We start from the raw sequence: 55,346 nt of genomic DNA, 5'->3' as shown, positions 1-55,346 counted from the left end.
CCGAATAATCCTCGCCCATCGCATCGCGGATATAGGCGTTGACGTCCGACGAGGTGACCGGATGCGCCTCGCCGGCGGCGTCGATCCAGCGGAACAGATGCTGGCCCGGCAGATCCTGGCACTTTCTGACGAATCGGCTGAGCGAGCCGTCGGTGATGGTCAGCACGCGCAGCTTGCCCGACTTGGCCTTGTACTGCAGCTTCAGCGTCTTGCCGCGCAGATTGGCATGGCGCTTCCGAAGCGTGGTCGCGCCGAAGCTCTTGTTCGCCTTCACATAGCCTTCATTGCCGATCCGGACATGGCCGAGATCGAGCAGGCGGACGATGGCAGCCACCGCCGTTTCCTTGTCGAATCCGCGCCGCTTCAGGTCCGCCTCGACTCGTGCCCGCAGTTTCGGCAGGGCGCGGCCGAACGGCGCGCACAGCTCATATTTGGCGGATTCCTGGGCCTCGCGGAATTCCGGGTGATAGCGATATTGCTTGCGGCCCTTCTCGTCCCAGCCGATCGCCTGGATATGGCCATTGGGTTTCGGGCAATACCAGGCGTCGCGATAGGCCGGGGGCAGGCCGACCGCGTTCAGCCGGTCGATTTCGTCGCGGTCAGTGATGCGGTTGCCCTCGGGATCGAAATAACCCCAGCCATGCCGCATCTTCTTCCGGGTGATGCCGGGCTCGCTGTCGTCGCAATAACTGATCTTGGCCATAGGGCCGGAATGCGCGGGACGGGGGTGAGGTTCCACCGGGAGTTACCGGCGCAACAGGCCGGCGATGCCGGACGTTACGCCGGCGTTAACCAAAAACTCATAAAAGCATGCCATCCCGTACAGATGGTCGATACCGTGCGCCGCCAACAGCTGAACCTCCCGGTCGCGCCGCTCGTCGCGGCGGTGATCGGTGGCGGCGTCGCGCTCGCCTTCGCGCTTGTCCCGACGCGCCTCATCGACCCCGGCATGATCGATGGCGGGGTCGCCGGCGCGAGCCCGGCCGGCGCGGTGCTGATCCTGATGGCCGGCGTCGCGCTGATCGTCTGGTTTGGCCTGTTCCTGCTGGGCGACCGTGCGATCGTCGTGGAGAAATCGGCCGGCGACGACGCGCCGCCAGTGCTGCGCCGGGCCGATGCCCATCCGGACGCGCCGGCGCGGCGGCCGCTGTCGGCCAGCCGCGAGCTGGGCACACCCTTTCTCGAGGTGCGCGCGCATCGCCCGGTCCGCGCCAGGGCGGAAGTGATTGCCGCTGCCGCGGTCGATGCAGTGCCGGTGAAGAAAGTGGTCTTCGAACGCGCTCTGCCCGCCGATCTCGACCTGCCGCTGGCTGCCTATGATCCGGGCGCCATTCCGGCGAAGCCGGTCGACCGGCAGCCGTTCGAGCCCGGCCTACGCGTCGCGACCGCCGACCTGACGCAGCCCGTTCGCGCCGCGACGTTCGAGCCGGCAGGGTTCTTCCGCGCCAGGAACCCGTTCCGCCCGGTACCGCGCGGTCGCGACCGGCCTTTCGCACCCGCCCGGCCCTTTGCCTCGGCGCTGGTCGAGAAGGATCCGTCGGCCAGCATCCATGCGCTGCTCGATCGGCTCGAGCATAGTTTCGGCGGGCGCGAGACGATAGCACCGCCGCTGTCGCGGCCGCTGCCCCATGATAGGGATCCGCTGGCGCTGGCCCTGGCCCTGGGGTCGCTGCGGCGTCTCGGCAGCCGCGGCTGACTCTATTCTTCCACGGTCAGCGCTTCGATCGCGATCGTCGCCATGCCGTCGGCATGGGATATGCCGACCACCACGATATCCGCGACCAGATGGCCGCGCAGCGGCAGATCCGCTTCGGGCAACGCTTCGAGCCATGCATCGAGGGTGGGTGAGGCGAGGGCTTCGAGCCCCAGTTCATGGCGCGCGCCGCTGAAGGTGGCGCTGGCCCAGCGCGTCCAGCCCGACTCGGTCACGCGCGTCGGACAGCCGGCGCGCAGCGAATCGGCCTCCAGGCGGCGGACGAGCAGCGTGGCTGCATCGGGGCCCCGGCTCATCGTTCGCGGCCCTGTGCGAGGAACGCCTCGATCCGCGCGATCACGCGCGGCCCGGGTTCCCGTCCGTTGCGCATGTCGCCGACCAGCCGCGGGTCGTTGATGGCGAGCCGCCCGAACCGCGTCGGCGGCATGCCCGTCCTCTTCAGATAGCGATTGATTCTTGCCAGCACCGACATCACAGCCCTTCCCGAGTCTCTTGGTTGTGTTCCCGGTCTGTTCCGTAAATTCCAACTTGTCTAGGAATTTTCCTATGCTATTGGAACGGGAATGGAGGCGTCTGATCCTCGCATGGCCCTGGACCGCCTCGTCGAGGCGAGCGGGGAAAGCTATGCCGCGCTGTCGCGCATGCTCCACCGCAACCCGGCCTATCTCCAGCAATATGTGAAGCGTGGTACGCCGCGCTTGCTGGCGGAGCGCGACCGCAAGCTGCTCGCCGGCTATTTCCGCGTCGACGAGGCGGTGCTGGGCGGGCCCGAAACGCCCGCCATCCCGTCGGTCGCGCAGGTCCGGCGGCTCGACGTGGCGGCCTCGGCGGGGCCGGGCGGGCTGGCCGAGGATGACCGGTTGCTGGGCGGCGAGCTGTTCGACCCGCGCTTGCTGGCGTCGCTCGGCGTGCGCGAGGAGGAGAGCGCGGTGCTGCGCGCCCAGGGCGATTCGATGTCGCCGACGATCGAGGACGGCGATCGCATGCTGATCGACGAACGCGACCGGAAGGTCGTGGCGAAGGGCGGTATCTTCGTCGTCCGCATGGACGGCGCGTTGATGGTGAAACGGCTGGCCAGGGCGGGGGAGCTGATCGCCATCACCAGCGACAATATGGATTTCCCGCCGATTCCGTCCCGGGCGCCGGACGAGGTGGAAGTGCTCGGCCGGGTCGTCTGGCTGTCGCGCGCGCTGCGGTAATCCCGGCGGGCTAGCGCTGCAGGTTCAACAGCCACATCGCGATCGAGACGGCGATGCCAAGCCCGGTGCCGATCAGCAGCCCGGGGATCGGCGCGTACAGCAACTGGCCGATCACGGCGCCGCCCAGGGCGCCCAGCGCGATCAGGGCGCCGCCGGCAAGCGGGGTGCGGGTGGGTGGTTTGCTGGCCATGGCCCGCCTCTGCCATGTCCCGCCGCAAGACGCCAGCGTCCGGCCATGGGATCGGGCCACCGCCGACGCGTGATCGGCACCGCTCAGGGAGGTTGAGCGCCAAGCCACTGTCGCTGGGGGATTTGACCCGCTAGGACTGGGGCATGTGGTTACCCGTAAGGGCGCGTGGCACGGTGTTGTGTGCCGCCGCTGGTCTTTTTGTCTGCACCGCGCCCGGCGTTCATGCGCAGGATGGCGGCGCGGCGACCGCTTCCCAGACGCTGCCGCAGCAGCCCTCCGCGCTCGATCCGCAATCGCCGCTTGCACCCATGCCGGGTCTCGGTGTCGACTGGCCCGATCTCGATGCGGCCCCGCCCGAGCCGGTCGATCCGGCCGCGGCCGCCCAGGCCGAGATGACCGGGGAATCGCGCTACAGCTACCGCATCGAAGGCATCGACGCGGTAGCCAGTCCGTTGCTCCACCTGCGCTTCCTCGGGCTCTCCACGTTGAAGGCGCATGAGGGCGATCCGGCCAATGCCGCGCAGCTCGACCGGCGCGCGCGCGAGGATTCCACGCTGCTGGTGGGACTGCTCCGCGCAGAGGGCTATTATGACGCGCGGGTCTCCACCCGGATCGAGCGGGCCGCGGGCCGGCCAGTCGTAGTGCTCGATGCCGAGCCGGGCGTGATCTACAAGTTCGAGGGCGTTACCCTTGCCGGCGTCGCCGCCGCCGGCGACAAGGAACCGGGGCTGCGCGATGCCTTTGGCGTGAAGGCCGACGATGCGGTCAACGCCGACAGGATTGCGGCGGGCGAGGCGCAGTTGCGCACCGCGATCGGCCAGCAGGGCTTTCCCTTTGCCGAGATGGGCGAGCCCGAGATCGTCGTCGACCATGCGACTCACACCGCGACTCTGGCGATGACAGTCGACCCAGGCGGGCAGAAGCGCTTCGGTACCATCACGACCGCAGCCGATAACAAGGTGTTCGACGCAAAGCACATTATGGAGATCGCCCGCTTCGCGCCCGGCGAACCCTATAATGCCGCGGCGCTTGAAGATCTGCGTCGCGCACTGATCCAGACCAGCCTGGTGTCCACCGTCGACATCAAGCCGGTGCAGAGCGCCGACCCCCAGGTCGTCGACATCAATGTCGGGCTCGCGCCCGCGCCGCCGCACACCATCGCCGGCGAGATCGGTTATGGCACCGGTGAAGGCGTACGCGCCGAGGCGAGCTGGACTCATCGCAACCTGTTTCCTCCCGAGGGCGCTCTGACCCTGCGCGGCGTGCTCGGCACCAAGGAACAGCTCGCCAGCGTCGTATTCCGCCGCAGCAACTTTCATGCGCGTGATCGGGTTCTGACCGGCCAGATCGTCGCCTCCAACCTGACGCGCGACGCCTATCAGGCGAAGACCTTTTCGATATCGGGCAGCCTGGAGAAGCAGACCAACATCTTCTTCCAGAAGAAATGGACCTGGTCGCTCGGCGCCGAGCTGGCCGCGTCGGACGAGCGCGACGTGATCCTGTCGACCGGCGCGCCGCGCCGCCGCACCTTCTTCATCGGCGCGCTGCCCACCACGCTCATCTATGACGGATCGGACGACCTGCTCAATCCGACCCGGGGGTTCCGGCTGGGGGGACGATTCTCGCCCGAGATTTCGCTCGAGGGATCGGCCTTCGGCTATGCCCGGATGCAAATCGACGCGAGCGCCTATCAGTCGGTCAGCGACCGGGTGGTGATGGCCGGGCGCATCCGGCTGGGCACGATTGCCGGCGCGCCGCGCGACGCGATCGCGCCGTCGCGGCGTTTCTATGCCGGCGGCGGCGCCTCGGTCCGCGGCTATGGGTATCAGAGCATCGGGCCGCGCGATCCGAACAATGCGCCGATCGGCGGACGCAGCCTGACCGAATTCGGCCTCGAGGCGCGGGTCAAGGCGTTCGGCAATTTCGGCGTGGTGCCGTTCCTCGATGGCGGCAACATCTACACCTCGCCTCTGCCCAAATTCACGCAGTTCCGCTTCGGCACCGGCATCGGCGTGCGCTATTATTCAAGCTTCGGGCCGATCCGCATCGATGTCGGCACGCCGATCAACCCCCAGCGCGGGGATTCACGCGTCGCGGTCTATGTCTCGCTGGGGCAGGCCTTTTGACCGAAGAAACGGCACCCCCGGCTGCCGTCAAGGCGCGCCGCCGCTGGTGGCGCTGGCTGGTGGGCGGCCTGCTGGGCATCGTTGCCTTGCTGATGGTCGGGCTGGCGGTGCTCGATACCGCCATTGGCCATCGCTGGGTGGCGGACCGGATCGCGGCGCTGCGGCCCTCCAACGGGCTGCGCTACAGCGTCGGGCGGATCGAGGGATCGCTCTTCTCCAAGGCGCGGCTGATCGACGTCCGCATCTCCGATCCCAAGGGCCTGATCTTCTACGCGCCGCGCGCCGAACTGCGCTGGGTCCCCTTCGCCTGGCTCGACAACCGCCTGCATATTCGCAGTCTGGTCATCCCCCGCGCGACCCTGGCCAAGCTTCCCCAGACGATCCGCACCGGCAAGGCCGGGCCGTTGCTGCCCTCCTTCGATATCCGGATCGGCGAGTTGCGCGTCGACCGGCTGGCGGTCTCACCGAAGATCACCGGCGTGGCGCGGATTGGCCGGCTGGCCGGACGGGCGGAAATCCATGCCGGCCGTGCGCTGGTCGATCTGAACGCGATGGTCGAGGGCAGCGACACGCTGACACTGAAGCTCGATGCCGAGCCGGATCGCAACAAGTTCGACGCGGACATCCATGCGCGCGGCAGCGCGACCGGCGTGCTGGCGAAGCTCGCCGGTTTTGCCCGCCCGATCGCGATGGACGTATCGGGCGACGGCACCTGGACCGTGTGGAAGGGCATGGCGCGCGCCGATGTCGGCGATGTGCGGCTGATCGATCTCGCGCTGACCAATCGTTCGGGCACCTATGCGCTGACCGGCACCCTCAACCCGGCGCCGCTCTCCAAAGGGAAGCTGCAGCGGCTGACGACACCGCGCGTGATCGTCAACGGCGCGGCAACCCTTGCCGAGCGGCGGCTGGAGGGCAGTCTCAACCTCCGGTCGGCGGCCATGGCGGTCGACACGGTCGGCACGGTGGATCTGGGGCAGGGCGCGTACCGCAACCTGCGGATCCATGCCCGGCTGCTCCAGCCAAAGGCGCTGTTCCCCAATATGAGCGGCCGCGGGATCGAGCTGCGCGCAATCCTCGACGGCGTCTTTGCCACCGCGCATTTCGACTATCGCCTGACCGCGGACCGCTTCGCCTTCGACCAGACCGGGTTCGAGGTCGCGCGCGCCGGCGGCGCCGGCAATTTCTCGAAACAGCCGATCAAGGTGCCGATCCGTTTCACCGCCGCGCGGGTGACCGGTGTCGGCGACGTGGCCGGCGGCATCCTGCGCAATCTCAGCCTGGACGGCGTGCTGCGCGTCACCAGCAAGTTCGTCACCGGGGACGATCTCCGCGTGAAATCGGACAAGCTGACCGGGCGAATCAACCTGATCCTCGACCTGGCGACCGGCAAGTTCGAGGTCGGGATCAACGGCATGCTCGGGCGCTACCTGATCCCCGGTCTCGGCATCGTCGACGTCAAATCGACCCTGCGCGTGGTGCCCGGCCCCGGCGGCCACGGTACACGGGTGATCGGCACCGGCACGGCGCAGATGGTGCGGCTCGACAACGCTTTCTTCCGCTCGCTCACCGGCGGCCTGCCGAAGCTCGTCACCGGGCTGGAGCGCACGCCCGACGGCATTCTCCATCTCAACAATCTGGTGCTGACCTCGCCTTCGCTGCGGCTCGCCGGCAACGGCATCCGCCGTCGCGACGGCACCTTCCACTTCGAGGGGCGCGGGACTCAGGCGACCTATGGCCCGCTGACCCTGAAACTCGATGGCAAGATCGAACGGCCGACGCTCGACCTGGTGTTCGAGCGGCCCAACGATACCTTGGGCCTGGCCGGCGTCGTGGCGCATCTCGATCCGACCGCGCGCGGCTTTGCGTTCACCGCGCGGGGCGGATCGCGGCTCGGGCCGTTCGACGGCAAGGGCGAGATCCTGTTGCCGCCGGGTGGTGGTGGATCGATCCAGATCGACGAACTGAACGTCAGCGGCAGCAAGGCGACCGGAACCCTGGCGATCGTCGATGGCGGTTTCGACGGGCGACTGGCCATTGCGGGTGGTGGTCTGTCGGGCGAATTGCTGTTCCGTCCCGTCGGCAGCATCCAGCGCATCGAAGCGCATCTCGACATCGCCGCGGCCACGTTCGCCAACAACGTCACCTTGCGACGCGGTCGGATCGATGCGGTGATGCTGCTCGATCCGGCGGGGACGTCGATCGAAGCGACGGCGACCGGCGCCGGCCTCCGGCGCGGCACGCTGTCGCTCGGGCGGGTCGCGGCCAACATCTCCCTGCGCGGCGGGCGCGGCCAGATCCGCGCCTCGATCTCCGGCTCGCGTGGGCGCGCCTTCGATATCCAGACCGTGACCGAGGTGACGCCCGACAGTTTCACCCTGACGGCGCAGGGCACGCTCGATCGCCGGCCGATCAAGCTGGTGACGCCGGCGGTGTTCACGCGCGACGGCGATGGCTGGCGGCTCGCGCCCGCCAGATTGAGTTTTGCCGGCGGCGAGGCGGAAGTCGCGGGGCGGTTCACCGGCGCATCGAGTTCGGTCGACGCGACCCTGTCGCGCATGCCGCTGTCGATCCTCGACATCGGCTATCCGGGCCTCGGGCTGGGCGGCACTGCCTCGGGCAAGCTGTCCTTCACGCAAAGCCGCGGGGCGGCGCCGACCGGACGGGTCGACATGACGGTGCGCGGGTTGACCCGGTCGGGACTGATCCTCTCATCGCAGCCGGTCGATGTCGGCATTGCCGGCATCCTCCAGCCGGGCAAGGCAGCGGCGCGCGCCGTGGCGAAAAGCGGCGGCAAGATGGTCGGCCGCGCCCAGGCACAGCTCACCCTGTCGGGTTCGGGCGATCTGCCGACCCAGCTGGCCAACGCCGCGCTGTTCGCGCAGCTTCGCTATGACGGCCCAGCCGATACGCTGTGGCGGCTGACCGGCATCGAGCTGTTCGACCTGACCGGCCCGATCGCGATCGGGGCCGATCTTGGCGGCAAGGTCAATGATCCGCAGATCCGCGGCGTGGTCCAGGCGAAGAATGCGCGGATCGAAAGCGGCGTGACCGGCACCCTGCTCACCAATGTCGAGGCCACCGGGCGCTTCGGCGGGTCGCGCCTGGTGATCGACAGGTTCGCGGCGGACGCGGGCAAGGGCGGGCGCGTCACCGGCACCGGCAGCTTCGATCTTGCCGCCGCCAACGGCTTCGGCATCGACCTCGCGATTCGCGCGGAGAATGCGGTGATGATCAACCGCGACGATATCGGCGCGACCGTCACCGGGCCGCTGACGATCAAGTCGGACGGCCAGGGCGGGGTGATCGGCGGCGACCTGCTGCTCAACAAGAGCCGCTACCGGCTCGGCCAGGCGACCGCGGCGAGCGCGGTGCCGCAGCTCAACATCCGCGAGATCAACCTGCCCGGCGGCGGCGAGGAGGACGATGTTCCGCGCAAGCCGTGGCGGCTGGCAATCAAGGCGCACGCGCCCACCGAATTGACCGTCAGCGGTCTGGGACTCAGCAGCGAATGGTCGGCGGACCTCCAGATTGGCGGCGCGCCCGAAAACCCCGCCATCACCGGCGAGGCGGACCTGATCCGCGGCGATTACGAATTCGCCGGCCGGCAGTTCGAGCTGGTGCGCGGCCGTATCCGCTTCGCGGGCGAGGTGCCGGCCAACCCGTCGCTCGATATCGCGGCCAATGCGGATTCGACCGGGCTGAGCGCGACGATCCGGGTCACCGGCTTCGCGCAGAAGCCGGAGATCAGCTTCACCAGCACACCCGCGCTGCCGGAAGACGAACTGCTCTCGCGGTTGCTGTTCGGCACCTCGATCACCAATCTCTCGGCGCCCGAGGCGCTTCAGCTCGCGGCGGCGGTCGCGGCGCTGCGCGATGGCAGCGGCGGGCTCAACCCGATCAACGCGGTGCGCCGCGCGGCGGGCCTCGACCGGCTGCGCATCCTGCCCGCCGATCCGCAGACCGGCGCGGGCACCTCGGTCGCCGCAGGCAAATATATCACCCGCCGGCTTTTCGCCGAGATCATCACGGACGGCGCCGGCTATTCCGCGACCCAGGTCGAATTCCAGGTCACCCGCTGGCTGTCGATCCTGTCGAGCATCTCCACCCTCGGCCGCCAGAGCGCGAACCTCCGGGTGTCGAAGGATTATTGAGTTTTTTAGGTAAGCTGCGCGTCCCTCATCCGTCACGCCGGACTTGTCCGGGTCCATCGATCCGCAAACCCCACCGCTGCGGCGCTTGCGGAGCCATGGATGCCGGAACAGGTCCGGCATGATGATCTGGATTGGGAAGCGTGCGATTCAGCATGCATTCGTCGAAGCAAATCTACCGGCTCGACATGATGAACTGGTTGCCATCCGGATCGCGGAATCGCGCGAAGGTCCCCCAGGGCTGTTTCTCCGGCGGGCCATCGAATTCCACCCCGCGCTCGCTTAACTGGCGATAGCTGTAATCGACGTCGTCGCACGCGAAGGAGCCGTTGAAGAAGCTGCCGATCCGATCCTCATGCCCCTCGGGCGTGAACAGCACCACACTGGTCTCCGCGCCGGGAATGCCCAGGTCGATCCAGCGCTGAGTCTCGCCCATCGGCTGGTCGGTCACGACGCGGAACCCCATCTTCTTCGTCCAGAAATCGAGCGCGCGGTCCTGGTCCGTCGTCGGGATGCTCACGAACTTCACCATCTTGATCATCGCCATCTCCTTGCCCGCGAGCCTAGACAAGGGGCTTGCGGCCGGGGAGGGGTGCAGGCATTGCCATGGCAATGAATGCCATATCGCTCGACTCCTATGTGATCGACACGCTGATGGGCGACCTGGTCGGCCATGACCGCCGGCCATCGGCCTTTCTCGTCTATCTGCTGATCGAGGCGAGCGGCCCGGAGGCGCTGAGTTACGCCATCATCGCCGAGCGTACCGGCCTGTCGCGCCGGTCCTGCCAGGCAGCAGTCGCGCACCTCGAGCGTCGCCRCCTGATCGAGGTGGAAAGGCGCGCGGAAAATGAGGCGGCGAGCTACCGGCCGCTTCGCCCCTGGCGGCGTTAGAGCCGCGCGGCCACGGCCTCCGCCAGGCGACCGGGCAGCTCCGGCGCCATATGCGGATAAAGGTCGGGCTCGATCGCCTCCAGCTCCATCAGCGCCAGGCTGCCGTCCGCGAGCCGCAACAGGTCGACCCGGGCATAGAGCGGTGCGTCAGGCAGCGCCGCGATCACKGTTTCGGCCAGCGCCCGTTGCGACGCTTCGGGCTCGAACCGGCTGAATTGCCCCCCGAATTGCGGCTGGATGCGGAAATCGCCCGGTTTTGCCACCTTGCGCACGGCATGGCTGAACATGCCCCCGATGAACAGGAAGGACAGCTCGCCCTCACCGGAAACCGCCGACACGAATGGCTGCACGATCGCATCGTCGAGCGGCTCGACCGCGTCGCCCGGCCGGACGCGCACCGTGCGGTAGCTCCCGCCCGAAACCTGCGGCTTCACCACCAGCTCCCCGGCGCCGAACCGTTCGAACGCCGCCGCGACGCTCGCCGTGTCGGCGCGGCCGAACCAGCTCGGCACGATCGGCATGCCCGCCGCTTCGAGCTCGCGCAGATAGGTCTTGCGCGTGTTCCAGGCGAGCAGGGCAGGGGCGTTGAGCAACAACCGCTCCGCCGGCCAGGCGGCGAGGATCGCTTCCCAGCGCGCGACGTCGAGATGATAGCCCCAGGCGAACAGTGCCAGCGTGACATCGCCGTCCCCCGGTCCCTGGTCCCAGGGCCGGGTGGCAAGCGCCATGTCGCGCGCCGCAAAGGCCGCGCGATACTGGTCGAGGATCGCCACCGCCGCCACGCCATAGTCGCTGGCGGCGGCGGGCATCAGGACATCGATGGTCAGGGTCATCGGGTCAGGCGGGTTCGCCCACGATGCTCTTCACCTCCATGAAGTCGGTCAGGCCATATTTGCCGCCCTCCCGGCCATTGCCCGACTGCTTGTAGCCGCCGAACGGGCCGCTGCCCTCGGGCGACCAGGAGTTGATCGTCACGAGTCCGGCGCGCAGCCGCGGCGCGACCTTCGCCGCAGCGGCGGGGTCGCCCGAGATGGTGGCGGACAGGCCATAAGGCGTGTCGTTGGCAAGGCGGATCGCCTCGTCCTGAGTCTCATAGGAGGTGATCGTCGCGACCGGCCCGAACGTCTCCTCCTGCGCGATGCGCATGTCGGGCGTGACGCCGGTGAACAGGGTCGGCTTGATGAAATACCCCGCATTGCGCCCGTCGGGCCGCCCGGTGCCGCCGGTGACCAGCGTCGCGCCCTCGTCGATCGCTGACTGAATCAGGCCCTGGATCTTCTCATATTGCGCCTTGTTGACCACTGGGCCGATATGCGCGCCCATCACGGATGGATCGCCCACCTGAGTCGCCTCCATCATCGTCTTCACGATCTGCGTGGCATCATCGACCTGCGAGGCATGGACCAGAAGGCGGGTCGGTGCGATGCAGCTCTGGCCCGAATTGGCGAGCACGCCCGACACCGTCGGCGGCAGCACGCTGGCGAGATCGGCGCCCTCGAGTACCAGGTTCGGCGCCTTGCCGCCCAGTTCCTGATGCACGCGCTTCACGGTCGCGGCGGCGGCCTGCGCCACCGCGATGCCGGCGCGGGTCGATCCGGTGAAACTCACCATGTCGACGTCCTTGTGGCTCGACAGCGCCGCGCCCACACCCGGCCCGTCGCCATTGACCAGGTTGAACACGCCCGCCGGCACGCCGGCCTTTTCCAGTATCTCGGCGAGGATCATCGCGCAGGCGGGCGATTCCTCGCTCGGCTTCAGTACCATGGTGTCGCCGGCGGCGAGCGCCGGGGCGACCTTCGCGCAGATCTGGTTGAGCGGCCAGTTCCACGGCGTGATCATCGCGACGACGCCCAGCGGCTCATGCACCACCCGGGCGCGGCCCAGCCGCTCCTCGAACTGGAACGCGTTCAGCGCCTTCAGTGTGTTCATGAAATGACCAAGCCCGGTCGGTGCCTGCGCCGCGGTGGCGAAGCCGATCGGCGCACCCATTTCCTGGCTGATCGCGGCGGCGAGATCGGGGATGCGCGCCTTATATTCCTCGATGATCCGGCCGAGCAGCGCGGCGCGCTCCTCGACGCTGGTCTGCGACCAGCTCTCGAACGCGCGGCGGGCCGCGGCGACCGCCTTGTCGACATCGGCGCTGGTGCCGAGCGTGATCTCGGTGCAGGGCTGCTCGGTCGCCGGATCGATCACCTCATGGCGCGTGCCGCCCTCGCTCTCGACCCAGGCGCCGTCGATATACTGGTTGAGGTAGCTCTTCATCCTCGCCTCCGATTTTTGAATTCGCGGTACGGTGTTGCGGTCTAGATGGCTGGCAACGCGAAACGTTGCAACCTGAAACGCGATGATTATGTGCACCTCATCCCAGCAGGAGACCGACACATGGCGCGCGTTGCACGGATCGAGCGGACCGGTGGCCCGGAGGTGATTCAGTGGGTCGATATCGACCTGCCCGATCCCGGTCCCGGTGAGGTCCGCATGCGCAACACCGCAGTCGGGCTGAACTATATCGACACCTATTTCCGCAGCGGCCTCTACCCCGCCGAGCTGCCGACCGGCCTTGGCGGCGAAGCGGCAGGCGTGATCGAGGCGGTCGGCCCCGGCGTCGACGGAGTCGCGGTCGGCGACCGCGTCGGTACCTTCGGCCCGGCGCGCGGCGCCTATGCGACCGAGCGCAACCTGCCGGCGGACCAGGTGATGATTCTGCCCGACAGCGTCGACGATCGCACCGCCGCGGCGCTGCTGCTCAAGGGATGCACGGCGGAATTCCTCGTCGAGCGCTGCGCCAAGGTGCAGGCCGGCCAGACCGTGCTGGTCCATGCCGCGGCGGGCGGCGTCGGCCATCTGCTGGTCGGCTGGCTCAAGCATCTCGGGGCGACGGTGATCGGCACGGTCAGTACCGCGGAGAAGGCCGAGCAGGCGCGGGCGGCGGGCGCCGACCATGTCCTGCTGTACAAGCAGGTCGATGTGGCGAAGGAGGTCCGCGCGCTGACCGGTGGCAAGGGCGTCCCGGTGGTACTCGATGGCATCGGCAGGACGACCTGGCAGGTCTCGCTGGCGGCGGCGGCGAAGCGCGGCCTGATCGTCAGCTATGGCAATGCCGGGGGCGCCGTCACCGATGTGGCGCTCGGCGTGCTGGCAGCCAAGGGCTCGCTGTTCGTCACCCGTCCGACCCTGTTCGACTATTATCTCGACCATGCCGAGAAACAGGCCGGCACCGGCCGCCTGTTCGAGATGCTGGCGGCCGGCGCGATCGTGCCGGAGATCGGCCAGACCTTCGCACTGGAAGACGCCGCCGAGGCGCACCGCGCGCTGGAGGCGGGCGAGACGCGCGGGGCGACGGTGCTGATCCCTTAATTCCTCCCCGTGCCGGGGAGGATTGAACTATCCGGGATACGGTGCGCCCTTCAGCAAGCCGGCCAGATGCGCCGCATTCCCCGCCACCATCTTCGCGGTCTCCAGCACTTTGTCCGGCGTCTTCTCCAGATCCTTGAAGTCGACATCCCCCATCGCCTCGCCAACCCAGTAACAGGCCGCGACCGCGGGGATCGTCCACCCGACATCGTTCAGCGACTGGAAGATCTGCGAGGACGACATATGCGCCCCGTCCTCATTGCCCACGATCGCCGCGATCGCGACCTTCGAATAGCTCGGCATCCGCCCCTGGTCGTCGGTTTCGCTCAGGAAGGCATCCATCCGCTCCAGCACACGCTTGCCGACGCTGCCGACCTGACCCATCCAGATCGGCCCGCCGAAGATCAATATGTCATGCGCCAGTATCTTTTCGCGCAGCGCCGGCCATTCGTCGCCATCCCCTTCATCGGAGGTAACGCCCGGCTTGATGTCGAACGCGGCGACACGAACCGTCTCGGTCACCTCCACATCCACCTTGGCGAACGCGTCCTTCAGCACCGCGATCATCGCGTCAGTGGAGGATTCCTTCGAGGCGTCGGCCTTGAGCGTGCAGTTGAGGGCAATGGCTTTAAGCGTCATGGTCGGGTTCCTCGTGATGGTGCTCACCAGCAAACGAGGGGCGACCGAAACCTATCCATTTGACGAGGCGACGAAATGACCCTGGCGCTTCTCTTCCTCGCCGGCGCGCTGCTCTGCAACGCGATTCCCCATCTTGCGAACGGTTTGTCCGGCGACCCCTTCCCGACGCCGTTCGCCACGCCGCGCGGCATCGGCAATTCGCCGCCGCTGGTGAACATGCTGTGGGGCTCGGCCAATCTCTTCGCCGGCGTGGCGCTGATGATCCTCTGGCTGCCGGACGCCGGCCTGCTGCCTGGTCTGGTCGCCGCAGCGGCCGGCTGGCTCGCAATCGGCGCCTATCTTGCCTGGCATTTCGGCAAGGTCCGGGGGTAGAGCGCTCGTCGCGAAGCGATCACCCCAGCGTCCGCGCTGCCAGCCCCGCGCAGTCCGCGTCCGTCGCGCGCGGCCCCTGAGTTCCGGCGATCGACCGGCCGATCGCCTTGAAGATATTGCCGACCGACTTGGTACCCGGCGCGAGCCCGACGTCGGGCGCCTTGATCGACCCGCCGATGGTCAGCGATCCGGGCAGGCGCAGCACGCTTTTCTCCTTGGGCGCGCCGGTCACGCGGATCGCCATCTGCTCGGACGGGAAGCTGATCGTGCCGGCGCCGTTCGCCTGGCTGCGAGTCGTGTCGATCAGGAACGGATCGGTCGTCCCGACCCCGCGCCGCACCGAGAGCCGGACGATCGCGCAGCGCAGGGTCGACCGCGCGTCCTTGTCGGTGAACAGCCCGCGGCCAAGATCCAGGCCGAGGAAAGAGGCGATCTTCGCCGGCAGCACGCCGTCCCGCGCGACCAGCCCGATCGTGCCGTCCGAGGCGCCGACCACTTCGCGGATCGTGCTGCCGGTGCCGGTCAGCTTCACCCGCCCATCGACGCGCCCGTCGACCTCGCCATTGCCGCCCGCGAGTGTGGCGATGCTGCTGCCGCGCATCGTCAGGTCGATCTGCACCAGCGGTTCCTTGCGCCCGCCGCGCTGATCGACTCGCATCGATCCGGTGATGGCGCCCCGAGTCAGGTCGAGCGCGAACGGGGCAATGGTCATCAGCTGATGGTCGATCGTGATGGTGCCGCGTATCGCCCGCAGCGACGAGGGCTTGGCGCTGACCAGCTGCCGGGCGGTGAAGGCGATGGTGCCGTCGGTACGGGTGATCTTGCGGATGTTGATCCGCGTGTCGGGCACCAGCCGCAKGCCGATCGCCTGGCGCTTCGCCGCTGCCTCGGCGGCGCCCGCGTGTGACGCGAAATCGTCGAAGTCGAGCCGGTTGGAGAAGACCGCGCCGTCGAGCTTGGTCCGCCCGTCGACCTTGCGCACGGTGACGTGACCCGCAATGTCCGACTGGCCGATCAGTCCGCTCAGCCCGGTGACCTTCCACATGGCGCCGTCGCGCCGGGCATGGGCCTTGAGCCGGACCGGGCGGGTGCCGAACAGGCCGGCCTCGACGATCGAGTCGACGAATTTCAGATCGTCGGCGCGGGCGGTGACATCCATGCTCAGCGCCCCCGGATCGAGCGGCGCATCCATCGCCCCGATGATCGTCATGTCGAGCGCGGCACCGCGGATCGTCGCCCGGAACGGCCAGGGCTTGCCTTCGGCGCCCTCGACCGCGGGGCCGCGCGCCGCGATCGTCACCGGCTCGCCGCGCACCACGCCGGTGCCGTCCAGGGTCACGCCGCGCTGCGGATCGGCGGCGATCGCCGCGGTGAAGGTGCGTTGCTGAAAGGCATCGCGATAGGTGATGCTGCTGTTCGCGATCCGCAGGCTGGTCGGGGATATCGCATCCCCGCCGCCGCCATCCTGCGCGGGGTCGTCGGGCTTGCTCCAGCTCTTGCGGCGCTGCGCGTCGCGAACGAGCACGAGATGCGCGCCGTTGACGTCGATCGTGCCCGGGCGGAACTGGCCGATCAGCAGCGGCAATACCGGGAAGCGCAGCGTCGCGCTGTCGACCTTGATCAGGTCGCCCGTCCCGGCCCAGCTCGCCTGCGGGATGCGCAACCCCCGGATCGCGACGGTCGGCGAGAGCGAGAAACCGTCGAGCCGCTCGACCGAGGCGATCGTCACCTTCCGCCCGAAACTGTCGCTCAGCCGCGACTCGATGGTCGATTTGAACATTCCCCATGGCATCATCGCGAGCACGACCAGCGCCACGACGAGCAGCGCAATCACGCCCCCGGCGGCGAGATGGAGTCGCCGGTCGGCGAGGACAGTGCGGATGGTCATCGCGGGAAGGACGAACCGACCGGCGGATCGTTCCGTTTGCCGGACGCCCGGTTCCCCGGGACGGGCGGTGGCCCGCTCATGCGGCAGGGGGTGGCCCATCGTCTTGCGGGCCGCCGGCCGGCCATGGATCATTGGCCGGTCCAGGCCTTCGCCGCCGCCCCGCGCCGAACCGGATCGGCACCGGCCGCAGCAGCACGCGACCGGCCGTGGATTGCGTCGGCCACCGCGTCGGCAGCGCTTCGCTTTCGACCAGCGCCATCAGGTCCCGTTCGGTCGGCGCGGCGGCCCAGGACAGCGTTATCCCGTCCAGGCCGTCCAGAAGCAGCGCGCTCGCCGGTGAGATGCACCAGATTGGCCCGCGCCAGCCGGTCCGCTCGATGATCTGGCGCACGGCCAGGGCCCCGCCGCAGGAATGGACCAGGATTCCGCCGACACCGGTCGGGACGGGCGTGTCGCCGAGTTCGGCGGGATCCACCGGCTCCATGTCGTACACCGGTACATGGTCGACCCGGAAACCCTTGCCGGACAGGCGTTGGCTGAACCCCGGTGACGTCCGGCGCGCGCAGAATTCGGTCAGCCGTCCGCCGGGCGGCAGGACATGCGCGAGCAGCCCGGCCAATATCCCCGCATCGTCGCCGGTCGAGGTGATGTTCGCATAGCCGGCCGCACGGGCGGCGCGGGCGACTCCTTCCGACGCAGCGAAGACGGCGACGGTGTCGTTCACCGCTGGCCGGCGGTGGTGGCGGACGGCATGCGCGCTGGTGAACATGATCGCGTCGGGCCGGCCTGTCCCCGGCTCGTGCTCGATCGCCCGGGTGCGGAGCACCGGCACGACGATCGACCCATAGCCCATCGCTCTCAGGCGCCGGGCGGTCGCGAGATTGTCGGGCGCTGCCCGCGTCACCCACAGAGTCATGGGGTAAGCTCGGCGTCGCGCGGCGCGACCTTCATGATGCGCAGGGTGCGTGTCCGGCCCTGGCGATCGGGCCAGACGATGCGATCGCCTTCGCGCAGGCCGATCAATCCCGCCGCGACGGGTGTCAGGATGGAGATGCGGCCGCGCTCGACATCCGCTTCATTGGGATAGACCAGGCGGACGGTGCGGCGCACATCGCTGCTCTCGTCGAGATAGTCCAGCTCGGCGTTCATCGTCACGGTCCCGGGCGGCAGCTCCCGTGCCGGGTAGAGAATGGCCCGCTCGAGTTCGGCCAGCAGAAGCGAGGAGGCGAGGGGGTTGAGATGCCGACGCTCGAGCGCCAGCATTTCCAGACGGCGGCATTCCGCGTCGATTAGGCACGGCACAGGCGCCGCGCAGGCAGATATGGCAGGTTGGGGAATCACGATTGTCCATCCGCTGAAGGGCCGCCGTTCGGCAGCGCTGAAATTTCTATGGCGAGATGACACCCGGGCACCGGCGGCGAAGCCGAGCGAAACCCGGGCTAGCCGCGTGCGGCGAGTTGCCCCGAATGGTCGCGAAAGCGGTCGTGATGCGCAGCGATCTGCATGGCGGCAGGATGGGCCGGGAGGCCGGGCAAGTCAAACATTGCCGCCCGATAGAAAAAGGGCGCCCGGATCGCTCCGGACGCCCTCCCTCTCGAAACGAATTCGATCAGTAGGAATAATACATGTCGTACTCGACCGGGCTCGGGGTCATTTCCCAGCGCGCCACGTCTTCCATCTTCAGCTCGATGTATGATTCGATCTGGTCGGGGGTGAACACGCCGCCCTTGAGCAGATAGTCGTTGTCGGCCGCCAGATTCTCCAGCGCCTCGCGCAGCGACGCGCAGACGGTCGGCACCTGGGCGAGCTCTGCCGGCGGCAGGTCGTACAGGTTCTTGTCCATCGCCTCGCCCGGGTGGATGCGGTTCTGGATGCCGTCGAGGCCGGCCATCAGCAGCGCCGCGTAGCAGAGATACGGATTGGCCATCGCGTCGGGGAAGCGCACTTCGACGCGCTTCGCCTTGGCGCCCGTGCCGTACGGGATGCGGCACGATGCCGAGCGGTTGCGTGCCGAATAAGCGAGCAGCACCGGCGCTTCATAGCCCGGGACCAGACGCTTGTAGCTGTTGGTCGACGGGTTGGTGAAGGCGTTCAGCGACTTGGCATGCTTGATGATGCCGCCGATGAAATACAGGCAGGTGTCGCTCAGGCCCGCATAGCCATTGCCCGCGAACAGCGGCTTGCCGCCTTCCCAGATGGAAAGGTGGGTGTGCATGCCCGAGCCGTTATCTTCCTTGATCGGCTTCGGCATGAAGGTGACGGTCTTGCCATAGGCCTGCGCGACCTGGTGGCAGACATATTTGTAGATCTGCATGCGGTCGGCGGTCAGCGTCAGCGTGCCGAAGGTCAGGCCGAGCTCATGCTGGGCCGCGGCAACCTCATGGTGATGCTTGTCGCAGGGCAGGCCCATTTCGAGCATGGTCGAGACCATCTCGCCGCGGATGTCGACGGCGCTGTCGACCGGGCCGACGGGGAAATAACCGCCCTTGGCGCGCGGACGATGGCCGAGGTTGCCGCCCTCATAGTCGCGGCCGGTGTTGGTCGGCAGCTCGATATCGTCGATCTTGTAATAGCTCGTCGCGTAGCTCGTCTCGAACTGCACATTGTCGAACATGAAGAACTCGGCTTCCGGGCCGATATAGATGGTGTCGCCGATGCCGGTGGTCTTGAGATACGCTTCCGAGCGCTTCGCGGTCGAGCGCGGGTCGCGGGCATAGAGCTCGCCGGTCGAAGGCTCGACGATGTCGCACACCAGGATCAGCATCGGCGTCGCCGAGAAGGGATCGGTCCACACCGCGTCCAGATCCGGCTTCAGGATCATGTCGGACTCGTTGATCACCTTCCAGCCCGCGATCGACGATCCGTCGAACATGAAGCCGTCGGTAAGCTCGTCTTCGCCGACGACGGACGACACCATCGTCAGATGCTGCCACTTGCCCTTGGGATCAGTGAATCGCAGATCGACCCACTCGATCTCCTGTTCCTTGATCATCTTCAGGACGTCGTTCGCCGAATTCGCCATATGCCCCTAGCCTTTCTGGAAATGTCGTTTGCCCGATAGAATCGGGAATCATGATGTTGCCCCGGAGGGCCCTGCTGTCACAAAATGCTGCGTTGCGTCAAATAGCGTCTTCGTTGCGCTCCCCCGTACGAATGCGGAGCGCGGTTTCGACCGGAATGACGAAGATCTTGCCGTCGCCGATGCGGCCGGTTTGCGCGGCGGCGGCGATCGCCTCCACCACGCGGTCGGCCAGCGCGTCCTCGACCACGACCTCGAGCTTCACCTTGGGCAGGAAATCGACGACATACTCCGCGCCACGATACAGTTCGGTATGCCCCTTCTGGCGCCCGAAGCCCTTGGCCTCGGTGACGGTGATGCCGGATACGCCGACTTCGTGCAGCGCCTCCTTCACTTCGTCCAGCTTGAACGGCTTGATGATAGCCTCGATCTTCTTCACGTCGGTACGCCCCCGGGGTAAGTGGTTGGCCAGTCCGAGCCGCCAAAAACTGAGCGGGCGTCCATGCCTGTCGGCAACCCTTACAACAAGCGTGCCAGCCGCGCGAGCGCGGAACGCCGCGACGCGACGCGCGATTCGCGCGCCAACCTATGCCTAACGCCCGTGCAGGCGGGCAGGGGCTGCCCTATTTTGCGGCAGTCGGGCCTTGTCGATCAGCGTTCGTACATCTGATCGACCCGTTACAGATCATGCAGCGCGCGGAACGCCCTGTAGAGGTTGCGCGGATCATACTGACCCTTGAACACCGCGGGCGGCTTGCGATCCAGGCTGAGCAACTCATAGACGGCGGTCATTGCCGCGCGGACGGAATATTCCACGGTGAACACCACATCCTCCGGCTGCTCGCAAAACTGGCCGGTTACCGCGAAATTGGCGAAGCCCGCGGGGTGCACGGCAGGCCGGTCGCCCCTGGCGCGGGCCAGGAACTGGCTGGTGATGAACGGCATCATGCACGGCAGGCAGATCGCCCCGGCGAGGATCTCGTCCGTCCGGTCCGACGCGCCGAGATGCCCAAGCAGCTCGGTCATCAATTCGCGCCCGGTGCAGGCCGCCATCGGCTTCTTCACGAAATCGCCCGGCTGGTCCACGGACAGCGCATAGCCCCAGAACACCTGCACATCCTCGGGCTGGCCGATGAAATGCGGCTGGTGCGGCAGGACGATCGACATCAGCCAGCTCGAATCGGTGAAGGTGATCAGCCCGCCCTCGCCCGGGACGTTGCCGGTGAAGTCGCGCACCAGCGTGAACAGCGCCGGGTTCTTCATGGTCGCGGTGAACGATACCCATTTCGACTGGTCGACATGGTCGGCGAAAGCCGCTGGATTGCCCAGCGCCGGCCGGCCGGCCGCGATCGTCTCCCACAGGGCCCAGGCACCGCCGGTGCGCTTGTCATTGAGCAGCGGCGGGCTGTCCATCGTGCCGATCGACGCGCCCTCGGTCATCGATCCCAGCGTGGCTATGACGAGATCACCTGGCGCCACCGCGATCCGGCCGGGCCCGGTGCGGCGCTGGCATTCGATCGCCTCGACCAATGTCGCACCGTCCCTTTCGGCGAAGGCGATGTCAGTGACGGTCGTGCCCGTCTCGAATCGCACACCACGCTCGTCGAGCCATTTGCGGAGCGGCAGTACGAGCGAATCATATTGATTGTAATAGGTGCGCATGATCCCGCGCAGCTCGTTGAAACCGTCGACCATGTGCGTGAAGCGCACGAAATAGCGCTTGAGCTCGATCGCGCTGTGCCAGGGCTGAAAGGCGAAGGTCGTGCACCACATGAACCAGAAATTGGTACGGAAGAATGCCGCGTCGAAATGCTCGTCGATCCGGCTGGTGCCGAGCATTGCTTCGGGCTCAATCATTAGTTTCTCGATCGTCAGGATATGACGCTCGGACAGGCCGAATTCCGGTGCGTCGATACGCTGTCCGGCGCGCACCAGGCGCGATTTGGATCCGGTCTTGATGATCTCGTTCCAGGCGAATATCTCCTGGGTAACGGTCTGCTTGCCGTCTAGCGTCGGCACTGATGAGAAAAGGTCGTAGGTGCACAGATATTTGCTTTCGAGCATCCGCCCGCCGCGCACCATATAGCCGTTCTCCGGATCGCCCGAACCATCGAGGCTGCCACCGATCCGCTCCAGCTCCTCATAGACCGTGATGTTGTGGCCCGGCACGTCGCCGTCCCGGATCAGGATCGCCGCCGCCGCCAGCGAGGCGATGCCGCCGCCCACGAGATGGGCTTTGATATGGGAGCGATCAGGCTTCGACATGGGACCATCCTTGTACCGTTGCGCCCGGGATAGCGGCGCCGGGCGGGGCCTAGCACCGTGGTATCGGGCGGTAACTTGGGAAAGACCCGTAGCCGGGGAGATGGGTGACGGTCTCGGCGTTCGGGGCTCGGTCACCACCCGCTAAGTGGCATGCCCGGTAACCCGACCGCGGCGGCTGGCGCGGCGCCCGGTCCTCGCCTAGGAGCAGGCGCCGGGGGGAATGATGGCCACAACCGACAATCGGCTGCCGCTGATCGCGTTCATCGTCTTTATCGACATGGCGGGTATCGGGCTGATCATCCCGATCCTGCCTTCCCTGGTCGAAAGCCTCGGCCATGCCGATGTCGCGCATGCGGCGCTGATCGGCGGCGAGCTGCTGTTCGCCTATGCTGCGATGCAGTTCCTGTTCGCGCCGGTGATCGGCGGGCTCAGCGACCGGTTCGGGCGGCGGCCGGTGCTGCTCGGCACCCTGGTCGCGCTCGGCATGGACTATGCGATGATGGCCTGGGCGCCGACGCTCGCCTGGCTGTTCGCCGGGCGGCTGATCTCGGGCGTGATGGGCGCGACCTGGGCGGCGGCGAACAGCTGCATCGCCGACATCTATCCGCCGGAACAGCGTGGCCGCCTGTTCGGCCTGCTCGGCGGGGCAGGGGCCTCGGGCTTCGTGCTTGGCCCGGCGATCGGCGGGTTGCTTGGCACCATCGGCCTGCGCCTGCCGTTCGTCGCGGCAAGCGTACTGGCGCTGACCGGCGCGGTGATCGGTTACTTCATCTTCACCGAGACATTGCCGCCCGACCGGCGGCGCCCTTTCACTCTGGCCCGCGCCAATCCGTTCGGCACGCTGATGCGCATGGCGCGCTATCCCTTCGTGCTGGGCATCCTCGCGACGATCTTCCTGATGCAGCTCGCCGCACAATCGCAGCTCTCGACCTGGGGCTATTTCCTGATCGCGCGGCTGAACTGGTCGCCGCTCGATATCGGCCTGTCGATCGCGACCTTCGGCATCACCATCGCGATCGCGCAGGGGCTCGTCACCGGCCACGCCATCGCGCGCTTCGGCGAGCGGCGCAGCGCCCTTTTCAGCCTCGCTTTCGGTCTGCCCAGCTATCTCCTGCTCGCCGTCGCCGGCTCGGGCTGGATGATCTATCTCGCGATTGTCATCGGTGCCCTGACCGGCATCGCCTTCCCCGCGATGCAAGGCATGATGAGCAGCCGGATCGAGGAGGATGCGCAGGGCGAGCTGCAGGGCGCGGTCGCCAGCACGGTCGGCCTGACCACGATCATCGGACCGCTGGTGATGACCTCGGTGTTCGGCCATTTCGCCGATGCGAAGGGCGTCTATTTCCCCGGCGCGCCGTTCGTGCTGGCGAGCGGACTTCTCGTCGCGGCATGGCTATTGCTGGCCTGGACGATCCGGCGGCATTTCGCGGCAAAACCGACTGCGTAGCGGGCGGCAACGTGCCCGCATTGGTGTTGGTCAGGGAAGCGAAGTCGCTCGACTGGGCAGCAGTTCCACGATCATGGCGTTTTGATCCACATATGCATCGATGGCCGAGATATTCTTGGTCAAAGCTGCTTCTGATATCCCAATTTCACGCATGAGAATAAGGTTTGCTGTTGTAGGTCTAAGGTCTCTCAGGCTTTCAGTAGTATATTGTCGTAAAGATATTGTACTATTTTCGCTCTCAATTTTCTCGAGGGTGTGGTATATTTCTTCTATATCGGGTTCTGTGCCGGTTAATCGCGAGCTCAGGATTTTCGACAGGCCTTCTGCTTTTATTTTCGAAATTTGCATTTTCGCATCGTTCTCTGCCATCGACAGCAAGAGTCTCTCACGGGCCGCTACGAAAAGTTCGTTCCGTATCTGCCGCCGTGCTGACAAGGCTATTGCCGTTCCGGCGATCGACAACACGACAGACACAATATTGCCGGCGTCCTTGATGTTATCAAGGTGCGACATGACGTAATTGAGCATGGCGTATCTCCCCGCATTCTTTTTATACGATTTTCGCCAGTAAATCAGCCGATGCCGCCATAATGGTGAAGTCAGATGGCGCCCGATTTCGATGACACTGTGAGTAAAAGGGGTCAGAGTGATTTTATGCCTCTCTGCTCTGCGACCGCCGACGGCATGACAAAATTCGCCGGCGCCGCCTGCCAATTTGTCGCGCGGTTCCTTTGTGAATCGCCAATTTCGGCGCGACAATTGCGCTGACTTTTGTCACACGCGCGCATTGAATTCTGGCACCCGAAAGCTTGATTCAACCATCCCCCGCACCCCGCTAAACCGGCGTCATGTCCCGAGGTCGCCCCAGCCCCTATCGTCCCGATTTCGCCGAGCAGGCGCGGAAACTCTGCCGCAACGGCGCAACCGACCGCGAGATCGCCGATATCCTCGGCGTCTGCGTGCGCACCTTCTATCGCTGGCGTGCCGAGCATGACGACTTCGCCGAGGCGCTCCGGACCGGCAAGGAACTGGCCGACGACCGCGTCGAGCGCGCCCTGTACGAGCGTGCCTGCGGTTATGATTATGACGATAAGAAAATCTTCCACCCGAGTGGCTCGAAGGAGCCGGTGATCGTGCCGATCCGCGTCCATGTTCCGGCGGATGTCGGTGCCGCCCGGCAATGGCTCGCCAGCCGCAGACCGAAACGATGGGGCGCAGTCAAGGAAGCGCCGGAGGACTTCAACCTGGTCGAAGCGCTGGAGAAGGCCCAGGTCCGCCTGGAAAAACACCGGCGCGAAAAGGCGGAGGAGGAGGCGATCCGTTTCGAAACCCGAGTCGCCGAGGAACTCGCCCGGCGCGGGCTTCAGGCGTAAGGTGGCTGGTGCAGGCCCTTGGGGCTGGTCGTGAAGATCTCGCAGCCATCCTCGGTGATGCCGATCGAATGCTCGAACTGCGCCGAGAGCGAGCGGTCGCGCGTCACCGCGGTCCAGCCGTCGTCGAGCAGCTTCACGTCCGGACGGCCGATATTGATCATGGGTTCGATCGTGAAGATCATGCCCGGCTTCAGCTCGGGCCCGGTGCCGGGGCGGCCGACATGCACCACTTCGGGAGCGTCGTGGAACAGCTGGCCGAGGCCATGCCCGCAGAAATCCCGCACCACGCCGTAGCGATGCTTCTCGGCATGGACCTGGATCGCATTCGCGACGTCGCCAAGATGATTGCCGGGCCTGGCCTGCTCGATGCCGAGCATCAGGCATTCATAGGTCACGTCGACCAGCCGCTTCGCCTTGATCGGCACGTCGCCGATCAGATACATCCGGCTCGAATCGCCGTGCCACCCGTCAAGGATCGGCGTCACGTCGACATTGACGATGTCGCCCGCCTTCAGCGTCTTCTCGCTCGGGATGCCGTGGCACACGACATGGTTGATCGAGATGCAGCTGGAATGGGTATAGCCGCGATAGCCGAGCGTGGCGGGCACGCCGCCGCGATCGGCGATGAACTGGCGGATCATGTCGTCGATATCCGCGGTGGCGACGCCGGGCACCATGTGCGGCACGACCATGTCGAGCGTCTCGGCGGCGAGGCGGCCGGCCCGGTGCATGCCATCGAACGCCTCGCGTCCATGGAGCTTGATCGCGCCGGTGCGGCCGGCGGGCGCATCCGGGGTAACGGTTACATATTCGGTCATTCCGGAGATATAGCGTGCAACGGCGCACTTTGCGAGGGCGGGGTTACCAGTCTATGCGCACGTTATGAGCGAGAGGATCTGGACAGCAGCATTGGTGGTGATCGGTGACGAGATCCTCTCGGGCCGCACCCAGGACAAGAATGTCGCGCAGGTCGCGGCCTGGCTCAACGTGCAGGGCATTCGCCTCGCCGAGGTCCGCGTGGTGCCGGACGTGACGGCGGCGATCGTCGAGGCGGTCAACGTCCTGCGCGCCCGCAACGACTATCTCTTCACCACTGGCGGCATCGGCCCGACTCATGACGACATCACCGTCGATGCCATCGCCGAGGCGCTGGGCGTGCCCGTCACCTTCCACCCCAAGGCAGTGGCCGTGCTCGAACGGTACTATGAAACGCGCGGCGGCCTCACCGAGGCCCGCAAGCGCATGGCCCGCGTGCCCGAAGGCGCGGACCTGATCGAGAACCGCATGTCCGGCGCGCCGGGCATCCGCATCGGCACCATCTTCGTGATGGCGGGCGTGCCGCACATCACCGCGGGCATGCTCGATGCCCTGACCGGCACCCTGGAGGGCGGGCTGCCGGTGATCTCCCGCACGATCGGCTGCTGGGTCGCCGAGAGCGAAGTCGCGGTCCTGCTCGGCGAGGTCGAACGCGCTTATGCCGGCGTCGCGATCGGCAGCTATCCCTTTTTCCGCGAGGGGCGCACCGGCGCCAATTTCGTGGTCCGCTCGACCGACCAGGCGGTGGTCGATGCCTGCGTGGCGGATCTCACCGCCCGGCTCGAGGCCGAGGGCAGGGTGGTGGTGCCGGACGGGATTTAGTTCAACGCCGCAACCTGCTCATTCGACCAGCTGGATTTTAGGCTGATCTAACCAGCTGATCGAAGTAAATGTGTTGCACCAGAACCCTTCGAACAGTTCCGAGATCCTGGATCCGGCAATACGGGCGTCGGTCGCAAGGATGAGCGTGAAGAAACTGTCCCAGTGGACCGCGATCAGCAACGAGCGATCCTCTGCAAACACGCGACGTGGAAAGGCGATAGGAAAACTCTTGAAACCATTCGCGGGGTCGAAATGGGTTGTCAGGTCGATGCGGTGCTCTTCCTCACCGAATTCGTCTCCGACGATTGCCGTTTCGAGCCCGCATCGGTGAAGAAGTTCAAGGATCGGCTGCTCCATCAGTGGCTGGAAAGAGCCCTCGGTTGGCAGAAATATATGGCGCCGCGCGCAATGATCGACCAGCCGTGCGGCAGCTGACGGGTTACTGTGTGAGGCCCGCAAGCCGCCGATATTGGTTCTGAGCGCCCGGTTTAGATCGCGATGATCGTCGAAACCGACATCGTCGGATATCGTCCTCCACCGAATAGGATCACCGAAACGCCGCGCCGCGTCTTCCACGGCATTTTGCCCGACCTCCGTTCCGATTGACTGCTCGTCGCGTTTCTGGTCGGCCCATTCCAACAAGCCCATGTCGTCGGGGCGCTCATTTGCCGATAGTGATAAGGTGCCATAGTCGCAAATGGCAGGATCGAGACCTTCGATAGCAAAGAAGGGATGCAGTGCGACAAAAGCCTGACTGAATATGCCCTTGTACCATGGCAAAATCGCCACATCGTCGTGTGGAAGGAACATCTGCAGGTCGGGCTGGCTCACCTTGTCCTTTTAGCCTGTTACAGGCGTCTCGCCAGCCATCGCGCAAATCTCACGACAATTTTGCGCACATGACATAATCTGACGGTAGAACATTGCACGGCCAACCCGGGAGGCCTTGATGATCGACGTAATCCCCCTGCTGATCGCTGCCCTGTTCGGCGTCGCCGCACCCCAGCAGCAACCCAGCTTCAGCTGCGCCAAGGCCACGCACCCGCTCGAAAAGACGATCTGCGCCGATGAGCAGCTCGCCCTGCTCGATAGCCTGGTCGCCGAGGCATATCGCGACAAGCTCGCCATCGTGTTCGACAAGGTCGCGTTCCGCACCCAGCAGCGCAACTGGCAGCAGATCCTGCGGACCCGCTGCGTGAAGACCTGCCGCGCCGCCGATGTGGAGCGCGATTATACGCAGCAACGCGCCTTCCTCGAAGGCTTCAGGGAGGAGGACTGGTCCGCCAGCTACAAGACGGCCGATGTCGCCTATCTCCACATCGCGCACGAAGGGCCGATGCAGTTCAGCTTCACGATCAAGCGCGACCTGGAAGGCGACAAGGCCGAATCGCTCTGCGCGCTGGCGGGCGCGGAACAGATCGCGACCTTCTCCGACAAGGCGCCGCTGGTCCAGGCGCGCTGGGTCGGCGGCGGCGCCTGCACCGTCGATTTCGGGTTCGATCGCGACAAGACCGGTCATGTCACGCGTATCGCCGTGACGAGTTCGGCCGGGTGCAAACGCTATTGCTCCAACAAACATTATTCGATCGACGACAGCTACACGCCCGACAATATCTGGGCGGCCGGCAATCAATAGGTAATACCCTCCTGACATAAGCATTTCGCCGGGCTAAACGTCTGGAAGCAGAGGGGAAGCCTGATGAAGCGTCGTCCGTTCGGAGCCATGTTGGCGATCGCGGCCCTGGTGTCCGGCTGCGGCGGTGGCGGCGGCGGTTCGCTAGCGAATGGCGGCGGCGGTGGAGGAGGCGGCACGACGCCAACGCCGACGCCCAGCTCGACACCGACCCCAACCGCGGCCGGATGCTCGCTCCGCGAGCGCCAGGACTGGGCGGGCGCGCAGCTGCGCGAATGGTATCTTTTCCCGGAAACGCTGCCCGCGAGCCTCGATCCGGCACCCTACACCACGGTCGAGGCCTATATCGACGCGCTGACCGCCACCGCGCGCAGCCAGCGGCGCGATCGCTTCTTCACCTATCTCACCTCGATCGCGGAGGAGAACGCCTATTATAATTCGGGCGCGAGCGCCGGCTTCGGTTTCCGCCTCGGCGCCGATACCGCGGCCCGCCGCATCTTCGCGATCGAATCCTTCGAAGGCGCCCCCGCGCTCGCCGCCGGCATCGACCGCGGCACCGAGATCCTCGCGATCGGGACGACATCGGCCAATCTCCGCACGGTCAACGCGATCATCGCGGCGGAGGGCACTGCCGGCGTGACCGCTGCGCTGGGGCCCGACACCGTCGGCACGACCAGGCTCCTGCGCATCAACAATGCGAGTGGCACGCGCGACGTGACCGTCGCCAAGGCCGATTTCGAGCTGACGCCGGTCTCATCGCGCTACGGCGCGAAGGTGATCAATGATGGCGGGCGCAAGGTCGGCTATGTCAATTTGCGCACTTTCATCAACACCGCGGACCCGGCGCTGCGCGCCGCCTTTGCCGATTTCCGTGCCCAGGGCATCACGGAGATCATCGTCGATCTGCGCTACAATGGCGGCGGGCTGGTCTCGATCGCCGAGCTGATGGGCGATCTCCTCGGCGGCAACCGCTCGACCGCGGACGTGTTCGACTATGTCACCTTGCGTCCCGAGAAATCGTCGGAGAACTCGACCCGCACTTTCTCGCCCCAGCCGCAATCGGCCTCGCCGACCCGGCTCGCCTTTATCGGCACCGGCGGCACCGCTTCGGCCAGCGAGCTCGTGATCAACGCCTTTACGCCCTATCTTCACAACCGCTCGGCGCTGATCGGCACCAATACCTATGGCAAGCCGGTCGGGCAGATCGCGCTCGACCGCGCCGCCTGTGACGATCGGCTGCGCGTGATCGCCTTCGCGACTCAGAACGCCGCGCGTCAGGGCGCCTATTTCGACGGCCTCGCCCCCTTCATGGAGGCGAGCTGCCGCGCGGACGACGATATCACGCACCAGCTCGGCGACCCGCTCGAATCGTCCACGCGCTCGGCGCTGGACTTCCTCGCCGGGCGGTCCTGCTCGGCGATCGCGTCTGGCTCCACCAGCGCGGCGAGCGACCAGCGCGCCCAGGCGGCGCGGGACACGCTCGCGGCTCCCCGCGAGCTGTTGACACCCGATCGACCGAGCACACCGCAGCGCGAGGTCCCCGGCCTGTTCTGAGTTTCGGAGGTCGCGCGCGCCGGCGCGTCGATTAAAGGGCTGATTAAAAGAGTGTCATCTCGCCGTCCGGTCGTTGCGGCGTGGCCGCGCGCCGTCTAGGCGTGCCGCCAATGCGTTCGGCGCCCGACCACGAATTGCCGGACCGGCGTCGCGCTTCGACCCGCAGCCGCGCGACCTCCTTCCTGCTCGCGCTCGCGCTTGAGATCCTGGTCGTGATCGGCCTGCTCACGCTCTCGCCGCACCTGCCGCCGCCGATTCCGAAGGAAAAGGAAAAGACCTTCAGCCTGGCGCCGGACGCGAATCAGGAGGCGAAGAAGAATCCGAGCCCGCGCGCCGTCTCGCGCAAGAAACAGGCGGCCGGCGGTGCGTCGCCCGCCCCCCCATCACCGACGCCGCCAGCCGCGCCCGAGCCGACTCCCGTCAATCCCTGGCTGAACGAAGGCGACCTGTTCCATGCCGCCGACATCTCCAAGATTCCCACCACCCGCGGCAACGACGCGCCGGGCGCGGGCGACACGGGTGCCGGCAAGGACAGCGGCTCGGCCTATGGTCCGGGTGAGGGGCCGGGCGGGGAGCGTCTCTATGACGTCGAATGGTATCGCGAGCCCACCCATGCCGAGCTCTCCACCTATGTCCCCGAGGGCGCGGCCACGCGCGGCAGCTGGGCGGAGATCGCCTGCAAAACGATCGCCGCCTATCATGTCGACAATTGCCGCTCGCTCGGCGAATATCCGGTCGGATCGGGCCTGGCTCGTGCAATGCGCCTTGCCTCGTGGCAGTTCCTCGTCCGCCCGCCGCGCCTTGGCGGCAAGTCGCTGATCGGCTCCTGGGTGCGCATCCGAATTACGTTCACCCGGGAAAAGAAGAAGGAGGATGAGGGGGCGGATCAGCCCTGATCGAACTGCGGCCCCGCCTCGTTCATCCCGTCCGCCAGCTTGCGCATCAGCCGGACCAGCTCATCGAATTCCTCCGCGCTCCAGTCCTGGAACAAGGTCAGCGCCATCCGCTCGCGCGCCGCGTCGACGGCGTCGGTCGCGGTCTTGCCGGCGGGCGTGATCGCCGCTTCGCGCACGCGTTTGTCGGCCTTGCCGGCATGGCGCGTGACGAGACCATGGTCCTCCAGCCGCGCGACCTGGCGGCTGACCGTCGTATAGTCCCGCCCGACCCGCCCAGCGAGATCGACGACGCCAATCGGGCCGAGCCGCTCGATCAGCACCAGCAACGGAAACAGCGCTCGCTCCAGCGTCAGCCCCGCCGCTTCCAGCATCGCGGCATCGCGCTCCGGTTGCACCATCAGCGTGACGATATCGATCAGCGATCGATGCAGCGCGGGCAGCGACCGAGAAATATGTGTATTATGCACTTTATTTGTTGACACGCAGCGCCTCCGCGAGAGATATGTGCATTATACACATAGGAGGCATTGATGGAAGACCGGAGCGATGTTGACGTCCTGATCTGTGGTGCCGGCGCGGCCGGCCTGACTCTGGCGATCGATCTTGCGCGGCGTGGCGTGTCGTTTCGGCTGATCGATCGTCTCGACCAGCCCTTTGCCGGGTCGCGGGGCAAGGGCATCCAGCCCAGGACGCAGGAGGTGTTCGAGGATCTCGGCATCATCGACCGGCTCTTCGCGGCCGGCGGGCTGTATCCGCTGCAGCGCGAATATCGGGGCGATGGCGGTGTGGAGGAGAGGCAGGAGGCGGCGATCGATCCGCCGACCGCCGAGGAACCCTATCGCGCGGCGCTGATGGTCCCGCAATTCAGGACCGAGGCGGCGATGCGCGACCGGCTGGCCGAGCTGGGTCACCGGCCCCTTTATGGCCGGGACCTGGAAGGCTTCGATCAGGATGCCGGCGGCGTTACCGTCCGCATCGCCGGACCCGATGGGCTGGAGAGCCTGCGCTGCTGTTACCTGATCGGCGCCGATGGCGGGCGCAGCGCGGTGCGTCACGCGCTCGGCATCGGCTTCCCGGGCAAGACGCTCGGGGTGCGGGCGGTGGTCGCCGATATCGAACTGGACGGGCTGGACCGTGACGTGTGGCACCGTTTCAACGAGGGTGACATGGCGCGGCAGATCGGGCTTTGCCCCTTGCCGCAGACCGATCTGTTCCAGCTCCAGGCACCGATCGCCCCGGAGGGAGAGCCGGATCTTTCGGTCGAGGGGCTGCAGCGTTTCATCGACGACAGGATCGGCGGGCGGGGTCTGACGGTGCGGTCGGTCGCCTGGGCGTCGGCCTATAGCATGAATGCGCGGCTGGCCGATCGCTACCGTATCGACCGCGTTTTCCTGATCGGCGATGCCGCCCATATCCATCCCCCGACCGGCGGGCAGGGGCTCAACACCAGCGTGCAGGACGCCTATAATCTCGGGTGGAAGCTGGGCGCGGTGCTCGCCGGCGCGCCCGATGCGCTGCTCGACAGCTATGAGGAGGAACGCCGTCCGATCGCGGCCGGGGTGCTCGGCCTGTCCACCGACCTGCTCGAAAAGGCGAAACGCGGCGACATGCGCCGCGGGCGGGAAGTGCATCAGCTCGATCTCGGTTATCCCGAATCCTCGCTGTCGCTGGAAATACCCGCGCGATCCGGTGGGCTGCTGGCGGGCGATCGCATGCCGGACGCGCCGCTCCGCGGTGCCGGCGGTCAGCCCGTGCGGTTGTTCGATCTGCTGCGCGGTCCGCACATGACGTTGCTGCTCTTCGGCGCCGCGCGGGATCTTCCGGCGGCGCGCCCGGGCCTGCAGTGTCGCGCGATCGGCGGGGACGGCGATATGCTTGACGACGGCGACCGGTTCCGCGCCCTGTGCGGCCTCGATACCGGCGACATGCTCCTCGTCCGCCCGGACGGCTATGTCGGCGCGATTATCGCGCGCGGGGAGCAGGGCGCGCTCGCCTGCTATCTCGCGCAATTCGGGATCGCGCCGGGGGGCTGATCAGGTGACCGGCCGCGGTGCGAACATCTCCCGCATTCGCGCCAGATAGGCGTCCTCGGTCGGCCAGCGCAACTCGGCGAGCATGCGGCTGTCGGCCCCGGCCGGATAGCGGATCCTGTCGCCCTTCTCCGTCGCGGCCGCGAAGCACGCCTCCGCCACCTCGGTTTCGGTGCAATAGGCGGTCGGATAATCGGCCATCTTCGCGAAACACGCCTGAGCGAACGGCATATAATCCTCGGGGATCAGGCCCGCCATGCGCGGGCCGCCATTGGCGGTGAAGTTGGTCGTCGGCGCATAGCCCGGTTCGACCAGCCGCGCCCTGATGTTGAACCCGTCCAGCTCATAGGCCAGCGATTCGGTGAAGCCTTCGACCGCGCATTTGCTCGCGGCATAGAGGGCGACCAACGGCATGACGCCGATCGTCGTGCTCGAGGTCAGGTTGACGATCGCCCCGCCGCCTTGCCTGCGCATCTGTGGGATGATCGCGCGGCAGGTCGCGAACACGCCGAAACTGTTCGTCTCGAACACTTCGCGCACCACTGAATCCGGCGTCGCCTCGACGATCGAGGCCAGGCCGATCCCCGCATTGTTCACCAGCACGTCGATCGCCCCGAACGCCGCGACGCCCTCGGCGATCGCGCGATCGATGCTACCCGCATCGGTGACGTCGAGCGCCACGATCTTCAGCCTGTCCGACGGCGCGAACACGCCCGGATCGGGGTGCCGCATCGTCGCGATCACGTTCCAGCCGCGCGCGAGGAAATGCTCGGAAATCGCCTTGCCATAGCCGGAGGACGTGCCGGTGATGAGGATGGTGCTGGTCATGTCGATGCTCCTGTCTGTTGCCGGCATCATAGACAGAAGGGCAGGACGTTCTATAATCGATCATCCGCAATTCATTATGGATCGTCCAGATGGATCCGCTCAGCGACGTCATCACCCTGCTCCGGCCGCACGCCGCCTTGTCCAAGCCGATCAGCGGGCGGGGGGAATGGGGCGTTCGCTATGCCGCCTATGGCGAACCGGGATTCGCCATCGTCCTTGCCGGACGATGCTGGCTCGCGCTCGACGGAGCGGCGCCGGTGCTGCTCGAACGGGGCGATTTCGTGCTGCTCCCCGCCACGCCCGCCTTCACGCTGTCCAGCTACCCCGGCGCGGCCTGTGTCGAGCGCGATCCGTCCGACCGCCCGGTGCGGCATGGCGAGCAGGAGGGAGAGCCCGATGTCGAGATGCTCGGCGGGGCGTTCCGGATCGATCCGGTCAACGCGCCCCAGCTGATCGCGCTACTGCCGGAGATGATCCATATCCGCGCGGCCGATGGCGATACCGGCCGCCTCTCCCGCATCATCGACCTGATCGTGGAGGAGACCGCGATCGACCGGCCCGGCCGCGACATGATCCTGGAGCGGCTGCTCGAGGTCATGCTGGTCGAATGCCTGCGCTGGCGCGGCATCGGCGGCCAGGCACTGCCGGCCGGGCTGCTCGCCGGCATGCGCGACGCGGCGCTCGCCGAAAGCCTGCGCGCGATCCATGCCGATGTGCGCACCGGCTGGACCGTGGCCACGCTCGCCAGTCGCGCCGGCATGTCGCGCTCGGCCTTTGCCGCGCGCTTCGCCGCGACCCTTGGCTGCGCTCCGATCGAATATCTCGCGCGCTGGCGCATGGCCCTCGCGCGGGACGCGCTCAGTCGCGGCCGGACATCGCTCGATCGCCTTGCCACGGAGATCGGCTATGACTCCGCCAGCGCCTTCAGCACGGCCTTTCGCCGGCATGTCGGCTGCGCGCCCGGCGCCTTCGCGCGCGGGCGCTGACGCGGCTTTATTCGTCGAGCCGGCTCGACCGGCAGCCGGAGCTGGTGCATTCGCGCGAGCGGTCGTTCAGCCAGTTGGTGCGCTCGATCGTCATGTCCTTGGCACAGACCAGGTCGACCTTGATCGAGTCGCCCTCGCTCAGCCCGCAGCGCTGGTCCCGCTGGCGGATCCAGGCGCGCTGCGACTGCAACAGCGTGGCGCGATCGGCCACCGTCAGCAGCGGGCGCAGCTTCTTGTAGGCGGCGTTCAGGTCGGTATCGGCCTGCATATAGACCTTGCGCTCGCAATAGACATTGTCGAACGCGGTCTTGGGATTGTCGCAGCTCGTCGCGCGGGCCTGGGGGAGACCGGCGGCCCGGCCGGGCGTGGCGAGGGGCGGGGCGGCGGACAGCGCCAGCGCCACCAAGGCAAGACCCATGATCGATGCACCGTTCCGCATGCTCATCCTCTCCTGTGGGGAAGCATCAGCCTTGGCCCAGCGCTCCGGCCCCGTCAAAGCCTGTCTGCCGTAAAAGCGCGAACCGGGCCGCACCGGCCGTTTAATCTACGATTCACCGGGCAACACCTTGATCTCGTCGTATTTTCGGGGCGGCCTGAAGAAAATTTCATCTGCCGTTCATCTTCGCGCGGCTCTCGGCGTTACCAAAGGTTGCTGCACTGCAACCGACGATAAACAAGGGATCGCACCATTGCCCTATGTCGCCAGGCCCGTCCGCTTCATCGCCCATTACCTCGCGGCGCGGCCCCTCGGTTTCCTCCTGCTCACTGTCGTCGTGGTCGCCAGCGCATCGAGCTCGGTCGGCATCCAATATGCGATGAAGCTGCTGATCGACGCGATGGCCGCGCCGGGCCGCGTGATGGGGCCGGTGCAGACCGCGCTGATCGCGTTCGTCGCGCTGGTGACGCTAGAAAGCATCCTCGTGCGCCTCTCGGCCAGGCTGCTCTGCCGCCTGACGGTGTCGACCGGCGTACGGATCCGGCTCGACATGGTCAATCACCTCAGCGGCCATCAGCTGTCCTTCTTCCAGAATGAGCGGGCCGGCTCGCTTGGCCACCGCGTTTCCGCGCTCACCGGCTCGTTCAGCGCGATCACGCACCGCATCCTGATGGAGATCGTCCCGCCGCTGATCTCCTTTGCGGGCGCGGTGATCATCTTCCTCTCGATCGACGTGCGCATGGCCGTCCTGCTCGCATTGTTCGTCGTCGTGGTGGGGGTGGTCCTGGTCGGGGTCGGCCTTGGCGGCGATGTCCATCACAAGGAATTCGCCCGCCGCGCCGGCACTTGCGGCGGCGAGCTGGTCGACCTGATCAGCAATATCTGGGCGGTGAAGGCCTTTGCCGCCCGCCGCCGCGAGCTCGATCGCCTGCGCGGCTTTTTCGAGGACGAAGCGGATGCCCAGCGCAAGGGCTGGTTCTTCGTCGAGCGCGTGCGCTGCCTTCATGACGTCGCGCTGGTCGCGCTGGTCGGCGCGACCCTGCTCTACGCGGTCAGCCGCTGGTCGGCCGGCAGCATCACCGCGGGTGATGTGGTGATGATCAGCTCGATGACCTTCCGCATGCTCAACGGCTCGCGCGATCTGGCGATGGCGCTGATCGATACCAGCCAGCAGTTCAGCTATCTCGGCGAGACGCTCGACATCGTCGGCAAACCGCACAAGGTCCTCGATGCGCCCGGCGCCCCGGCCCTGCGTCGCGGCGCGGGCGCGGTCCGGCTGGAAAACGTCACCTTCGGCTATGATCCGCACCGCCCGGTGCTGCATGACGTCTCGATCGACATCCCCGCCGGGCAGAAGGTCGGCATCGTCGGGGCGTCGGGCGCGGGCAAGTCGACCATCCTCCAGCTGCTCCAGCGTCTCTACGACACCCAGTCCGGCCGCGTGCTGATCGACGGGCAGGCGATCGACGGCGTCACGCAGGAGACGCTGCATGAGGCGGTCGCCGTGGTGCCGCAGGAAGTGCTGCTGTTCCACCGTACGATCCTCGAGAATATCCGCTTCGCCCGTCCCGACGCGACGGACGCGGAGGTGTATCGCGCGGCCGAGGCGGCGCATTGCGACGCGTTCATCCGCCAGATGCCGAACGGCTATGACAGCATCGCCGGCGAGCGCGGCACCAACCTGTCGGGCGGCCAGCGCCAGCGCATCGGCATTGCGCGCGCCTTTCTGAAGGATGCGCGGATCGTCCTGCTCGACGAAGCGACCTCGGCGCTGGATACCGGCTCGGAGCTCGAGGTGCAGGCCAGCGTGGCGGCGTTGATGGCCGACCGCACCGTGCTCGCCGTCGCGCACCGGCTGTCGACCGTCGCCACCTTCGACCGCATCCTGGTGATCGAGCATGGCCGCGTGGTCGAGGACGGCCCGCCGCAGCGCCTCTTGCGCGAACGCGGCGCCTTTCAGCAGCTCTGGGCGCTCCAGGCGGAAGGGCTGGAACAGCCGCCGCTCGAGGAGCCCGGGCGCAAGGCCCCGGTCCATGCCACGGCACCGGGCCGGATCGAGCGGCTGCTGATGACTGGCGCCCGTGCTCCGAACCGGGTCGGCCGGCGCTGGCAAAGTGGCTTCGCCCGGCTGCCAAGGCGGGAGATTTAGACCGGTCGCAAATCGATCACCACGGTCTGGCACAGCTCCCCGCTGCCCAAATCCTGGGTGTTGAACAAATTGGTGTCGGCCTTCAGCGCATCGACCAGCGGTTGCCGCGGCACCTCGGTCGGCGCGCCGTTCTTGCCGCCATGCTTGCCCGCCATGGTCGACATGACCGAGGTCATCCGGTCGGGTGTGCCCGCCTTGCCGCGCTTGCTGAAGCGGTTCCACATCGATTTCGGCGTCGCGTTGAGGCTGCCATGATGGCCGACCTTGTAGACGTCCACGCTGTCGAGCAGCTTGGCCATCGGGGACTGGAGCGCGAACATCCAGTTCTCCAGCTGCGCGTCGCCCGGGAAGAGCAGCTTCTTCGATCCCGCCTCGAACAACAGGATGACGCTGGTGTTGTTCATCGCATTGTCGAGCGCGGTGACGATGCCCAGCATCTGTTCGGCCTCGGCGGTATCGATCCGTTCGGCGACCCAGCGCATCTCGGTCGGCAGCTTCGATTTGCGAAAGCTGTCCGTGCGCTTCAGCCCGGGGAACAACATGCTGTCCGTGTTCGATGCCGCCGCGCCATCGGCGCCCAGCGCCAGCATCGCCGGCGCGCGCAGCCAGAATTCATCGGCATTCTTCGCTGCCTGTTTCCTGATCGTCTCGGTCTGCCGCAGGGTCGGCGGGCCGAGCACATGCACCTTCACGCCCGGCAGGATCTGACTGAGCTTCAGCCTGCAGCCGTGGAAGACATAGAGGTTGTTCTTCTTGTCGCCCGCCATGGTCGCCAGGTTCTTCACCGCGGAGACGTTCTTGATATTATCCTCGCCGATGAAGCGCAGGCGTGATGCCAGCGGCCAGCGCGGGTCGAAGCCGTCCTTGCGGTTGAGCCGCTGCACGACCGATTCCGCCACCGCATGCATATTGTCCAGCGACTGGCGGCGCGCGGCGAACGCGGTCGCCGGGTTCACGCCCTCGGGGCCTTCCCAGTCCTCGGGCGCGTCGGGGGCCTCGGTCCATGGCTGGATCACGCGGCGCGGCTTCAGGCCGCGGATGACGTCGCCCGGGCCCTTGCCGTCCGCCTGAGTCGTGAAGCCGCTGATATGGTCGGCATGGCGGTGCGTGGCGACGACGATGTCGAGCTTCCCGCCACAGCGCGCGGCGACGTCGTCGGCGATGCGCTTCATGTTCACCGCCGGATCGTCCGGCAGCTTGGTGGTGCCGAAATCGATCAGGATGTGCCGGGCGCTGCCGTCGTCATAGTCGAGGCGCAGCAGGAAACAGTCGCCGAACCCGACCTGATAGGCGTTGATCGTTGCGGTCACGGGGGTCGCGGCCATCGGTCAGCCCTCCATCCGCGCAAGATGCAGGTTCGCGAACCGGCTGCGCGCGTCGTCGCGCCGCCCGCTCAGCTGGCCGGTGTCGCGCAGATATTCGAGGCGGCGCTGCTGGCGCGGTCCGTCGAGCAGCGCGTTGGCGATGTGATATTTGACTCGCCCATATTGGTCGAAGACGACGACGCCCCCGCCCAGGATATTGGCGCTGCTTCGGGTCGTGAAACCCTCGGGAAGCGGCTCCATCTTCAGCAGCGCCTGGAGCTCGGCGCCGAAGAAATGGCCCAGCTGGATATATTGGCAGATGGTTTCGCGGAACGGGATGCCGTCCGGATCGATCCTCAGCGAGGTGTCGATCGACACCACTTCGGTATAGCCCCGGTCGCTGATGTCGAGCGCATGGCGATTCTCCCACAGGAAGCGGAAACACTCGTCCAGGTCGCGGGTCAGCGCCTCCGAATTGCTGCGCGAATAGCTGAGCGAGTCCGCCTGGTCGAACCGCCGCCAGCATCCTTCGGCGTCGCTCGCGCCGGCGGGCGGCAAGATGCCATAGGCGGCGAATGATGCCTTGACCGTGCCGCGATAGCCGAACCGGCTGTCGTCCGGCACCAGCTCGCGGTCGGCGGTCAGCAGGGCGGTGAGGAACTGGCCGAAATCCACATCGGTCGGCGGGCAATAATCGAGCGCCCGGATCGCCATCTGGAGCAGCTGGGCCGCCGCCTTGGCGCCTTCGTCGACGACCGCGGCGAGATTATAGGTCTCGCCCTTGAAGGTGCCGAGCTGCTCGATGCGGGCCGACCACAACGCGACAAAGGCATGCATCATCGCCGCGACCAGCACTTCGCCGCGATTGTGCGGCTCGGCCATGCCCGGCCGGTCGAGAATCGCCGGGTCGGGCGCGATCTCGACCGACTGGCGCAGCGCGCCGCGGCCGCCGCCCGTGCTCATGCCGATCTCCGCGCCGATGCCGAGCAGGATCGATCGGCGGATGGCATAGGGGGTGACCTTGTCCGCGTTGATGAAACGCAGCGGTTCGCCGGGGCCGGGCAGGGTGAGCGCCGGGTCGAGCCCCGCCACCACCACCTCGCGGAGCGAGAAGATCGACAGGATCGCGACGATATCCGCCAGCCCCTCATGGAACGCGGCCTGATCGGGGCCGGAAGGCTCGGTGTAGCGGGATCGCAGTCCGTCGAGCACCGCATGCGTGGTTTCGTGCGCCACGACGTCATGGCTCAGCGCGGTGAAGACCGGCTTGCCCGCGGCGTCGAAGAAATAGCCGAACATCAGCGCGCGGTCGGGTTCCGAATAAAAGGCGTTGGCGAGAGCGAAGGCATGCGGCGCGATGTGTAGCTGATGCCCGCCCGACGACCAGGAAACGCGGCGCCCGAGCGCCCGCTCGAACAGGCCGAGCGTCCGCATCGCGATCGCGTAGCAATTCTGCGCGTGGAAATTCGGGTCGGCGAGCAGGCGCGCCTGATAGGCCGGATCCTGGATCGTCTCGTTCCCGCCCGGCGCGAACGGATCGAGCAGCGCGCCGCTCGCGTCCTGATATTGTTTACGGTTGGCATAGGCGCGGCGTTCGGTCGCATTGTAATCGACCACCTTGATCCTGTAGCCGGTCGGCCCGGCGGCAAGGATCTCGGCAGGCACGTCGACCTGGGCGAACGCCATCGGCCCGTCCTTGCCGATCCGCAGCGCGGGATCCTTCGCCACGATGGTGAGCTTGCGTACCGGTTGAAGGGCGGCCATGTGCTTGTCTCCCGGACGTGGAAGCGTACCGCAGCCTCTCCCCCCGGACAACGCCCTGATGGTGAGTTCCATCCTTCGGAAATGGGCTGGACCAGGTCGGCGCAGGCCGCGCCTGTGCTGCATGGGAGAGTGAATTACTTTTCCTGTCCGTGTGTTGGCCCGAACGCGACTCCGCGCAAGGGAGCCGGCAGCCACGACGCCGAGCCGGGAAAACTGGCACCGGGAATCGCTCCAATTCCCCTCCGGTGTCGCAGGCCCCGCTGGCCCGCTCCCGTCTTCCCCATTTCACGCGCAGCGTGTACGGCAGGCGGCAATGAAGGCGCTCGCCGATCCCGATAAAGCGCTGGCCGCCGGCCTTGCCGCGATCCGCGCCCAGTTTCAGGTGCCGGATTCCTTCCCGCCCGCGGTGCTCGCCGCCGCCGAGGCCGCCGCGAAACGCGTGCCGACCGAACATGCCGACCGCACCGACCGGCCCTTTGTCACGCTCGATCCGGCCAGTTCGACCGATCTCGATCAGGCTTTCTGCATCGATCGCAGCGGCGCCGATCTTCTGCTCCATTACGCCATCGCCGATGTCGCCTGGTTCGTCGACGATGGCGACGCGCTCGATGCCGAGGCTTGGCATCGCGGCGCCACGCAATATCTGCCCGACGGCAAGGCCGGGCTTTATCCGCCGGTACTGGCCGAAGGCGCCGCCAGCCTGCTGCCCACCGGCCCACGCCCGGCGGTGATCTTCACCGTGCGCGTCGCGCCCGATGGCGCGGTGCATCTCGACGGGGCCGAGCGCGCCGTGATCCGCAGCCGCGCGAAGCTCGCTTATGACAGCGTGACCCCGGCCGACCTGCCCGCCGATTTCGACGAGCTGGCGCGCCGCATCCAGGGTGCCGAGGACCGGCGCGGCGCCGCCCGTGTCGATCCGCCCGAACAGGAAGTCGATGCGCTCGGCGACGGGCGCTTCAAGCTGTTGTTCCGGCCCGTGCTCGAGTCGGAAGTGCGCAACGCGGCGATGTCGCTCGCCACCAACCTGGCCATCGCGGACGCGCTCCAGGCGCACCGGACCGGCCTGTTCCGGGTGATGGCCGAACCCAATGAGGGCGCGATCAAGCGCTTGCGCCTCACCGCGCGCGCCTTCGGCCTGGACTGGCCGGCAACCGCGACGCTCGACCAGTTCAGCCGCAGGCTCGATCCGCGGAATCCGAAACAGGCCGCGTTCATGCTGGCGATCCGCCGCGCGGGCGAGGGGGCGAGCTACGTGCCCTTTCGCGAGGGCATCACCCCTTGGCACGCCGCCATGGCGGCGACCTATGCCCATGCGACCGCGCCACTCCGCCGCCTCGCCGACCGCTATGTCGTCCGCGCCACCCTCGCGATCGCCAACGGCCAGCCCGTGCCCGAGGTGGTGACGGCTGCCTTCACCCAGCTTCCCTCCGTCATGGCCCGTGCCGATTCCCTGAGCGGCCAGATCGACCGCGCGGTGATCGACATGGCCGAGGCCACGATGCTGCGCGGGCGCGAGGGCGAGGTGTTTCCGGCGGTCGTCACTGATCTCGACGATCGCGGTGCGCGCATGCAGCTGAGCGACCTACCGGTGGTCGCGCGCATCACCGCCCACCATGTCGCGCCGGGCGATGCCCTGAACGTGAAACTGGTCGCGGCCGACCCCGACAAGAGGACGATCAGCTTCGAGCGGGTAGGCTGAGCCTTCCTCCCTGACCTTCCCCGGCGAAGGCCGGGGTCCAGTTGGGGGAGGTCAATTGGGTAGCGCTTCGCGCTGTTGCTCCCGCCTTCCCAACTGGGCCCCGGCCTTCGCCGGGGAAGCGGAAGAAACTGGCTCGATTCAAACGCGCCGTCATCTGCCCTAACCTGTTCGGTCAGGCTGAAGGGAGGTCGCGAAATGCCGGCAACGCCATACGATCGACGCGACCAAATACCGTTCAGGTCAAACCCTATCGATTCTCGAAATTCGTCGAATAAAGCCCGTGAAATTCTCCACTACAGATTTTCACCGCCAGGCTCGATCTGTTGGATCGCGTGTCGGGTCCCTGTAAAAATCTCCAACACGCATGCCGAAACGTCGCCCGAACCCCGAAAAATCGGGGTCGACGTTGGGTGGCAAAAATACCCGAATAGTTGCGACCACACCCCGATGGCGGCAACGCGTTACTTCGTGGTCGACACATTGTTCATGCGGTGCGCCCGGATCGCGGGCGATGACTTGCGCTCTTCAATCGCCCGCGGCGATCAGTGTCTTCACCGCCACGCTCGCATCGGACAGTTTCGCGATATCCATCGCCTGCCCGCTCATGATCAGCTTCTTCCCCGCAACGAAATCGCCCAGCGCGTTCACCGCCTCGACCGCGACGATCCGGTCGCCGCTCATATGGAAGATGGAGAAGCTGTTCTCCTTGTCCGGCGTATGCCGCACGATCTGGCGGTCGGCGTCGAACGGCACGCCGGCGATCTGCAGCTTCAGCTCATATTGGTCGGACCAGAACCAGGGCAGGTCGGGCGCGGGCAGGGGCTTGCCCATGATGTCGGCCGCGACCGCCTTGGCCTGGTCGACCGCATTGGGCACGCTTTCCAGCCGGAACATGCGGTCGCCATAATGCGGCATCGGCCGGCGTGTCAGGTCGCCGATCGCATAGATGCCGGGCGCCGACGTCCGCCCCGCCAGGTCGACGATCACGCCATTGTCGCAGTGCAGGCCCGCCGCCCTGGCCAGCGCATCGCAGGGCGCCCCGCCGATCCCGACCAGCACCACATCGGCGGGCAGCACTTCGCCGTCGGACAGCTCGACCGATCGCACCTGACCGTCCTCGCCGTGCAGCCCTGCGACCGACACGCCCGTGCGGAACGTCACGCCGCGGCTCGCATGGAAGCGGTGGAAGAAACCGGAAAGCTCCTCGCACGCCACGCGCGACAGGATGCGCGGCTCGCGTTCCAGGATGGTCACCTCAGCGCCCAGCTCGCGCGCCGAGGCAGCGACCTCGAGCCCGATATAGCCGGCGCCGATGATGACCAGCTTCGCGCCCTCGACGATCCGCGCATGCAGCGCCTCGGCGTCCTTGATGTCGCGCAGCACATGCACGCCGTCGAGATCGGCTCCCGGCCCGTCGAAACGCCGCGCGACCGATCCGGTGGCGAGGATCAGCAATTCCCAGCCGATCTCGCGCCCGTCCGCCAGCGTGACGATCTTGCGCGCCGTGTCGATTCCGGTCGCCCGCGCGCCGAGGATCGTCTCGATCCGGTTGGTCTCGTAGAATTTGGCCGGCCGCAGATACAGCGCGTCGAGCGTCGACCCGCCCTTGAGATAGGCCTTGGACAGCGGCGGGCGATGATAGGGCAGCACGGCCTCTTCGGAGATCATCACGATCTCGCCGTCATGCCCGGCCTGCCGCAGCGATGCGGCCGCGTTCGCGCCGGCATGGCCGCCGCCGATGATCACGATGCGGGGTGCGGCTGTCGTCATGAAATTCTCTCTCCCCGTTCGGCTTCAGCGTGCGGAATACGGGAGAGCCGAAAATCTGGAGCGGGTGAAGGGAATCGAACCCTCGTCGTAAGCTTGGGAAGCTTCTGCTCTGCCATTGAGCTACACCCGCGAACCCGCTTTTCCGCCATTTCTGGCGTATCGGCCGGTAGCTTTCCGACATTTTCAGCCGGATCGCCTGACGCGCCGATAGCCCGGCGCGGATTTTCCTGCAAGCCGCGCCTAACTCACGATCGACGCCGCGACCGCGCCAAGAACCGTCGCCGCCGCCTTCGGATCGAGCCGGACCTGAAGGCCGCGCTGGCCGGCATTGATATAGACCAGCGCCTCGCCCAGCGCCGTCTGCTCGATCGCGGTCGGCACGCGGCGCTTCTGGCCGAACGGGCTGATCCCGCCGACATGATAGCCGGTCAGCCGCTCGGCATCGGCCGGTTTCATCATCTCGGCCGCCTTTCCGCCGAACGCGGCGGCCAGCTTCTTCATCGCGACCTCGCGATCCGACGGCAGCACCACGCAGACGGGCTTGCCGTCGACCAGCGCCATCAGCGTCTTGAGCACGCGCTGCGGTGGCTCGCCCAGCGCCTCGGCTGCCTGGAGTCCGATCCGCTCGGCGCCCGGATCATAGTCATAAGCGTGAACGGTGAAGGCGATACCGGCAGCGGAAAGCGCGCGGGTTGCCGGCGTGGCTTTGGACATGACCCCTTATCCGTTCCGGCCGCGCTGCGGCGTGAACAGCGCCTTCAGCGATTTCAGGTCGGCATTGATCCATTTCGCGTCGGCGGCGAATTTCTCGTCGCTCATGCCGGGCTGGCGATAGAGCGTCAGCATCACCTCGGCGCCGTCACCATTCTGTACGACGCGCAGCGGGATATGGACTTCGCCGTCGGCGCCGACATCGACGAAATGATCCATCACGCCATAGTCGTTATGGGCCGTGAAGCGGATGCGGATCGGCCCCTCCGGCCCGTCCGCCGTCCAGCCATCGCCTTCGGCGCGCAGATCGGATTCGGCGAGACCGGACGCCCATTTGGTGAAGAATTCCGGCCGCCAGATCTCCTCGTACAGCGCGCGCCAGTCGCGATCGATCGAAACGCTATAGGTGCGGGCTGGCAACATCATGCTGTCCTTTCATGCCTGGAAGGTCCCGGCATAGGTTTTGCGCAGTTCCGCCTTCTGCACCTTGCCCATCGCGTTGCGCGGCAATTCGTCGACCACATAGACCTGTTTCGGCCGTTTGAACGACGCCAGCGTATCGGCCAGCGCCGCTTTCACGCCCTGCGCATCCACCGCGCCTGGCGCCTTCGCTGCGATCACCGCGACCACGCCTTCGCCCAGGTCGGGATGCGGCACGCCGATCACTGCGCATTCGGCGACGCCCGCCATCTCGTCGATCAGCGCCTCGACCTCGGCCGGATAGACGTTGAGACCTCCCGAGATGATCAGGTCCTTCTGCCGGCCCGAAATGAACAGATAGCCGCGCTCGTCGTAACTGCCGACATCGCCGGTGATGAAATAGCCGTCGGTCCGCTTCTCCTCGGCGGTCTTCACCGGCATCCGCCAATAGCCCTTGAACACATTGGGGCCGCGCACCTCGATCATGCCGATCTCGCCCTGCGCGAGCGACGTCGCCGTCTCGGCATCGGTGATGCGGATCTCCACGCCCGGCAGCGGGAAACCCACGCTGCCCGGCACCCGGTCCCCGTCATAGGGGTTAGAGCTGTTCATGTTGGTCTCGGTCATGCCGTAGCGTTCGAGGATGGCATGGCCGGTGCGCGCGCTGAACTCGCGGTGGACCTCCGCCGACAGCGGGGCCGATCCCGACACGAACAGCCGCATGTCCCTGACCAGGTCTCGCGTGAACTCCGGCCGCGACAGCAGCCGCGAATAGAAGGTCGGCACGCCCATCATCGTCGTGCATCGCGGCAGCAGCCGGAGCATCGCGTCGAGATCGAACGCCGGCAGGAAGATCATCCGCGCGCCCGTAAGCAGGATGATGTTGGTCGCGACGAACAGCCCGTGCGTGTGGAAGGTCGGCAGTGCGTGGAGCAGCACATCGTCCTTCGTGAAGCGCCACAGCGCGACCAGAGTCTCGGCGTTGGAGGCGAGATTGTCATGCGTCAGCATCGCGCCCTTGGAGCGCCCGGTCGTGCCCGAGGTATAGAGGATCGCTGCCAGCTCGTCGTTCGCGACATCGACGGTCGCGAAGTCGGTGGGCTTTGCTTCTGCCGCTTCGATCAGGCTGCCGTCCCCAGCCTTGCCGAGGGTCATCACATGAGGAACGCCGATTTCCCGGCACAGCGGTCCCAGCACCGGCTCGTTCGCCGGGCTGCAGATAAACAGCGCTGGCTCGGCATCGCGCAGGAAATAATCCAGCTCGCGCGCGGTATAGGCCGGGTTGAGCGGCAGGTGGATCGCGCCGATGCGCAGGGTGGCGAGATAGACCAGCAGCCCTTCCGCCGACTTGTCGACCTGCATCGCGATCCGGTCGCCCCGCTCGATACCCAACGAGACGAACAAATTGGCGATCCGCCCCGTTGCCGCGTGGAGATCGGCATAGGTGATCGTGCCGCCGTCCGGGCGGATGATGAACGGCGCGTCGGATCGCGGCGTGAAGGCTTCGACGAACCGGTTGTAGAGATTGGGCATGAGCTCTCCGCTTTTGTCGCCTGCTGCCTATCGCGCCGCGCGCGGCGCGTCACCTTTCTCTCTTCTCGCGCGTTGGAGGTGTCATGCAGAAACTGTGGTTCATCACCAACATCGCCTCCGGCACGGCGACGGCGGCAAAAGCCACGGCGATCGAAGCCGTGTTCGCCGAACATGACCTGCAACTCGTCGGTCGTACTGCCTTTCCCGAGGACGACCTGCCCGACGCCGATCGCCTCGATGCCGAGGGAGTCGACACGGTCGTGCTGTTCGCCGGCGACGGCACGATCAACGCCGCGGCCTGCAGGCTCGCCGACTGGACCGGCGCCATCCTCATCCTGCCGGGCGGCACGATGAATCTGCTCGCCAAGGCGCTCCACGGCAATGCCGATCCCGCCACGATCGTCCATGCGGCGAAGCAAGGGGGCAGGCGGATCGCATTGCCCTATGTCGAGGCGGGGCCGCACCGCGCCTTTGTCGGGCTGATCCTCGGCCCGGCCGCCACCTGGGTCCGGGCGCGCGAGCTGGTGCGGTCGCGGCGGCTGCGCGGGCTTGGTCGGGCGATCCTCGCTGCGTGGCGCCGCACCTTCTCGCGCGGGATCCGGCTGGAAGGCGTGCCGGGCCTGCGCCACCACGCCCAGGCGGTGTTCGTCACGCCCGAGCCCGACCATCTCGACGTCGCCGCCGTCGACGCGCGCGACTGGCGGTCGATCGCCGCGCTCGGTTGGGAATGGCTGACCGGAGACTGGGTCGCGGCGGCGCAGGTCACCGAGGTCCAGGCCAAGCGGCTGCGCATCGCCGGACACAAGCCGGTCCAGGCGCTGTTCGACGGCGAGCCGGTCAAACTCGATGCCAATGTCACCATCACCGGCGGAATCGGGCGCGAGATGTTCATCGCGACCGTGGAGGCCACATGATACGCCTGTTCCATGTCAGCGACGTGCATTTCGGCCGCGAGGATCGCGCCGCGATCGCCTGGTTCGACGGTCTCGTGCGCGCCGAGCAGCCCGATGCGGTGATCATGACCGGTGATCTCACCATGCGCGCGCGGGCGCACGAGTTCGCCGCTGGCCTCGCCTGGCTGCAGGGGCTGGGCGTGCCGGTGACGGTCGAGGTGGGCAATCACGACCTGCCCTATTTCAACCCGATCGCGCGCTTCTTCCGGCCCTATGGGCGGATCGGCGCGATCGAACGGCTGATCGAGCGCCCGCTCGACCTGCCCGGGGTGGCGATCGTCCCGATGGTCACGACCGCGCGCGCGCAGTGGCGGCTCAACTGGTCCAAGGGCCATGTCAGCACGCGGTCGCTGCAAAAGGCGCTGGCGCTGGTCGAGGCAGCGCCCAAGGATGCGCTGGTCTTCGTCGCCTGTCACCACCCGCTGATCGAGGCGCATACCCGCATGACTTCCTCGACCCGCAACGGCGCCGAGGCCTTCGCGGCGCTGGCGGCAGCGGGCGCGAGCGCGGTGCTGACCGGACATGTCCATGATCCGTTCGACGTGGCTCACGAGGCGGCTGGCCGCAAGATCCGGATGATCGGGGCCGGCACCCTTTCCGAACGCACCCGCGACTCGCCGCCATCGTTCAACGAGATCCGCATCGAGGGCGCGCGTTTCGACGTGGTCCTGCGCACGCTCGGGCCGGAGCCTGATGCGGTGCTGCCAAAGGAGAAGGTGGAGTAAGGCGTTTTCCCTTCCTTCTTCCCCGGCGAAGGCCGGGGCCCAGTTGGAAAGGCTGCTGTGACGACGCGCAACGCGAACCAGAACTGTCCCCCGACTGGGCCCCGGCCTTCGCCGGGGAAGGAACAAAAAAAGCTCCCACCCAACTGATCCGCTACCTCCAGCCTTGACTCCGCCTCCATAATCTGTAATTTCTGATTTAACAGAAATAACCGGAACAGGAGGAAGAAGTGGCAAGCATCGCGACACCTCGAAGCCCCGTTCCGCAGCACGCGCCACGCACCGGCGTCACCGTCATCGACCCCCGTTTCCGCCAGCTGCTCGGCGAAGCGGGCTGGGCCAGCCTCCCGCCCGCCGTCCGCGCCCGGTTCGGGCGCAAGGCGCTCGCGACTCAGACGATCAGCTATGTCGGCGAGATCGTCGAATGCCGGATGAGCCGGCTCGGCTGGCTCTTCGCCCAGGCCTGCCGCCTGGTCGGCGCGCCGCTGCCGCTCACCACCGATACCGGCGTCGCCGCGGCGGTGTGCGTGACCGGGGATGCGGGCGGCGGCGGCCAGTTCTGGACTCGCCAGTACAGTCGCCACGCCGGCTTCCCCCAGGTGATCCACAGCTCCAAGCGCTTCGCCGGCCCCACCGGCATCGAGGAATATCTCGGCATGGGCTTCGGCATCGCGCTCACCCTGCGGGTCGAGAACGAAGCGCTCTATTTCGACAGCGATCATTATTTCTGGCGCCTCGGCCCGCTCCGCCTTCGCCTGCCGCGCTGGCTGAGTCCCGGCCGGCTCAGCATCGGCCATATCGACTGCGACCATGGCTGGTTCGCCTTCACCCTCGCGCTCGACCACCCATGGTTCGGCGCGCTGGTCCATCAATGCGGCCTGTTCACGGAGTATCGTCCGGGCGACGTGGCATGAAGGATCCGGCGTTCGTCGCCGCACCGATCGTCAGGGAGTGACGCGCGTCCCCGTCATCGTGCCGCCGCCCTGATGGAGCACCACGCCGGTTGCCTGGCTACCCGGGTCGGCGGTGAACACGACCTGAGCATCGACCACCCGCCAGAAAAAGTTGAGCGGTGCCTCGGCGAAGATCGGGAAAGCCGGCTGGCCGGTGAGCTGCGCTTTCAGCCCCGACCCATCGCGCGTGACGGTCATGTCGAGCTGGGCGGTGAAGCGATAACGTCCGACGACCCGATCGAGCTCGGCGGCTGGCAACTCGATCGCGGTGCGTGTGGCGACCGGCTTTGGCGCCGGCGGCACTGGAGCGGCTGGCGCGACGGGAGCGCCTAGCAACAGATGAAGGGCAATGTCGTCGATCGATTCCTCGATCGCCGCATTGGTGAGGACCACGGCGCCACGCCGCTTGGCCGGATCATAGGCCATCACGGTGCGGAACCCGCCCGTGCCGCCGCCATGGAAGACGATGTCACCCGACGCCGTCGTCAGGACCATCCAGCCGAGCCCGGTGGCGACGCGGGGCGAGACCCCTGGCCAGCGTTTCGCCAGCATCGCCTTCATCGCGGGCGCGAGAGGAGAAGGCTTCGTGCCGATACTGGCGTCGAGAAAGAGGAGCAGGTCGTTGACGGTCGATCGTATCGCCCCGGCCCCGGCCAGTATCGGCAGGTCCCAGGCGCTCGTCGGCCGCATATATTGGTCATGACCGATGGCGAAGCGTGCCTTTTGCGCGGGCGTCAGCGTGATCGTCGTATCGCGCATGCCGAGCGGGATGGTGATCCGCTGCTTGAGCAACGTCTCGTAATCGGTGCCCGCCCGCCGCGCGAGCAGATAGCCGAGCAGCCCGACACCCAGGTTGGAATATTCAAACTGGCTGCCAATGTCCCGCGTCAGCGCGTAGCGGCCGAGAAAGTCGAGCAGATTGGCCTCGCTGTAATCGGCATAGGGATTGGCCGGATCGGCAAAGGAGAGATTGTCGGGCAGGCGTGGCAGCCCCGAGCGATGCGTCGCGAGATCCTCGAGCGTGATCTTCCGGACGCCGCGCATCGGCATCTTCGCGCCGGCCGGAAGATATTTCTCCGCCGGATCGTCAAGCGCCACCTCGCCGCGCCGGACCATGTCGGCGAGCAGCAGCGAGGTGAAGACCTTCGACATCGACCCGATCTCGAACAATGTCGTGCCGTCGAACGCCGCCGCGCCCGCTGGGCCGCGGCCGGTGAGATGGTGGCCCGAGGCGTCGGCTATGCCGATCACGATCCCTTCGCCGGCGCGACCGGCAAGGCGTCGATCGATCAGCGCGTCGATCGCGGCCTTGTCGGGAATCGACCAATTGGCGGGCAACGGCTTTGGCGGTGCGGGCGCGAGCGATTCCCTGGTGCCGGCGCTCAGCGAGAGCGGCCAGCTCTGGCCCAGCTGGCTCCAGGTGCCTGACCAGCTTTTCGCCGGGTCGTTCCAGGTCGCTTCATAATGCCCCTTCACGGCGGGTACGTCGAAGGAGAGGCTACCCGATGCAGTGGCTAGATTGGCAAGCGGCATACCGAGCGCCTGCTGATCCAGGCTGTCGAGCGTCCCCGTCAGCGCGCCACTTTCGGCGGCAACGATATGGACGGCCAGGCGAAGCTTGACCGACATGTTGATCTGGAGCGTACCCGCCCAGTCGCCCTTCGCATCCTGCGCCGAGGCCGCCGCAGGGAGCAGGATGAGTCCCAGCAGCACGAGCCAACGCTTCATCACGGGAATCATGCCTCTTCTGCCGCCCGCCTTATGCGCTGTCGTCATGGTGCGGCTCACAGGTCCTTCGGACGGGTCCGAAGCCACGACACCATGTGCGGATAGGGCTCTTCGCCGCGTTCCGCCGCCGAGCGCTTCTCCAGCGCCATCCCGTAATATTGCAGCATCGGCACGGCGAGATACCGGCCCTCCGCGAAATTCTCGAGCAGCGAGTCACTGCCGCCGCGATAGCCATGCTCGTGGAACACCACTCTGGGATCCAGCTCCATCGCCAGCGCCGCGGCATAGGACCAGGCGATTGCCGACATCTCCTCGGCGGGGTCGGACCGGATCTCGCTGAGCGTGGACCGCTCCTCCGGCGGCGTCACGGCGACGTGTCCCGCCTCGTGCAGCAGATCGCCCGGCCATTCGAGCCGCGCTGGATCATAGACGACCGCGCCGTTCCGGATCGTGATCGCGGGAAGGAATGAGGCCTCGGGGACTGAATCGGTTTCCACCGGGATGCCGACCTGTTCGATGAACGTCACGATGCGGGCCGTTACGGGATCGTGCAAAGCCAACGCATTTTCTCCGTCTGATTTCCGGGGAAGCTAGCCCAGCGCCTCGCGAAAGGGGAGAACGAAAAAGGGCGGCCCGTTGCCGGACCGCCCCATTTCGCGAAATCGAGAACGACTCAGCGCTTCGAGAACTGGAAGCTGCGGCGTGCCTTGGCGCGGCCGTACTTCTTGCGCTCGACCGTGCGGCTGTCGCGGGTCAGGAACCCGGCGGCCTTGACCGGCGCGCGCAGGATCGGCTCGAACTTGGTCAGCGCCTGGCTGATGCCGTGCTTGACCGCGCCGGCCTGGCCCGAAAGCCCGCCGCCCTTGACGGTGCAGACCACGTCATACTGACCGTCACGCTCGGCGACACCGAACGGCTGGTTGATGACGAGGCGCAGCGTCGGACGTGCGAAATACACTTCCTGGTCGCGCCCGTTGATCGTGATCTTGCCGGTGCCCGGCTTGATCCAGACGCGTGCGACGGCGTCCTTGCGGCGGCCGGTCGCATAGGCGCGGCCGAACTTGTCGAGGATCTGCTCGCGCAGGGGCATCGGCTCGCGGACGACGACAGGAGCGGCGGGCGCATATTCGTCACCGGCGAGAACCGTCGACGTGGCTGCGACCGGTGCCGGCTGGCTGGTCAGGGTCGCGAGATCGGAAAGGGACTGACGATTGTCGGACATCAATTGCCCACCTTGTTCTTGCGGTTCATCGAACCGATGTCGAGGACTTCGGGGTTCTGCGCTGCGTGCGGATGCTCGCTGCCCGAGAAGACGCGAAGGTTGCGCATCTGCTCACGGCCGAGCGGGCCGCGCGGGATCATGCGCTCGATCGCCTTTTCCAGGACGCGCTCCGGGAAGCGACCCTCGAGGATCTTGCCCGCTGCGACGCCCTTGATGCCGCCGGCATAGCCGGTGTGGCGGTAATAGATCTTGTCCTTGAGCTTGTTGCCCGTGAACCGGATCTTGTCCGCGTTGATGACGATGACATTGTCACCGCAATCGACATGGGGGGTGAAGCTCGGCTTGTGCTTGCCGCGCAGGACATTGGCGATGATCGAGGCTGCGCGACCGACCACCAGGCCGTCGGCATCGACGATATGCCATTTCTTCTCCACCTCGTGCGGCTTTACCGACTTGGTGGTCTTCATCAGCGCCTTCATGGGGCCAGACCTCTTTCGTTCAAACGACATGCGCCGCCCCCACGGGACAGCGCTGATGGCGGGCTAATGTGAGGAAGGCCTAAAAAAGTCAAGCGAAAGGCCGGTTTCATGACGGGTATCAGGATACCGGCACGGTTTCCTCATAGATCCAGTCGCCGACCGCCGGGTCGACTTCGGCCTCCCAGGTTTCGATGACGGGCAGGTCGTAGCTGTGCTGCGCCATGATCGCCGCCTTCAGCGCGGCGACCCGGTCGCCGGTGGTCTTGAACAGGACCGCCATCTCGTCGTCGGTCTCGACCTTGCCCTGCCAGCGATAGATGGAGCGGATCGGCGCGATCGATGCGCAGGCAGCGAGGCGATCCTCGATCATCGCCCGCGCAACGCGCGCGGCTTCGTCGGCGCTGCCGAAGCTGGTCCGGACGAGCTGGATTCGGCTCACCGCGTCGCGCGGCCGATCGCATGCGCGGCGAAGGTCGCAGCGATCAGCGTCAGCGCGGCATTGGCCTGATGCGCGATCGCGATGACGATCTGCACCCCGCTGAGCAGGGTCGCGATACCCAGCAGGATCTGCAACACCACCAGCCAGACGAGCATGCGCCCGGCGATGACCCCGCCCTGGCGGATCGCCCGCAGCGCCAGGATGATCAGCGCGGTCGCCGCGACAAACGCGAACCAGCGGTGGATGAACTGCACCACCACCGGATTGTCGACCGCGTTGCGCCAGATCGGCTCGATGAACGCCACGCCCGCCGGGAAGAGGGCATTGCCCATCAGCGGCCAGCTCGAAAAGGCGTAGCCCGCGTCGAGCCCGGCGGTGAAGGCGCCGAACATGATCTGGCTGAACAGCAGCGCGAGCGCGACCACCGCGAGCGGCTTGAGCGAGGCAGGGGCGGCGAGGCGGCTCTCCGCCAAGGCGCGCAGGTCGAGCGCGGTCCAGACCAGGCCCGACAGGAGCACCAGCGCGGTGATCAGGTGCACCGCGAGCCGGACATGGCTGACATCGGTACGTACCGACAGGCCCGAGGCGACCATCCACCAGCCGATCGCGCCCTGAAGCCCCCCCAGCGCAAGCAGCGCGACCAGACGCCAGCCATAGCCGGGGGGAATGCGCCGGCGGACCGCGAACCACAGCAGCGGCAGCGCGAAGGCCATGCCGATCAAGCGGCCGAGCAGCCGGTGCGTATATTCCCAGAAGAAGATCGCCTTGAACCCGGCCAGCGTCATGCCGCTGTTGATCTGGGTATATTCGGGGATGCGTTTGTAATGGTCGAACTCGGCCTGCCACGCCGCATCGGTAAGCGGTGGGATGATGCCGCTGATCGGCTTCCACTCCGTGATCGACAGGCCCGACTCGGTCAGGCGGGTGATGCCGCCGATCACCACCATCAGCACGATCAGCCCGGCGACCGAAAACAGCCACACGGCAAGGGCGCGCGGCCGCGATGGATGGGCGAGCGAAGAGGCCTGAAGCATGCTCCGCCTCTAGCCCCATCGCACGCGCGCGTCGATTCAGGATTGGGATTCGGGATTGCGACGATCGGTTCGTCGAAAAATCATCGATGATATATTGTAACTTGCGCTATGCTGTGCCAAATGACCCGCACAATGACAACGCATGTCCATTCCCATTTCCCCGCTTTTGCGTGGCTCGAGTCGCGGTTCGATCGATTCGCGATCGGCCTGTCCGGGCTGTGCGCGGTGCACTGCCTGGCGAGTTCGGTGTTCCTGGCGCTCGCGGCATCGGCCGGCGGCCTGCTGCTCAACCCGCTGTTCCACGAGATCGGCCTGACCGTCGCGATCGGCTTCGGCGTGCTGGCGCTCGGCCGCGGCATCTTCGCGCATGGCTATATGATGCCGGCGGTGGTCGGCTCGCTCGGCCTCGGCATCATGGCGGGTGCGATCACCATGCCGCATGACGGCGGCACGGAGACGGTGTGGACTCTGATCGGCGTCGCGATCCTCGCACTCGGCCATGATCTGAACCGCCGGGCGACCTACTAGGACTTTACTTGCCGCGGGGGGCGGCAGTGCCTAAATTGAACCCCATGGCCGCACATCATCACCATCACGAACCGCAGGGCGCTGACCTTTCAAAGGCAGCGCGCGAGACGCTCGAGAAATCGGGCGAGCAGTGGACGACGATGCGCGCCCAGATCTTCGAGGCGCTCGCTGGCTTCGACAAGCCGGCAAGCGCTTATGACATCGCCGAGGCGGTATCGAAGACCGAGGGGCGCCGGGTCGCGGCGAACAGCGTCTATCGCATCCTCGACCTGTTCGTCGGCGCGAATCTGGCGCGGCGAGTCGAAAGCTCGAACGCCTATGTCGCCAATGCGCATCCGGATTGCCTGCACGATTGCATCTTCCTGGTCTGCGACACCTGCGGCCAGACGACTCATCTCGACAATGACCGCATCACCAGCGGCGTGCGCTCAGCCGCCGAGGCAGCGGGCTTCTCGCCGGTGCGGCCGGTGATCGAGGTGCGCGGCAAATGCGCCGATTGCGAGCATGAGGACGCCGCTTAAACCAGCGGCTTGCCCATGCGGACGCCGGGGACCGGCGCACCTTCCGCCGATAATTTCATCACCCGCTCGATCGGCGCATAGCCGCAGGCGAGATAGAGCGGTTCGCCGGCAAGCGTCGCCATCATCTCGGCCCGGGCGAATCCCGCCTCCCGAGCGGCCGTTTCGCACAGCTGAAGCACCAGTCGGCCTACGCCGCGCCGCGTGAAATCCGGATCGGTGTACATCGCCCGGATCCGCGCCGCGTCCGTCGCCGGATCGAGCAGTTTCGGGTCGCGCAACGCGGCGCTGTGATCGCCGCCATAAAGCGTCGCCCGGCGACTCCAGCCGCCGCACCCGGCCAGACGGCCCGCCGTCTCGACCAGGAAATAGGTCCGGTCGGCGATGAGCTGGCTGTCGAGGCCCATGCTCAACCGGCTAGCCGCTACTTCTTCGGGCGACAGGAACGGACGTTGCAGTGCCTCGATCGCGCGGTCCATCAGGATGCGAATCGCCGGAATGTCGGCTTCTGTGGCGAGGCGATGCGTGAGGTCCATGGTCGGCAGTGTCACGATCCTGTGCACATATCGTCAAGAAGCACTCGCAACCGCCACAACAATCGACACACTTCTTCGCGTCCGCTAAGCAGGCGCGATGTCTGACGTTCCTTCGACCCCGTTGCTCGACACGGTTCATACGCCCGCGGATCTCAGGGCGCTTTCCCCGACCAGGCTTCGGCAGCTGGCCGACGAGTTGCGGGCGGAGACGATTGCGGCGGTGGGGGTGACGGGGGGTCATCTCGGCTCGGGGCT

The 55,346-nt window shown here is 66.7% G+C and carries 56 protein-coding genes and 1 tRNA gene (1 of these 57 running past the window's edge); 23 read left to right on the top strand and 34 right to left on the bottom strand.

Annotated features, from left to right (window positions below; translation table 11 throughout):
- Positions 1-703: the 5' portion of a DNA topoisomerase IB gene (locus AC1DX5_RS20080; protein WP_478017018.1), read on the bottom strand. Its footprint begins 299 nt before the window's first position; 703 of the gene's 1,002 nt are visible here — the first part of the coding sequence; its start codon is at positions 701-703; its stop codon lies beyond the left edge, outside the window.
- 123 nt (positions 704-826) lie between these two features.
- On the opposite strand from AC1DX5_RS20080, the gene AC1DX5_RS20075 reads away from it, so the two are divergent.
- Positions 827-1,696 (top strand): hypothetical protein, encoded by an 870-nt coding sequence (locus AC1DX5_RS20075; RefSeq protein WP_478017016.1) that lies wholly within the window; start codon positions 827-829, stop codon positions 1,694-1,696.
- Between the two features lie 2 nt (positions 1,697-1,698).
- Here AC1DX5_RS20075 and AC1DX5_RS20070 read toward each other — a convergent pair whose 3' ends face one another.
- Together AC1DX5_RS20070 and AC1DX5_RS20065 are read right to left on the bottom strand one after the other, a co-directional pair.
- On the bottom strand, positions 1,699-2,010 hold the full coding sequence (locus tag AC1DX5_RS20070) for a hypothetical protein (protein ID WP_478017015.1): 312 nt from the start codon (positions 2,008-2,010) through the stop codon (positions 1,699-1,701).
- Positions 2,007-2,141 (bottom strand): hypothetical protein, encoded by a 135-nt coding sequence (locus AC1DX5_RS20065; protein WP_478017013.1) that lies wholly within the window; start codon positions 2,139-2,141, stop codon positions 2,007-2,009. The genes AC1DX5_RS20070 and AC1DX5_RS20065 overlap by 4 nt, the downstream gene beginning before the upstream one ends.
- Before the next feature lie 157 nt (positions 2,142-2,298).
- Here AC1DX5_RS20065 and AC1DX5_RS20060 point away from each other — a divergent pair, with 157 nt between their 5' ends.
- Positions 2,299-2,913: a S24 family peptidase gene (locus AC1DX5_RS20060; protein WP_465175973.1), complete on the top strand. Its 615-nt coding sequence runs from the start codon at positions 2,299-2,301 to the stop codon at positions 2,911-2,913.
- A 10-nt stretch (positions 2,914-2,923) separates the two neighbouring features.
- On the opposite strand, the gene AC1DX5_RS20055 is transcribed toward AC1DX5_RS20060, so the two are convergent.
- Positions 2,924-3,103 (bottom strand): hypothetical protein, encoded by a 180-nt coding sequence (locus AC1DX5_RS20055; protein ID WP_465172259.1) that lies wholly within the window; start codon positions 3,101-3,103, stop codon positions 2,924-2,926.
- Between the two features lie 143 nt (positions 3,104-3,246).
- Between AC1DX5_RS20055 and AC1DX5_RS20050 the strand changes: the two genes are divergently transcribed.
- Positions 3,247-5,229, top strand: coding sequence for an autotransporter assembly complex protein TamA (locus AC1DX5_RS20050; RefSeq protein ID WP_478017012.1), 1,983 nt, complete (start codon positions 3,247-3,249; stop codon positions 5,227-5,229).
- Between the two features lie 92 nt (positions 5,230-5,321).
- The gene (locus AC1DX5_RS20045) at positions 5,322-9,383 is read left to right on the top strand and encodes a translocation/assembly module TamB domain-containing protein (RefSeq protein WP_478017080.1); all 4,062 of its coding nucleotides are present in this window, start codon (positions 5,322-5,324) and stop codon (positions 9,381-9,383) included.
- A gap of 172 nt (positions 9,384-9,555) precedes the next feature.
- Here AC1DX5_RS20045 and AC1DX5_RS20040 read toward each other — a convergent pair whose 3' ends face one another.
- The gene (locus AC1DX5_RS20040) at positions 9,556-9,921 is read right to left on the bottom strand and encodes a VOC family protein (protein ID WP_478017010.1); all 366 of its coding nucleotides are present in this window, start codon (positions 9,919-9,921) and stop codon (positions 9,556-9,558) included.
- Between the two features lie 65 nt (positions 9,922-9,986).
- On the opposite strand from AC1DX5_RS20040, the gene AC1DX5_RS20035 reads away from it, so the two are divergent.
- The gene (locus AC1DX5_RS20035; RefSeq protein ID WP_478017008.1) at positions 9,987-10,271 is read left to right on the top strand and encodes a hypothetical protein; all 285 of its coding nucleotides are present in this window, start codon (positions 9,987-9,989) and stop codon (positions 10,269-10,271) included.
- On the opposite strand, the gene AC1DX5_RS20030 is transcribed toward AC1DX5_RS20035, so the two are convergent.
- Positions 10,268-11,104, bottom strand: coding sequence for an ATP-grasp domain-containing protein (locus tag AC1DX5_RS20030; protein ID WP_478017006.1), 837 nt, complete (start codon positions 11,102-11,104; stop codon positions 10,268-10,270). The two genes, AC1DX5_RS20035 and AC1DX5_RS20030, sit on opposite strands and share 4 nt — an antisense overlap.
- Before the next feature lie 4 nt (positions 11,105-11,108).
- Positions 11,109-12,533: an aldehyde dehydrogenase family protein gene (locus AC1DX5_RS20025; protein ID WP_478017004.1), complete on the bottom strand. Its 1,425-nt coding sequence runs from the start codon at positions 12,531-12,533 to the stop codon at positions 11,109-11,111.
- 120 nt (positions 12,534-12,653) lie between these two features.
- Here AC1DX5_RS20025 and AC1DX5_RS20020 point away from each other — a divergent pair, with 120 nt between their 5' ends.
- Entirely contained in the window at positions 12,654-13,628 is a 975-nt protein-coding gene (locus AC1DX5_RS20020; RefSeq protein WP_478017002.1) for a quinone oxidoreductase family protein, read from the top strand.
- Positions 13,629-13,655: 27 nt separating this feature from the next.
- On the opposite strand, the gene AC1DX5_RS20015 is transcribed toward AC1DX5_RS20020, so the two are convergent.
- Positions 13,656-14,264: a flavodoxin family protein gene (locus AC1DX5_RS20015; RefSeq protein ID WP_478017001.1), complete on the bottom strand. Its 609-nt coding sequence runs from the start codon at positions 14,262-14,264 to the stop codon at positions 13,656-13,658.
- A gap of 75 nt (positions 14,265-14,339) precedes the next feature.
- Here AC1DX5_RS20015 and AC1DX5_RS20010 point away from each other — a divergent pair, with 75 nt between their 5' ends.
- Positions 14,340-14,636, top strand: coding sequence for a hypothetical protein (locus AC1DX5_RS20010; RefSeq protein WP_478016999.1), 297 nt, complete (start codon positions 14,340-14,342; stop codon positions 14,634-14,636).
- 19 nt (positions 14,637-14,655) lie between these two features.
- Here the strand turns inward: AC1DX5_RS20010 and AC1DX5_RS20005 are convergent, their stop codons facing one another.
- The 6 genes from AC1DX5_RS20005 to AC1DX5_RS19980 all read right to left on the bottom strand — a co-directional run bounded on the left by AC1DX5_RS20005 (position 14,656) and on the right by AC1DX5_RS19980 (position 21,808).
- Complete coding sequence (locus AC1DX5_RS20005) at positions 14,656-16,524, bottom strand: AsmA family protein (RefSeq protein ID WP_478016997.1); 1,869 nt, start codon at positions 16,522-16,524, stop codon at positions 14,656-14,658.
- A gap of 76 nt (positions 16,525-16,600) precedes the next feature.
- Positions 16,601-17,440 carry a uroporphyrinogen-III synthase gene (locus AC1DX5_RS20000; RefSeq protein ID WP_465175979.1) on the bottom strand — a complete coding sequence of 280 codons (840 nt, stop codon included), beginning with the start codon at positions 17,438-17,440 and terminating at the stop codon, positions 16,601-16,603.
- Positions 17,437-17,787: a GreA/GreB family elongation factor gene (locus tag AC1DX5_RS19995; RefSeq protein ID WP_465172270.1), complete on the bottom strand. Its 351-nt coding sequence runs from the start codon at positions 17,785-17,787 to the stop codon at positions 17,437-17,439. Before AC1DX5_RS19995 ends, AC1DX5_RS20000 begins: the two co-directional genes overlap by 4 nt.
- Positions 17,788-18,133: 346 nt before the next feature.
- Entirely contained in the window at positions 18,134-19,546 is a 1,413-nt protein-coding gene (gene glnA / locus AC1DX5_RS19990) for a type I glutamate--ammonia ligase (protein WP_465172271.1), read from the bottom strand.
- 97 nt (positions 19,547-19,643) lie between these two features.
- Positions 19,644-19,982 carry a P-II family nitrogen regulator gene (locus AC1DX5_RS19985; RefSeq protein ID WP_332718811.1) on the bottom strand — a complete coding sequence of 113 codons (339 nt, stop codon included), beginning with the start codon at positions 19,980-19,982 and terminating at the stop codon, positions 19,644-19,646.
- Between the two features lie 239 nt (positions 19,983-20,221).
- Positions 20,222-21,808: an oleate hydratase gene (locus AC1DX5_RS19980; RefSeq protein ID WP_478016996.1), complete on the bottom strand. Its 1,587-nt coding sequence runs from the start codon at positions 21,806-21,808 to the stop codon at positions 20,222-20,224.
- A gap of 220 nt (positions 21,809-22,028) precedes the next feature.
- Here AC1DX5_RS19980 and AC1DX5_RS19975 point away from each other — a divergent pair, with 220 nt between their 5' ends.
- Positions 22,029-23,255: a TCR/Tet family MFS transporter gene (locus tag AC1DX5_RS19975; RefSeq protein ID WP_478016995.1), complete on the top strand. Its 1,227-nt coding sequence runs from the start codon at positions 22,029-22,031 to the stop codon at positions 23,253-23,255.
- A 30-nt stretch (positions 23,256-23,285) separates the two neighbouring features.
- On the opposite strand, the gene AC1DX5_RS19970 is transcribed toward AC1DX5_RS19975, so the two are convergent.
- Complete coding sequence (locus AC1DX5_RS19970; RefSeq protein WP_478016994.1) at positions 23,286-23,969, bottom strand: hypothetical protein; 684 nt, start codon at positions 23,967-23,969, stop codon at positions 23,286-23,288.
- 134 nt (positions 23,970-24,103) lie between these two features.
- On the opposite strand from AC1DX5_RS19970, the gene AC1DX5_RS19965 reads away from it, so the two are divergent.
- Positions 24,104-24,628, top strand: coding sequence for a helix-turn-helix domain-containing protein (locus AC1DX5_RS19965; RefSeq protein WP_465175982.1), 525 nt, complete (start codon positions 24,104-24,106; stop codon positions 24,626-24,628).
- Here AC1DX5_RS19965 and map read toward each other — a convergent pair.
- Complete coding sequence (gene map, locus AC1DX5_RS19960; protein ID WP_465175983.1) at positions 24,619-25,446, bottom strand: type I methionyl aminopeptidase; 828 nt, start codon at positions 25,444-25,446, stop codon at positions 24,619-24,621. The genes AC1DX5_RS19965 and map overlap by 10 nt on opposite strands.
- 64 nt (positions 25,447-25,510) lie before the next feature.
- On the opposite strand from map, the gene AC1DX5_RS19955 reads away from it, so the two are divergent.
- Complete coding sequence (locus AC1DX5_RS19955) at positions 25,511-26,266, top strand: competence/damage-inducible protein A (protein ID WP_465175984.1); 756 nt, start codon at positions 25,511-25,513, stop codon at positions 26,264-26,266.
- An 18-nt stretch (positions 26,267-26,284) separates the two neighbouring features.
- Here AC1DX5_RS19955 and AC1DX5_RS19950 read toward each other — a convergent pair whose 3' ends face one another.
- On the bottom strand, positions 26,285-27,097 hold the full coding sequence (locus AC1DX5_RS19950) for a DUF2711 family protein (protein ID WP_478016993.1): 813 nt from the start codon (positions 27,095-27,097) through the stop codon (positions 26,285-26,287).
- 118 nt (positions 27,098-27,215) lie between these two features.
- On the opposite strand from AC1DX5_RS19950, the gene AC1DX5_RS19945 reads away from it, so the two are divergent.
- From AC1DX5_RS19945 to AC1DX5_RS19935, 3 genes are all read left to right on the top strand, one after another.
- Positions 27,216-27,902: a lysozyme inhibitor LprI family protein gene (locus AC1DX5_RS19945; RefSeq protein ID WP_478016992.1), complete on the top strand. Its 687-nt coding sequence runs from the start codon at positions 27,216-27,218 to the stop codon at positions 27,900-27,902.
- Between the two features lie 63 nt (positions 27,903-27,965).
- Positions 27,966-29,453 (top strand): S41 family peptidase, encoded by a 1,488-nt coding sequence (locus tag AC1DX5_RS19940; protein WP_478016991.1) that lies wholly within the window; start codon positions 27,966-27,968, stop codon positions 29,451-29,453.
- Positions 29,454-29,563: 110 nt separating this feature from the next.
- Positions 29,564-30,349: a hypothetical protein gene (locus AC1DX5_RS19935; RefSeq protein WP_465172282.1), complete on the top strand. Its 786-nt coding sequence runs from the start codon at positions 29,564-29,566 to the stop codon at positions 30,347-30,349.
- On the opposite strand, the gene AC1DX5_RS19930 is transcribed toward AC1DX5_RS19935, so the two are convergent.
- Positions 30,340-30,816 (bottom strand): MarR family winged helix-turn-helix transcriptional regulator, encoded by a 477-nt coding sequence (locus AC1DX5_RS19930; protein WP_465175987.1) that lies wholly within the window; start codon positions 30,814-30,816, stop codon positions 30,340-30,342. The two genes, AC1DX5_RS19935 and AC1DX5_RS19930, sit on opposite strands and share 10 nt — an antisense overlap.
- A gap of 63 nt (positions 30,817-30,879) precedes the next feature.
- Between AC1DX5_RS19930 and AC1DX5_RS19925 the strand changes: the two genes are divergently transcribed.
- Positions 30,880-32,382 (top strand): FAD-dependent oxidoreductase, encoded by a 1,503-nt coding sequence (locus AC1DX5_RS19925; RefSeq protein WP_478016989.1) that lies wholly within the window; start codon positions 30,880-30,882, stop codon positions 32,380-32,382.
- Here the strand turns inward: AC1DX5_RS19925 and AC1DX5_RS19920 are convergent, their stop codons facing one another.
- Positions 32,383-33,207 carry an SDR family oxidoreductase gene (locus AC1DX5_RS19920; RefSeq protein ID WP_478016988.1) on the bottom strand — a complete coding sequence of 275 codons (825 nt, stop codon included), beginning with the start codon at positions 33,205-33,207 and terminating at the stop codon, positions 32,383-32,385.
- Between the two features lie 89 nt (positions 33,208-33,296).
- Between AC1DX5_RS19920 and AC1DX5_RS19915 the strand changes: the two genes are divergently transcribed.
- Positions 33,297-34,193, top strand: a complete 897-nt coding sequence (locus AC1DX5_RS19915) for an AraC family transcriptional regulator (protein ID WP_478016986.1) — start codon at positions 33,297-33,299, stop codon at positions 34,191-34,193.
- Between the two features lie 7 nt (positions 34,194-34,200).
- On the opposite strand, the gene AC1DX5_RS19910 is transcribed toward AC1DX5_RS19915, so the two are convergent.
- On the bottom strand, positions 34,201-34,632 hold the full coding sequence (locus AC1DX5_RS19910) for a lysozyme inhibitor LprI family protein (protein ID WP_478016985.1): 432 nt from the start codon (positions 34,630-34,632) through the stop codon (positions 34,201-34,203).
- Positions 34,633-34,882: 250 nt separating this feature from the next.
- On the opposite strand from AC1DX5_RS19910, the gene AC1DX5_RS19905 reads away from it, so the two are divergent.
- Positions 34,883-36,778 carry an ABC transporter ATP-binding protein gene (locus AC1DX5_RS19905; protein ID WP_478016984.1) on the top strand — a complete coding sequence of 632 codons (1,896 nt, stop codon included), beginning with the start codon at positions 34,883-34,885 and terminating at the stop codon, positions 36,776-36,778.
- Here AC1DX5_RS19905 and AC1DX5_RS19900 read toward each other — a convergent pair.
- Both AC1DX5_RS19900 and AC1DX5_RS19895 read right to left on the bottom strand, forming a co-directional pair.
- Positions 36,775-38,103 (bottom strand): ComEC/Rec2 family competence protein, encoded by a 1,329-nt coding sequence (locus AC1DX5_RS19900; RefSeq protein WP_478016982.1) that lies wholly within the window; start codon positions 38,101-38,103, stop codon positions 36,775-36,777. The two genes, AC1DX5_RS19905 and AC1DX5_RS19900, sit on opposite strands and share 4 nt — an antisense overlap.
- Before the next feature lie 3 nt (positions 38,104-38,106).
- On the bottom strand, positions 38,107-39,846 hold the full coding sequence (locus tag AC1DX5_RS19895; protein ID WP_478016980.1) for a hypothetical protein: 1,740 nt from the start codon (positions 39,844-39,846) through the stop codon (positions 38,107-38,109).
- Between the two features lie 313 nt (positions 39,847-40,159).
- On the opposite strand from AC1DX5_RS19895, the gene AC1DX5_RS19890 reads away from it, so the two are divergent.
- Positions 40,160-41,545, top strand: coding sequence for an RNB domain-containing ribonuclease (locus AC1DX5_RS19890; RefSeq protein WP_478016978.1), 1,386 nt, complete (start codon positions 40,160-40,162; stop codon positions 41,543-41,545).
- 525 nt (positions 41,546-42,070) lie between these two features.
- Here AC1DX5_RS19890 and AC1DX5_RS19885 read toward each other — a convergent pair.
- The 5 genes from AC1DX5_RS19885 to AC1DX5_RS19865 all read right to left on the bottom strand — a co-directional run bounded on the left by AC1DX5_RS19885 (position 42,071) and on the right by AC1DX5_RS19865 (position 45,979).
- Positions 42,071-43,315, bottom strand: coding sequence for an NAD(P)/FAD-dependent oxidoreductase (locus tag AC1DX5_RS19885; protein ID WP_478016976.1), 1,245 nt, complete (start codon positions 43,313-43,315; stop codon positions 42,071-42,073).
- 56 nt (positions 43,316-43,371) lie between these two features.
- A tRNA-Gly gene (locus AC1DX5_RS19880) sits at positions 43,372-43,445 on the bottom strand.
- Positions 43,446-43,555: 110 nt separating this feature from the next.
- Positions 43,556-44,029, bottom strand: coding sequence for a Cys-tRNA(Pro) deacylase (gene ybaK / locus AC1DX5_RS19875; protein WP_465172293.1), 474 nt, complete (start codon positions 44,027-44,029; stop codon positions 43,556-43,558).
- 6 nt (positions 44,030-44,035) lie between these two features.
- Entirely contained in the window at positions 44,036-44,452 is a 417-nt protein-coding gene (locus tag AC1DX5_RS19870; RefSeq protein WP_465175997.1) for a polyketide cyclase, read from the bottom strand.
- A gap of 9 nt (positions 44,453-44,461) precedes the next feature.
- Positions 44,462-45,979, bottom strand: a complete 1,518-nt coding sequence (locus AC1DX5_RS19865; RefSeq protein WP_478016975.1) for a malonate--CoA ligase — start codon at positions 45,977-45,979, stop codon at positions 44,462-44,464.
- 83 nt (positions 45,980-46,062) lie between these two features.
- Here AC1DX5_RS19865 and AC1DX5_RS19860 point away from each other — a divergent pair, with 83 nt between their 5' ends.
- From AC1DX5_RS19860 to AC1DX5_RS19850, 3 genes are all read left to right on the top strand, one after another.
- Positions 46,063-46,893 carry a diacylglycerol/lipid kinase family protein gene (locus AC1DX5_RS19860; RefSeq protein WP_478016972.1) on the top strand — a complete coding sequence of 277 codons (831 nt, stop codon included), beginning with the start codon at positions 46,063-46,065 and terminating at the stop codon, positions 46,891-46,893.
- Positions 46,890-47,657 (top strand): metallophosphoesterase family protein, encoded by a 768-nt coding sequence (locus tag AC1DX5_RS19855; RefSeq protein ID WP_478016970.1) that lies wholly within the window; start codon positions 46,890-46,892, stop codon positions 47,655-47,657. The genes AC1DX5_RS19860 and AC1DX5_RS19855 overlap by 4 nt, the downstream gene beginning before the upstream one ends.
- A gap of 227 nt (positions 47,658-47,884) precedes the next feature.
- A complete protein-coding gene (locus AC1DX5_RS19850) occupies positions 47,885-48,568 on the top strand; it encodes a DUF4166 domain-containing protein (RefSeq protein ID WP_478016967.1) in 684 nt (227 codons plus the stop codon).
- 30 nt (positions 48,569-48,598) lie between these two features.
- Here AC1DX5_RS19850 and AC1DX5_RS19845 read toward each other — a convergent pair whose 3' ends face one another.
- From AC1DX5_RS19845 to AC1DX5_RS19820, 6 genes are all read right to left on the bottom strand, one after another.
- A complete protein-coding gene (locus AC1DX5_RS19845) occupies positions 48,599-50,335 on the bottom strand; it encodes a serine hydrolase (RefSeq protein ID WP_478016965.1) in 1,737 nt (578 codons plus the stop codon).
- 56 nt (positions 50,336-50,391) lie between these two features.
- On the bottom strand, positions 50,392-50,862 hold the full coding sequence (locus AC1DX5_RS19840) for a hypothetical protein (protein ID WP_478016963.1): 471 nt from the start codon (positions 50,860-50,862) through the stop codon (positions 50,392-50,394).
- 146 nt (positions 50,863-51,008) lie between these two features.
- Entirely contained in the window at positions 51,009-51,557 is a 549-nt protein-coding gene (gene rpsI / locus AC1DX5_RS19835; protein WP_465172301.1) for a 30S ribosomal protein S9, read from the bottom strand.
- Positions 51,557-52,036 (bottom strand): 50S ribosomal protein L13, encoded by a 480-nt coding sequence (rplM, locus tag AC1DX5_RS19830; protein WP_465172302.1) that lies wholly within the window; start codon positions 52,034-52,036, stop codon positions 51,557-51,559. The genes rpsI and rplM overlap by 1 nt, the downstream gene beginning before the upstream one ends.
- A gap of 118 nt (positions 52,037-52,154) precedes the next feature.
- Positions 52,155-52,475 carry a divalent-cation tolerance protein CutA gene (gene cutA, locus AC1DX5_RS19825; RefSeq protein ID WP_465176004.1) on the bottom strand — a complete coding sequence of 107 codons (321 nt, stop codon included), beginning with the start codon at positions 52,473-52,475 and terminating at the stop codon, positions 52,155-52,157.
- Positions 52,472-53,509 (bottom strand): COX15/CtaA family protein, encoded by a 1,038-nt coding sequence (locus tag AC1DX5_RS19820; RefSeq protein WP_465172304.1) that lies wholly within the window; start codon positions 53,507-53,509, stop codon positions 52,472-52,474. Before AC1DX5_RS19820 ends, cutA begins: the two co-directional genes overlap by 4 nt.
- A gap of 132 nt (positions 53,510-53,641) precedes the next feature.
- Here AC1DX5_RS19820 and AC1DX5_RS19815 point away from each other — a divergent pair, with 132 nt between their 5' ends.
- Together AC1DX5_RS19815 and AC1DX5_RS19810 are read left to right on the top strand one after the other, a co-directional pair.
- Positions 53,642-54,037: a MerC domain-containing protein gene (locus AC1DX5_RS19815; protein ID WP_465172305.1), complete on the top strand. Its 396-nt coding sequence runs from the start codon at positions 53,642-53,644 to the stop codon at positions 54,035-54,037.
- A gap of 44 nt (positions 54,038-54,081) precedes the next feature.
- The gene (locus AC1DX5_RS19810) at positions 54,082-54,558 is read left to right on the top strand and encodes a Fur family transcriptional regulator (RefSeq protein WP_372857177.1); all 477 of its coding nucleotides are present in this window, start codon (positions 54,082-54,084) and stop codon (positions 54,556-54,558) included.
- On the opposite strand, the gene AC1DX5_RS19805 is transcribed toward AC1DX5_RS19810, so the two are convergent.
- Entirely contained in the window at positions 54,555-55,091 is a 537-nt protein-coding gene (locus AC1DX5_RS19805) for a GNAT family N-acetyltransferase (protein WP_478017079.1), read from the bottom strand. The genes AC1DX5_RS19810 and AC1DX5_RS19805 overlap by 4 nt on opposite strands.
- A gap of 97 nt (positions 55,092-55,188) precedes the next feature.
- On the opposite strand from AC1DX5_RS19805, the gene AC1DX5_RS19800 reads away from it, so the two are divergent.
- Positions 55,189-55,346: 1-deoxy-D-xylulose-5-phosphate synthase N-terminal domain-containing protein (locus AC1DX5_RS19800; RefSeq protein ID WP_478017078.1), on the top strand; the 158-nt coding region annotated here is incomplete at its 3' end.

This window comes from Sphingomonas sp. P2_B6 (assembly GCF_056404755.1).
Note: the sequence above shows the minus strand (reverse complement) of the source record. Positions and strands in the feature narration are given on the sequence as shown.

Coding starts and splice junctions, on each gene's coding strand:
- AC1DX5_RS19885 (WP_478016976.1), bottom strand. CDS start 43,315: ATGACGACAGCCGCACCCCGCATCGTGATCATCGGCGGCGGCCATGCC.
- AC1DX5_RS19980 (WP_478016996.1), bottom strand. CDS start 21,808: ATGTCGAAGCCTGATCGCTCCCATATCAAAGCCCATCTCGTGGGCGGC.
- AC1DX5_RS20055 (WP_465172259.1), bottom strand. CDS start 3,103: ATGGCCAGCAAACCACCCACCCGCACCCCGCTTGCCGGCGGCGCCCTG.
- AC1DX5_RS20000 (WP_465175979.1), bottom strand. CDS start 17,440: ATGACTCTGTGGGTGACGCGGGCAGCGCCCGACAATCTCGCGACCGCC.
- AC1DX5_RS19955 (WP_465175984.1), top strand. CDS start 25,511: ATGAGCGAGAGGATCTGGACAGCAGCATTGGTGGTGATCGGTGACGAG.
- AC1DX5_RS19920 (WP_478016988.1), bottom strand. CDS start 33,207: ATGACCAGCACCATCCTCATCACCGGCACGTCCTCCGGCTATGGCAAG.
- AC1DX5_RS19870 (WP_465175997.1), bottom strand. CDS start 44,452: ATGATGTTGCCAGCCCGCACCTATAGCGTTTCGATCGATCGCGACTGG.
- AC1DX5_RS20015 (WP_478017001.1), bottom strand. CDS start 14,264: ATGACGCTTAAAGCCATTGCCCTCAACTGCACGCTCAAGGCCGACGCC.
- AC1DX5_RS19855 (WP_478016970.1), top strand. CDS start 46,890: ATGATACGCCTGTTCCATGTCAGCGACGTGCATTTCGGCCGCGAGGAT.
- AC1DX5_RS19860 (WP_478016972.1), top strand. CDS start 46,063: ATGCAGAAACTGTGGTTCATCACCAACATCGCCTCCGGCACGGCGACG.
- AC1DX5_RS19910 (WP_478016985.1), bottom strand. CDS start 34,632: ATGCGGAACGGTGCATCGATCATGGGTCTTGCCTTGGTGGCGCTGGCG.
- AC1DX5_RS20050 (WP_478017012.1), top strand. CDS start 3,247: ATGTGGTTACCCGTAAGGGCGCGTGGCACGGTGTTGTGTGCCGCCGCT.
- glnA (WP_465172271.1), bottom strand. CDS start 19,546: ATGGCGAATTCGGCGAACGACGTCCTGAAGATGATCAAGGAACAGGAG.
- AC1DX5_RS19965 (WP_465175982.1), top strand. CDS start 24,104: ATGTCCCGAGGTCGCCCCAGCCCCTATCGTCCCGATTTCGCCGAGCAG.
- AC1DX5_RS19805 (WP_478017079.1), bottom strand. CDS start 55,091: ATGGACCTCACGCATCGCCTCGCCACAGAAGCCGACATTCCGGCGATT.
- AC1DX5_RS19865 (WP_478016975.1), bottom strand. CDS start 45,979: ATGCCCAATCTCTACAACCGGTTCGTCGAAGCCTTCACGCCGCGATCC.
- AC1DX5_RS19925 (WP_478016989.1), top strand. CDS start 30,880: ATGGAAGACCGGAGCGATGTTGACGTCCTGATCTGTGGTGCCGGCGCG.
- ybaK (WP_465172293.1), bottom strand. CDS start 44,029: ATGTCCAAAGCCACGCCGGCAACCCGCGCGCTTTCCGCTGCCGGTATC.
- AC1DX5_RS19995 (WP_465172270.1), bottom strand. CDS start 17,787: ATGCTGGCGCTCGAGCGTCGGCATCTCAACCCCCTCGCCTCCTCGCTT.
- AC1DX5_RS19900 (WP_478016982.1), bottom strand. CDS start 38,103: ATGGCCGCGACCCCCGTGACCGCAACGATCAACGCCTATCAGGTCGGG.
- AC1DX5_RS19945 (WP_478016992.1), top strand. CDS start 27,216: ATGATCGACGTAATCCCCCTGCTGATCGCTGCCCTGTTCGGCGTCGCC.
- AC1DX5_RS19810 (WP_372857177.1), top strand. CDS start 54,082: ATGGCCGCACATCATCACCATCACGAACCGCAGGGCGCTGACCTTTCA.
- AC1DX5_RS19815 (WP_465172305.1), top strand. CDS start 53,642: ATGACAACGCATGTCCATTCCCATTTCCCCGCTTTTGCGTGGCTCGAG.
- rpsI (WP_465172301.1), bottom strand. CDS start 51,557: ATGTCCGACAATCGTCAGTCCCTTTCCGATCTCGCGACCCTGACCAGC.
- AC1DX5_RS19820 (WP_465172304.1), bottom strand. CDS start 53,509: ATGCTTCAGGCCTCTTCGCTCGCCCATCCATCGCGGCCGCGCGCCCTT.
- AC1DX5_RS20020 (WP_478017002.1), top strand. CDS start 12,654: ATGGCGCGCGTTGCACGGATCGAGCGGACCGGTGGCCCGGAGGTGATT.
- AC1DX5_RS19915 (WP_478016986.1), top strand. CDS start 33,297: ATGGATCCGCTCAGCGACGTCATCACCCTGCTCCGGCCGCACGCCGCC.
- AC1DX5_RS20025 (WP_478017004.1), bottom strand. CDS start 12,533: ATGAAGAGCTACCTCAACCAGTATATCGACGGCGCCTGGGTCGAGAGC.
- map (WP_465175983.1), bottom strand. CDS start 25,446: ATGACCGAATATGTAACCGTTACCCCGGATGCGCCCGCCGGCCGCACC.
- AC1DX5_RS19845 (WP_478016965.1), bottom strand. CDS start 50,335: ATGAAGCGTTGGCTCGTGCTGCTGGGACTCATCCTGCTCCCTGCGGCG.
- AC1DX5_RS19975 (WP_478016995.1), top strand. CDS start 22,029: ATGATGGCCACAACCGACAATCGGCTGCCGCTGATCGCGTTCATCGTC.
- AC1DX5_RS20075 (WP_478017016.1), top strand. CDS start 827: ATGGTCGATACCGTGCGCCGCCAACAGCTGAACCTCCCGGTCGCGCCG.
- AC1DX5_RS20040 (WP_478017010.1), bottom strand. CDS start 9,921: ATGATCAAGATGGTGAAGTTCGTGAGCATCCCGACGACGGACCAGGAC.
- AC1DX5_RS20060 (WP_465175973.1), top strand. CDS start 2,299: ATGGCCCTGGACCGCCTCGTCGAGGCGAGCGGGGAAAGCTATGCCGCG.
- AC1DX5_RS19940 (WP_478016991.1), top strand. CDS start 27,966: ATGAAGCGTCGTCCGTTCGGAGCCATGTTGGCGATCGCGGCCCTGGTG.
- AC1DX5_RS19895 (WP_478016980.1), bottom strand. CDS start 39,846: ATGGCCGCCCTTCAACCGGTACGCAAGCTCACCATCGTGGCGAAGGAT.
- AC1DX5_RS20010 (WP_478016999.1), top strand. CDS start 14,340: ATGACCCTGGCGCTTCTCTTCCTCGCCGGCGCGCTGCTCTGCAACGCG.
- rplM (WP_465172302.1), bottom strand. CDS start 52,036: ATGAAGGCGCTGATGAAGACCACCAAGTCGGTAAAGCCGCACGAGGTG.
- AC1DX5_RS19935 (WP_465172282.1), top strand. CDS start 29,564: ATGCGTTCGGCGCCCGACCACGAATTGCCGGACCGGCGTCGCGCTTCG.
- AC1DX5_RS19890 (WP_478016978.1), top strand. CDS start 40,160: ATGAAGGCGCTCGCCGATCCCGATAAAGCGCTGGCCGCCGGCCTTGCC.
- AC1DX5_RS20045 (WP_478017080.1), top strand. CDS start 5,322: ATGGTCGGGCTGGCGGTGCTCGATACCGCCATTGGCCATCGCTGGGTG.
- AC1DX5_RS20065 (WP_478017013.1), bottom strand. CDS start 2,141: ATGCCGCCGACGCGGTTCGGGCGGCTCGCCATCAACGACCCGCGGCTG.
- AC1DX5_RS20070 (WP_478017015.1), bottom strand. CDS start 2,010: ATGAGCCGGGGCCCCGATGCAGCCACGCTGCTCGTCCGCCGCCTGGAG.